We start from the raw sequence: 56788 nt of genomic DNA on the forward strand, positions 1-56788 counted from the left end.
ATTATACCCTGCTCGATTAAAACGTAAACGAAATAAATTCAACCTACAAAAGGCTTATTCTTCTATGATTTTTACGTCTATGCTTGGTTGCGCTTCTTTTTTAGCAACATAGTCTCGCACCTGCTCTTCGAGTTGCTCAACAATATTGTCATTGTCAATTCGTGTTTTTTGACGCTCACCATTAATATAAAGTCCAGAGCGTCGATTTGCACCGGCTAAGCCCAAGTCACTCACCAAAGCTTCACCCGGGCCATTCACGACACAACCAATCACAGAAACAGTGATAGGCGAGATGATATCTTCTAATCTTTCTTCTAGCTGATTCATAGTATTAACAACATCAAACTCTTGTCTTGAACAGCTTGGACAAGCGATAAAGTTAATGCCACGAGAACGGATCCGCAAAGATTTTAGAATATCAAAGCCCACTTTGATTTCTTGTACTGGGTCAGCGGCAAGCGATACACGTAACGTGTCACCAATGCCCTCAGCCAGTAGCATGCCTAATCCAACCGCTGATTTCACAGAGCCCGCTCTAAAACCGCCAGCTTCGGTAATACCAAGGTGAAGGGGCTGATCAATTTCTTTGGCAAGCAAACGGTATGCGCCTACTGCTAAAAACACATCTGACGCTTTAACGGACACTTTGAACTGGTCAAAGTTTAACCTTTGAAGAATTTCTACATGGCGCATTGCAGACTCAAGCAACGCCTCTGGTGTTGGCTCGCCATACTTCTCTTGTAAGTCGCGCTCAAGTGAGCCGCCATTTACACCGATTCGAATAGGTATATTGCGCTCTTGCGCGGCGTCTACAACGGCTCTAATTCGGTCTTCACTGCCAATATTGCCGGGGTTAATGCGCAAGCAATCAACACCATACTGTGCCACTTTCAGCGCAATACGGTAATCAAAATGAATGTCTGCAACCAGTGGGATATCAACTTGCTCTTTGATGCTTTTGAAAGCCTCAGCGGCATCCATGGTTGGTACTGATACACGAACGATGTCTGCGCCAGCATCTTGAATGGCACGGATCTGGGCTACTGTGGCATCTACATCGAGTGTGTCCGTATTTGTCATTGATTGCACAGCAATTGGAGCGCCATCTCCAATGGGGACATTACCCACGTTGATACGTGTGGATTTTCTTCGTTTAATGGGAGATTCTGAAAACATGACGACTACTCTGCTAACGGTAATTTAAACTTTGCTAAACGGTTTCTTGGTAACCCTGAAATATCGACTGGTTGACCATCCAACTCGATACTAACCACTTGATGTTTGCCTAAAACAACAGAAAAAGGCGCTTGACCTGTCACTGTCATTGTATATCCAGCCTTTTTTACACCAAATGCAACGCGCTCTTCGGTTGCATCAAAAATTTCGACCCAGCTATCCTCTTCAAAAAACATGACAACCGTACTTTGCTCAACTGCAGTTGCATTTGATTCAACAGCCACAATTGGCTCGTTCTGTACACTCTGACTATTATCTTCAACTATCACTGGTGTAACTTCGGCTGTACGCTCAGGTATAGCGCCGGAATCTGACTCATTGTCTGAAACAACCTCAGCTATTTTGTCGTCAGTCAAGGGCTGCTGCTCTGATGCAGGCGTATTCAAGTTAGCTGTGTCAGTGTTTTGCACCGGTGCATTGATTGCTTGCGTATTTAAACCAGTTGAGCGCTCTAGAGTACGCGCTGCAGCTACAGAACTTGACGCTGAAGCCGGTTCAGTTAACCCACTGACGTCATCCGAGCTCTCGCCATTACTTGCCGTTTGCCACCACCAAAATGCCGATAAGCCAACAAACACCACTAACATTAAATAGCTGACGATCATCAATCGATTATCGTTGGCTTCTTTTTCAGTGCGCCTTGAAAAACTCTTCATATTTCGCTTGTGCTCAGGGACATCTGAAGACTCATACAATGCGAGTATTTGCTCACTTTCCAAGCCTAATAAAGCACTGTAACTCTTAACGTAGCCCCGCACAAAAGTTTCAGGTCCTAGGCTCTGATACTCATCATTCTCAAGCTTGGTAATTTGCGTATGGTTTAATTTTAAACGGGCAGCAATATCCTCAAAACTAAGGTTTTGCTCAGTTCTGGCTTTCGCTAAGGTCTGACCGAGGGACATTGACTCAGTCTTCGTTTCATTCTCTTCTAAATTCATAAAATATAGTTATTGGGATCTACTATTAAAATGCGTCGCCCAGGAGTTAGGGCAACATCAGGTGTTAATCTGTTCCAGCGCATCAAATCATCGATGAGTAGCTTGTGTTTCATTGCAATATCAAACAACGATTCCCCCTTGACGATGGCATGTGTCGTGTTGGGGTCATTTAAATAAACAACTTGATCAACGGACACTCTGTCTGACTTTTTCAACGCATTCCATTTTAGCAACTTTTCGAGCTTAATATTATATTTTACAGACACACTGAATAAGTTTTCTCCCAGTTCTATGCGGTGCGTTGGCACCTTTGGAAGTAGCACTTCTTCATTTAGTAATCGCCCAGAGCTATCTGGCTCTGCATAACGAACTTGTGGCTCCTGCGAAAACGTTATTTTACTCGGGTCTACACGATGAAACACAACCTGCTCTGAACCTGCTGATTTTTTGGTCGTTGTTGAGAAACGTACTTTCGGCTCTTCAGTCGCCTTTTTGACAACATTCTCATCCAACTTAGTTGCTTCACGGGAAGGTACTGTACTCACTGAGCGTGAACCACTCGTGAACGCTTGAGCCTCAGGTGAAACGAGCTCAGTCACTGTTGTAGTGCGATGCTGTGTTTCTGTTGTTTGAGGTGCTTCACCCCGTGTCTTTGTCAGTAATGAGCGAGTGGGTAAAGTCGTAGCTGAGTACCTTTCTTTGGGCTGATTTTGCGCTTTGTCAGCAACGGGAGCTGGTACCTTTCGCTTTATCTTAATCTGCGGATTAGCCACTACATGATTGTCATCAAGCTGAGTGATTTTATTGAGCTGAGCGGTTCTATATTGCTCTTTTAATTGCTCAAATTCACTTAAATCTAATGTATTATTCAGAACTAAACGCGCTTCAACAGAACTTGGATAAGTTTGTAATAGCAAAGCCTCTAATTCCTGAGCATATTGCAATCGACCCATTCTGGCCGACAACAGATGCTCTAGCAGCATTCCACGTGCTGATACAAACCCTTTATTGGCATAGACCTTTAATACATCCTCAGCTCGGTGTAATTCACTTTTTGCATAAAACACACTGGCCATCAAAATCAACACAGATTGACGCTGAGAGTTATGATCTAAAGCGCGCTTCAAATAATCTAGCGCAAGGTCAAAGTTGTCTTGGCGCAGCGCACACAATGCGAGATTCTCGTAGCTCTCTGCAACACGCAGATAACTCGGAATATCAATGGCCTTAAAAAACTGTTCCGTCGCAGCATCATAGTCCCCTATGCGACATAAAAAAGCACCGTAGTTATTACGTGTGTTGGGATCATTCGGGCCATATGTTAGCGCGCTGACATACGCTGTTTGTGCCTTCTCATCTTCACCGACCTGCTCAAAGTAATAAGCAAGGGCATAATGGCTTTCAGGTAGTTTTGGAGCTAAGGTTAAAGCTCGGTCAAGGTTATATTTTGCTTGAGTATTGTTGCCCGTATTAAGGTACTGTAAGGCGAGGGCAATACGGGTTTTAGCCGCATCTTGGTTGTTGGTCTTTTTTTGCACTACCGGCTTGTTATTGTTTGCGTAACGAGTCTCCGTTACACAACCGCTTAAGCTCGAAAATATCGCGACACCACAAATCCCGCTCAACAAACGCCGAGGTATACAAAACGCTAACTGAGTGAGTAAACCATCCTTTAAAGCAGGCATTGACCACCTTTTTGCTAAGACACAGTGGCTCTATATTACCTGAAAGCCACTGTGTTTCATCTATTTTTTAGCCTACTTTTACTGCTATCGAATTATCTTGGTTTTGCTGCTTTCTCACCACACGTTTGGTTCTATCAACAACATCACCCACTAATTGACCACAAGCAGCATCAATGTCGTCACCGCGTGTGCGTCGAACGATACAAGTTAGGCCCGCAGCCTGTAGCACTTTAGAGAAGCGATCGATTCTACTATTACTCGAACGACCGTATTCATTTCCCGGGAATGGGTTGAATGGGATCAAGTTAATTTTCGATGGTGTGCCTTTCAACACTTGCACTAACTCATGTGCATGATCTGTGCTGTCGTTCACACCTTGCAGCATCACATATTCAATGGTGACATCTTTGTTTGCTTTTGAACCATCAATATAACGACGACATGCCGCTAAAAACTCTTCAATCGGGTATTTTTTGTTGATTGGAACCAACTCGTCGCGCAGTGGGTTATTCGGCGCATGAAGAGAAATCGCTAAAGCAACATCAATTTTCTCTTTTAAAATATCGAGTGCTGGTACTACCCCAGATGTACTTAGAGTAACTCGACGCTTTGACAAACCAAATGCCCAGTCATCCATCATTAATTCCATCGCAGGCACAACATTGTTGATGTTTAGAAGTGGTTCACCCATGCCCATCATTACAACGTTAGTAATGGGTCGCTTAGTGCTATCACCATCATGCAGACCAATGTCTGTTGCGACACGCCATACCTGACCGATGATTTCAGATACCTTTAAATTACGGTTAAAGCCTTGCTGCGCAGTTGAGCAGAAAGTGCATTCAAGCGCACACCCAACCTGAGATGATACACATAAAGTTGCACGGTCTTTTTCTGGGATCCAAACAGTTTCAACTTCTTGACCACCTTCTAGGATCATCGCGTACTTAATTGTGCCATCACTTGCGACTTGCTTGACTGAAATCTCAGGCGCTTTAATTTCGCACTGGCTCTGCAATTTAGCACGCAACTTTTTATTGATATTACTCATATCATCAAAGTTATCGATGCCAAAGTGATACATCCACTTCATCACCTGATCGGCGCGGAATGGCTTTTCGCCAAATGAAGCAAATAACTCGCGCATCCCCTCGCGGTTTAAATCTAATAGGTTAATTTTTTTCTCAGTCGTGGCCATGAAACAACCTCAGTTCAGGTGACGGATTGAACAACATAAATAAAAGCGCGCAATTGTACAAAAATCAATCAAACATCGCAATGATGTAATCGCTTTCAAAAACACCCCAATTGCTTTTCAAAACGATCAATACGTATTAAAGGGATTAAAAAAGGGCCCGAGAGCCCTTTTTCATCTGCTCAACTCGAAATTAACGAGTGCGTGGGCAGATTTCTTCATCGCTGAAGAAGTAAGCGATTTCGCGAGCCGCTGATTCAGTCGCGTCTGAACCGTGTACCGCGTTTTCGTCGATGCTGTCAGCGTAGTCAGCACGTAAAGTACCAGCTAGTGCTTCTGCAGGGTTAGTAGCACCCATGATTTCACGGTTCTTACGAACTGCGTCTTCACCTTCAAGAACCTGAACCATTACTGGACCAGAAGTCATGAATTCAACTAGTGCACCGAAGAAAGGACGCTCTTTGTGCTCTGCGTAGAAACCTTCAGCTTTCTCTTGAGAAAGGTGAACCATTTTAGAAGCAACGATCTTAAGACCAGCAGACTCGAAACGGTTGTAGATTGCACCGATGTGGTTTTTAGCTACCGCATCAGGCTTAACGATTGAAAAAGTACGCTCTAAAGCCATCTTTTTAGCTCCAATAATAATTGTTGATATTTACGGGCGCGAATTATACGCGCTTTAGACGTAAAAGCCCACACCCTTGTTAAAATACACTGTGTATTGCTCTGAATTAAACCTGATCTACGTCAAAATCCCCCTTGCTAATCTCACTTATACTGCGCCGCTTTTTAATTCCCCCAGCAGCTGGCTTGTACCCAGTTCAATGTATGAGGTCTAGAAATGTTTGTACCAGAGCTACTATCACCGGCAGGCAGTTTAAAGAATATGCGTTACGCTTTTGCGTATGGCGCAGATGCAGTTTACGCCGGACAGCCAAGATACAGTTTGCGTGTGCGCAACAATGAATTTGATTTAGCGAACCTTGAGATCGGCATAAACGAAGCCCACCAGCAAAATAAAAAGCTCTATGTGGTGTCGAATATTGCACCGCACAATAGCAAGGTAAAAACCTATCTAAGAGATATTGAGCCTGTCATCGCAATGAAACCTGATGCATTGATCATGTCAGATCCTGGATTAATTATGTTAGTTCGTGAAAAATGGCCTGATATGCCCATCCACCTCTCAGTACAAGCCAATGCTGTAAATTATGCCTCGGTGCAATTTTGGGCGAATCAAGGGATTGAACGCGTCATTTTATCTCGAGAACTCTCACTTGAAGAAATCGCTGAAATTCGTGCTTTGTGTCCACAAACAGAATTAGAAGTTTTTGTTCATGGCGCACTGTGCATGGCGTATTCTGGCCGCTGCTTGCTCTCTGGTTATATTAACAAACGCGATCCAAACCAAGGGACTTGTACCAATGCCTGTCGCTGGAGCTATGATGTCAAACAAGGGCAAGAAACCGAATTAGGCGATGTCGTCCATAAAGTTGACCCAAAAGCGGTGATCCCAACGCTTGGTAAAGGTCAACCAACCGATCAGGTGTTCATGCTAGAAGAGCAAGGCCGCCCAGGTGAGTTTATGCCTGCATTTGAAGATGAACATGGTACTTACATCATGAATTCAAAAGATTTACGCGCAGTGCAATACGTGGATCAATTGACCAAGATGGGCGTACACAGCTTAAAGATTGAAGGCAGAACCAAATCATTTTATTACGTTGCCAGAACCGCTCAAGTATATCGTAAAGCCATTGATGATGCCGTTGCAGGTAAGCCGTTTGACCCTAGCCTTATGCGCACGCTAGAAAACCTTGCTCACCGTGGTTATACCGAAGGTTTCTTAAAACGTCATGCACATCAGGATTATCAAAACTATGAATTCGGTCACTCGATTTCTGACAAGCAGCAATTTGTCGGCGAAATCTTAGGCCGAAATAATAATGGCTTGGTCGATATTGATGTGAAAAATAAATTTTGTACCGGACACAGCTTAGAGCTCATGACCCCACAAGGGAATATTGCGTTTAACTTAGAGCATATGGAAAACAAAAAAGGTGAAACCATCACCGATGCCAAAGGCTCTGGACATATAGTGCAAATTCCATTGCCAGAAGACATCAACTTAGACCATGCTATTTTAATGCGTAATTTGGGCACCGATGAAGACACGCGCAACCCATTTAAAAAGGCATAAATATGGCGCTGCTTATTACCAGCAAATGCATCAACTGTGATATGTGCGACCCTGAATGTCCAAACCAAGCAATTTACATGGGCAGTAAAGTATATGAAATTGACCCAGATAAATGCACTGAATGTGTAGGCCATTATGATCAACCCACATGTGTTAGCGTGTGTCCTATAGATTGTATTAAGCCAGACCCAAACCATTTGGAAAGCCTTGATACCTTGGCAGACAAGTACCTTCGTCTAACCGGTCAATTAGACCAGTAACCTACCTATTGGCAAACACCATTATTTCAGATGGTGTTTGTCCATTGCGTCATGCCATTATTGCAATACTCTTCATTATTCTCTCTATTTGTACTTTTTATTATACAAACTCCCTTATTTAGTGCTTAAGCTCTTATTTTACAATTTTGTTACTTCTCGATATACACATAAAAGCAGTACAAAAAACAATCAAGAGGATACAACATGAAATCACCTATTAATAAAATGGCCGCAGTGCTACCTGCACTCATATTCACCTCAATAATGGCCGCAGTGCTACCTGCACTCATATTCACCTCAATAACAGCCCATGCCGAGGGACAGCACCTTGATATCACGCCCATCAATTTTAACCCACAAACATTACAACAACTGGCCATCAACCCACTTATTCAAGTAGATGAAACACAGTTTATTTTTACTAATGAGTTAGTAAATGAAGACTGGAGCACTTTTCTTTACAGCGTAGCGCCGCACTTAATTGAACACCAAGATGCACTGCTACACTGGGCTGGGTATACCAGTATCAACCCCAAGTTACTGCTCGCTCTCATGGAGCATGCAAGTCAGCTCATCAGCGCACCAAGTCAAAAGTCTTTATTGAAGCCATTCAATCATTGGTCTGAAAAAACCGGGTTCTCACAACAACTTAAAGATGTGGCATTGCAACTAAACCAGCGTTTTTATGCCTTTGAGGAGCATGCAGCTCATCACAGTTCAATCAAGAGTAACGCAGCCACGGCCGCACTTTCGAGCTTGCTGGGCAGCCCACAAGCACTGGCCTCATTTGCATCTCAATATAAATTGTTAGTTTCAAGAGATTTATTCTCTCCCTATGAAACTACCTTCAAACCAACAAATAATATCCCCGCAAATAGTTTTTCAATGAATTTGCCATGGCCTTCAGGTTATTCATGGACCAGTGGTGGGGCACATTCAAATACAGGCTCTGGTTACCCTTATTCATCGTTAGATTTTAACAATGGTTCTGGTGGGTGGGGCTCCAATACCCCTTGGGTGCAAGCTTCCCATGAAGGAAGGGTCACGCGCTATTCCGCTTGTAATATCCGCGTAACGCACCCTAGTGGATACGCGACTCAGTATTACCATATGGATAATTTACAATATAGCTCAGGCGATTACGTCTCTGCGGGTGCTTGGCTTGGACGCTATGCCAACAACCGAAATATGGCACTATGTCAAGGCGGTCAGTCTAGCGGCCCACACGTGCACTTCTCTTTACTGTACAACGGCCGTTTTGTGTCATTACACAATGCCTATATCAGTGGTTACCGCATTGATGTTGGCAACTACAATTATGATAGTAATTGCTATCGCTTTTATTTTGAAAAGAATGGCTACAAAACCTGCGCTTGGTCTAGGTTATACCATTAAATTTTACAATAACAAATGACGTAAAAGGTCGTTTATCAGCGACCTTATTACCACTTTATACTCGTTATCCTGTCAAAAACACAGCGTTACCTCACACTTTTGTATAACCATACTTTATAATTAATTTGTGATACTATTAAAATAAATTGAAAATTAAAACTAAACTTATTGTGAAAAATATGTATATTTAATAGTAATGGGAACAACAAGAGGTCGTCTCAAAATATGAAAGCGATTGAAACTAGCAACAAGGAAGTTAGTCTATTTGTTTTAACTCACAACAAAACCGACACACAAGATTTTGAATTCATCCGGTTTGTAAAAATACTCGAAGCCACTAGTAGCCAGATAAAAATAGATACACGCTTACCCGACCACACATTACGTGATCAATTTGACTTATATTTAGTTGATATCAGCCATCGCGAATGTCAAGACTTACTCAGTGCAGAAGTCAGTGCACTAGCATCACAACAAAATGTTTTACTATTTAACGCACAAGCCAATTTGGTTAACGAGCAAACAGCACTGCTGGCACGCATAAAAGGCGTCATTTACCAGAGTACCTCTGCGGAAAATATTTTTAAAGGGATCCAAAGGGTACTAAATGGCGAGCTGTGGTTTTGTCGCACCTCTATCTCGCAGGCATTTAACGAACTTATCCAGCAACTGCCAAATATGCCTCGCCCAACCTCGCTCGACGTTCAAGACTCTGAGTTAGACTTACTCACCGCCAGAGAAAAGTCTGTTATCAAGTTATTGGCGAGCGGCGCGAAGAACGATGATATCGCAGACTCACTTAACATCAGCAGTCACACCGTCAAAACGCATATTTACAGTGCTTTTAAAAAGACCAACTCAAGAAATCGCATTGAGTTAGCCAATTGGGCACAAAAACACATTCCGCTTAACTCTGTACCGACATCGATGCAGCGTCATTAAAGTTGGTAATTTGGGTTGCAACTTGCTCTTTTGCAGCCCATACACCGCGCTCAATGCCTTGTTCAACTATCATAGTCAGCGCTTTTTCAATTGCTTGGGTAACACAGATGTGCATTGGTTCATTTTCACTAAAACCAGCTTCTGCCTCGGCTAGGCGTTTATAACTGACATAACGGAAAAAACCAGCACGCATTTCCATCGACAACACGGTTTTCGTGGTTGCCACCGATAGCAGTACTTGTCCTGTTCGCACATCTACTGCTCGCATATAAATGGAGATCACATCTTCTCTATACAGCTCCGACGCGCCAATGCCAAAATACTCCATGCCTAAACCGCCAGTTTTTACATTAGAGTCATAGCTGATGATCCCGCCCTCGAAAATAATTTTCGCCATGGTAAGTGGAGGCAAGCTCGCTGCTTTTTTTTGCTCATCTGTCATCGCAGCCCGGGTGATTTTTCGCTCAGTTAAAAGGTTTTGTAAACCTTCACGCTCCACAGGAATAAACCATTGTGTTTCATGTAACGCTTGCATCAAAATTGAGTTTGCCCCTTGCGTCACCGCCGTGGAGAATGAACTCACATTGTCTTTTGGTTTATACTGCCCTGTTTGATCACGAAATGAATAAACGGCGACGGGGATTTTGCCAATCGGCTCCGGCAAAGCCTTTAACGAGGCAAATTCATGGCTTTTTTCTAATGGTTTAGGCAAGCTTTGCGCTGGGGGTAAAACGGCTCCCAAACTACTACAGCCACTGAGAAAAACTAAACAACACATTGTCACTACTTTATACATTAGCCAAACCTCGGCACTTCAATGATTGTGGTATCTCCGTTATCAATGTGTTTGATCTGCACGGTGATCGAGTCAGGAGTACTGGTGATGACCTGTATTTCGTAATCACCACTAGTAAATGTCGAGTCTTCATTAAAAATGCTATCTTCAACATCATCGCCAAACGCCATATCAGAAATTTCTCTGACCATACGATTGAGATAAGTGCGCTCTAATGACTCTTGAAAACGCTCGCCATATGACTTTTCTATAATTGGCGCGCGATGTTTATTTTGAGCATTGGCTTTGTTAAGCAACATACTGGCATTGAGCGGATTACCGCCAAAGGACGGGTTAATTGGTTTATAAACGATTTCAGTTGCTGACACACTCAACGTGAAAAAAGATAAAGAGGCTAATATTATTGTTTTCATTTTTACCATCCACTTTCAGCTAAATCAGGGGATCTTTGTTGATGTTGCGCACTGGCCATTGCATCCATGACCGCAAATAAAGCCGCTTCAACACGTTCATCTAGAGATCCGCCTCGTCGTCCCATCGCCGTGCTGTAAACCAAATGACGATTCATGCGCACATCTAATCGCGTACCAGCACGCGGCAGGACAGTTTCTTTTATGGTTATATTGACACCAGAAGTATTAGGCACCTCTCGCCAGAGTTGGGAGAAATCATAATAAAATTGATAACCAAAGCGACTAATGCTTTGGTCCATAACAAGACCACCTAATTCAACTTCTTCATGGTGTTTCGAGGGCTTCGCAAAAGAGGTATAGCTTTGCCCCAAAAGTATCAAAATACAAAATGCGTACTTCATAGTAATAAGGGGGCAAAGCCCCCTCCTGTAATTACTGCTGTGTAATCGTTGCGACGTTATTGTCACCAATTTGCGTGATACGCAAAGTTTGTGCATTACCTGCAACACCACCTTCAACGAGGTTACCATTACCCGTTTGACTGATAGACACAATATTGTCATTACCCGCGACGACAAAGCCGCCAGACTCGATGCCTGCAACAAAGTTATTATTACCATCTTGTGCCAAGTCAATAGAGTTGTTGCTGCCTTCAAGTAATAAATCAATGACATTCAGCTCACCCGCTTGCGCAATATCAAGCTGATTATCTGAACTTGCCACCACATAACCCATAGTAACAGCTGCACTATTACCAAGATCAGACTGTACTACTGTGATGTCGTTGTTATTAGACTCAATACTTGGATCTGGCTCTGACGACTGTAATAAAAACTCATTTTGGCTACCGTTTTGTACGAGATCCACATCGTTGTCATCACCATTAAACAAGGCAATGTGTGCATCGTTAGTATCGCCTAACTGTGTCGTTGAGATTTCATTGTTATCACCCACAAGACCAACATACAAGGCATTTGAACCCAGCGCTTGCGCTGTAGCTTGTTGCATACTGATCACGGTGTTGTCATTACCTTGAATATCCACCGCAGCTGAAGATTCATCACCTTTTTGCGTCACGGTGACATCATTGTCACTGCCTTGAAACAAGCCACTGTCAAACTCAATTTTGCTGCCTTCTTGGTCCACTTTTAAGTCATTATCGCTACCGATGATACCAGCGATATTAACAGCATTGTCATCACCTTCACTGAGTTCAAGCTCAATATCATTATCATCGCCATTGATTTGTAAAATAGACACCCGGTGGTCGTCGCCAACTTGTGTCACTTCAATGTCATTGTCATTACCAACAACTGCTTCGACTTCAACTTTGCTGAACGTGCCATTTTGGTCAATCGTAAAGGCGTTCTGATCGCCTGTTACATTGTTTAAGTGGACTTCATGCCATTCGCCTGACTGCGTGCTGGTCACCGTATTTTGGTTACCTTGCATGTTTTTATTGTACATCCAGTGACCGCCCGTGCTCTGCGATACACGCACATCATTTTCATCACCGTTGATAACATTCTCAACTTCGTTATTAATACCTAAGTAGCCTTGACCACTTTGTGCTACTGCAAGCTGGTTACTGTTACCTGTGATCACGGTTTCAGCGCCGTGCGAGTCACCCTCTTGCGCGTAACTTTGAATGTTATTATCACCCGTTGTGGTCACCAAAATCGCATGGCTGTTACCAGTTTGGTTCGTAGTCGTCTCGTTGAAACTACCAGTTGTTGTGACATTCGCAAGGTTACTAGTACCTTCTTGAAAGCTCACTAGTGTATTACCACCGACAGATGCATTTTGTGTCACTGTCAGCGAATTACCTGTTGTAGCACCTCTTTCAAGTTGGCTTAAAGTAGAGGTAGCTTGTGTTTTATTCGTCTCTTCTATTGTTTGCGCAGCAACCGATTGGGTAAATGCCAAAGCAAGCGCACAACTAATTAATGATTTAGAAAACTTCACACTTTTCTCCTTAGTGTTTTAGTATTTTTAATTTGGTGTTAGTACCTTTATCACGCCACTTTAACTCAAGTTAACTGCGTCAAATTTTGCCGTTGCCAAGACAAAAAATGCTCAAATTAAATTAAAGTCAATTCGCAAGAGTGGTACTGCTAAATAAAATTGATTTATTCACTATCACAAAGATATTGAGAATAAATCACGATGCGTCCTGTTCTTATTTTGAAGTTCTTTAATTATTAGTTTGTCACTTTATTGATCTATTTCAGTATGTGTTTTTATCCAACCCGATAGACTTTAAAGTGAGTCACGTATTCACTCTAAATTGGTATGTGAGGAAGATAAATGAGAAATTTTATTGAATAATTTAATTTATAATTATCATAAACTTACCCATAAGACATTACATACAATGTGATTGCGCACACTAAAATACAAAAAAAGTATGAGTAAAAAAAACTCAAATTTTTAAAGTCCCCAGATTAAAAAATACCAAAAAAGTATGAACCACCATCTAAAACAGCTCTCAAATGCCACAAAAAAACATGAAATTTAACCGTTGAACTAATTTCAATTTGATGTGCTCACAATCTCTATATTAAGTTGATTGTCGTTGCCCAAAACGATGCCGTCATCAGTTCTTATAGATAGAAGTCCTAATAAAAAGTAGTCGTGCTAATACGCACCACTTCTTACAACTTAGAACAACTAAAATTGGAAGAATGATGAAAACTAAACTTACAGCTTTAACGCTGGCGCTCACGCCATTGCTTGCTTTTACATCTCACGCCGCAGTGCAAATTCAATCAACATCTCAAACTATTGATGATAGTGTCCTTGTAGTGTTTAAAGACAATGCAAGTGTTGCAATGCGCGCGCAAGCTCGCCAACTTGTTAAAGCACGTATCTCAGATAGCAATGCTGATGGCAAAGATGATAATTACAAAAATATCTTGAAAGGTCGTTTAGCAAAGTTTGACCTAAGCACAGTTTCACCTAAAGAAGCCATCAAATTACTCGAAGATCACCCAGCTGTTGCTTACGTAGAACCAAACTACATAGTCAAGGCAATGGCTATCCCAGATGATAGTCTGTTTGATCAGCTTTGGGGTTTACATAACACAGGTCAGACAGGCGGCACTAACGATGCAGATATTAATGCACCTGAAGCTTGGGATATTAGTGTCGGTTCTCGTGATGTCATCGTCGGGGTCATTGATACCGGTGTGGATTACACTCACCCTGATCTAAGCGCAAACATGTGGGTAAACCCAGGTGAAATCGCTGGGGATGGCGTAGACAATGATGGTAATGGGTATATTGACGATGTATATGGTATCAATGCCATTACTGATAGCGGAGACCCAATGGATGACCAAGGGCATGGTACACACGTATCTGGAACGATTGGCGCATCTGGCAACAATGCAACTGGGGTTGTAGGTGTTAACCATGAAGTGTCCATTGTCGGCTGTAAATTCCTTAATTCATCAGGTAGTGGCTCAACCGCCGATGCCATCAAATGTATCGATTATATGGTCGGTTTGAAAAATGCGGGCCACAACGTCAGTGTACTAAACAACAGTTGGGGCGGTGGTGGCTTTAGCCAAGCATTATATGACTCAATGACAGCGAGTGATCAGGCCGGTATCTTATTCGTTGCGGCGGCTGGTAACGGTGCCAGAGACAATGATGTGTCACCAAGCTACCCTGCAAGCTATGACCATGATAGCGTTTTAGCTGTCGCGTCGACGACACACACTGATAGCATGTCTTCATTCTCACAGTGGGGCCTAACTTCTGTCGATTTAGGTGCGCCAGGCAGTGATGTATTGTCAACAGTGCCAGGTGGCAGCTACTCGTCTTTCTCAGGCACATCAATGGCAACGCCACACGTTGCGGGCGCTGCGGCCTTAGCGCTTGCTGTAAACCCTAGCCTGACTACCATTGAGCTTAAAAACCTACTTATGAATTCAGGTAAGCCAATCCCTGCACTGGAAGGAAAAACGGTATCAGGTAAACGTCTTGATGTGCATCAAGCACTCATTGACGCTGACCCAGAGCCTGGCTTTAGAGTGGTAGCGTCACCTGTTGCACAAGAGGTTACAGCAGGTGAAACCGCTCAGTATCAATTGACGTTCACTTCAGTTGCGAATTGGCAAGGTGAAATAGCGTTGACAGCAGCCGGTGATTTGAACGGCGTTACCCTATCAACCACAACGGTTACGCCGGGTGAGACAGCAGTACTCAGTGTGCCTACCACAGCAGAAACACAATGGGGCGCATATAACTTCACAGTGAACGCAACGTCTGGCCAGCTTAGCCAACAGAAGCAAGTAGCGCTGTCAGTGTTGCCGCAAGGTATGCGTGACTTCACCTATGACAATACGACCAGTGTAGATATTCCTGACAACGCTGCTGAAGGTGTGGAGTCTAAGATCACCATTGTTGATCCAATTACTATTTTTGGCTCTAGTACGGCTCTAAATATTAGCCATACCTATATCGGTGATTTACTTGTTACCCTTACGTCACCAACTGGTACCGTGGCGACTTTACACAACCGTGCCGGTGGTAGCGCAGACAATATCGTAGGCAGCTTTGCATCAAGCGCCTTTAACGGTGAAGTTGCTGCAGGTGATTGGACATTAAAAGTAGTTGATAACGCTGCGGTTGATACTGGCACACTCAACAACTGGTCTCTTACTCTGACGGGTATTGGTGAGATTTCTGAACAGCCACCTGTTGCAGGTTTCGACTTTGTACGTGACGGCTTAGATGTCACGTTTACTGACACCAGTACTGATGTCAACGATGACATTGTGAGCAGAGCGTGGGACTTTGGTGATGGCAATACCAGCGACCAACAAAACCCACTACACACTTTTGCTGCTTCAGGCGAGTATGAGGTGACACTCACAGTCACTGACAGCCAAGGTCACACGCACGCTAGCACACAAACTATCTCAGTGAGTGCCGATAAGCCACTTCTTGAAGTGGTGAGAGCGAACAAAACGCGTTTAGGCTCAATTCGTGTTGAATTACGCTGGAGTGGTTCTACTGCGGATCAAGTTTCCATTTACCGTGATGGTCAGTTAGTTAACACAGTAAACAACACAGGTAAGTTCCGTGACTTCACGCGTGATGCAGAAGCGACCAGCTACACCTACAAACTGTGTCAAGTAGGCGATATTTGCTCACCAGAAGTGACCGTTAACTTTCAATAATCTATAAATAGCGCCCAAAGTGGCCTATGACCTTTAACGCTGCACGGCTACTTTGGCCGTGCAGATTTAAACACCTCACCTAAACTGGCAAATTCAGCTCCGCCTAGCCGCGCTAATGGATCTAACTTTAACGCATCGACTTTACTGCGTCCTTTGTCATCCAGTTGTACAATTTCATCATCGATATAAGCATGAGTAACTTCAACAAAAACGAGCTTCATCGGTAATTCCCCCATTTCAACCACTTTGTGTAACTTACATGCAAAGGCAACCTTTGCTTTTTCAATACGAGGCAAAGTGGAACCAGGAAAATCACACACCGCCAAATCGAGTAAATCAAGCTCTGATTCATCATTGGGTAACGAGGCTGCTGATTGTGTTACCTCATGTGCTAACGTACTGTCCGCAATATGGATCACCAACTCCTGTGTCACCTCGACATTCACCACTGAATCTTTGTACTCCCCCGTTGGCTTTTGTCCTACTGCATACATCAAAATGGCAGGATCTGAGCTAATCGCGGTAAAGTATGAGAAAGGCGCTAAATTCAGCGTGCCTTTTGCTGTTTTTGATAATACCCATGCGATCGGTCTAGGCACCACAGTTTGGGTCAATGTATGGTAAACATGATTTGGAGATAATTCCTTAAAATCTAAAATCATTATGATGGCCTTAATTAAGTAGCGGATGTGCATGCATACGAATTGTACATGAAAATAAATCGAGCTCATTGAAAAGTATAAACATAATGCCCTAACATTTATTTAAAGCTACCAGCTCAAACCTCCCTAAAAGTTAAAGAACGTCTTAACAATAATAAAGTTAATATCAAGCCGCTTTTCGTCATGCTCAAAAATCAAAAGCCGCTTTATTAATAAAACGACTTTTATATGAAGTGTTCACACTGGCTAGCTCACAGTATCATACCCACTGTGCAAAGCGACCACTCAACTCAAACCCCCAGAGTAATCCGGCAGTGCCGCCGATGACGCCAAACCCCCAACCTAACATGCCAAATTTATTTTGCTTTGAGAGTTGTTTGTATGCGAGCTCATCGCCTTGTGCCTGTTTAACGATCCGCTGCTTATTTGCCACAGCCATAATCACTGTAAACCGGGTCACACCTATCAATAAAAATACATAGCTTAAGGTGGGGAATAGCCAACCTGCGCTAAATTGATAAGCCAATACCATCAGCAGCGCACTGACAACTATCCATGCATTTGTTAGCCTACGAGCGCGATGTAATTTGGCCACCACTTCAGGGTCATCAAAATGTTTAAGCGCCCTTTTGGCACTGATATCATTGGCAAGTAAAGCCATCGCCCCACCAGCCACCGCACCGCCGAAAATACTCATCAACTTCCATAACCACGAGGCTTGAGATTGTGTCGCAGCACCGAGCGTCGCTGCAGCTACAGGAGAGGAAGTGACAGCAAGGGATAAGACCAGCGATGACAGTCCAACCGGTGCGGTCGCTAAGATCAGCTTGCCATAGTTCGCCATCATTTGACTTTTAAGTAGAGTGCGCACACGCTCCAAACGCTTTCTCAGTGTGCTTTCACTGACCCCTAGTAAGGCACTCACGTGTGCTGTACTTTGACCTTCTCGATAATAGAGTAAAACCGCCTCTTTGCTGTCATCAGGCAATTTATCTAAAAAGTGATACAGTAGCGCTGATTGCTGTTTTTTAATCAGCATATCATCTAACTCGCTTGCACCATCTACTAATTGTTGCAGAACCCGTTCGGCCTGTGCTGAACTCACCTGTTTATGTGATACCGCCCCCTGATCGCGAAGGTGGTTAATGGCTGTATAGCGCGTTAACTGCCTTATCCAAGGTAAAATACTGGCGTTACTTTTTAGCTCTCCCAGCTTGTGCCATGCCTTAATAAACACCTTTTGACTGACATCTTCACTGTGTGCAACATCTTTGGTGATTGCCAATGCAATGCTGCTCACCACGCCAGATAGCCGCTCTACCAAAACAGAAAATGCTTTTTTATCGCCCGCTTTTGCACTCTCCACCAATTGAATAAGCTGACTTTCAACATCCATCGCATTTTCTCCTTGCATCGAAACCGGTAAGTACGCCTTTGACTCTATCATAACTTTTCCTTCCAACTGTCGTTATAAATAAAGTCACGGCCAAGAAGATAACTGTGACAAAAATATGAGGTTTTTTTCAAAGTAAAAAATGAAAGGTAAGAAACTTATTTTACCGGACAATGAATAACAAAGTGGGTACCTGATTGCGCCTTCGTTTGCAGCTCTATTTTGCCACCAAACTCTTGGTGAATGATGTTGTATACGCGGCTCAGACCAAGCCCACTACTTCCCTTCCCAAGCGCTTGTCCAGCAAATGGCACAAAAATATTGCTCGCCATAGCCTGCTCAATACCACAACCGTCATCACCGTACGTCAGCATGATCATACGCTTGTTTTGCGAAAACTGTGCGTTTAACCAAATATTCCCTGAAGGCATATCAACAAAGCCATGTTTAAGTGAGTTTTCAATCAGCTTGCTCAGTACTTCATCCATGGCCTCGGCGGGCCCCGACAGCATAATATCTGGTTCTAGTTCCAAACTACATGTCACTTGCCTATCGGCAAATTTGGCGGCATATTTTTCAATGATGCTAGTGACTAATTCAGACAAAGTAAATATACGCGATGTCGCTGGATCCGTTTCGTGTCGATAGCCTAAGCCTTGAAACTTGTCACTCAATTTCAGTAAATGTACCAAGCTTGCATGATTAGACTGCAAACTCTGTTCAATGACATCCAAAACTCTCAGTAATTCCGACTTTTTCAGTTGTTCATTATCTATCGTCTTGAGTAGCCCCGCTAGCTGCGACTGCATCACTGATTCTGCTGTGGCGATATTGCCAAGTGGCGTGTTTATCTCGTGGGCCATGCCCACCACCATACTGGTCATTGACGCCATTTTCTCCGCTTCAACTAACTCTTGTTGTGTCTGCTGCAGTGCCTGCAATGACGCCTCTAGTGCTACCGTCTTATCCGTCAAATCTTGGTTTGTTGCTTGTAATTCTGAGGTCTTCAATGCAACTTTTTCATCTAGCGTCAAATTCACGACTTTCAACTTTTGCTCAGCCTCTTTGAGCTCCGTAATATCTGTGATCACTCCTTCAATACTTTGCTGATTATCGCTGTAACCTCCGCGCTCTATCATCCAGCGAATACCGCCATCACGGTGAATCACCCGGTAAATCACTTTAAATCGACCACTGTTTGCCAGCTCATCCTGGATCACCTGCCACACCATGCCTTGATCATCTGGGTAAATAATATCAGCAAATGCAAGTGCTTTATTTTGAATAAAATCCTCGGCAAGATACCCAGTTGCAGACTCTATCGCGCCATTCAAGTACATCATGGTCCAGTACTTATCATTTTTACAGCGATAGACAATTGAAGGGATTTTATCCACCAAGGTTTCATAGCGCAGTTTCTCATCAGATAAGATCTGCGACATATCTTGCAGATGTTTGACATAAGCTTTGTTACGGCGGTGAAAAAACGCAAACAACAAAGTCAGAATAATGACCTCTGCTGCAATACTGATAAATGCCATTGTCTGCACTGCAATAAAGGCTTGATCAATTTTATCGATCGCGGGTTGCAAGGGCATAGACGTTAATAAAACCCAACCTTTTGACTCAATAATTGACATCGTAAAGAGCCGAGACTTATGAGCCAAATAGGCTGTCTCATGTGACCATAGCTTTTGATATGCTTCATACCAGATCCCTTGCTCAACCGCTTCAAAACCCGCTCTTTGCTCTGTTTGTACCAAATGAGTGATGTCTGACGCGACAATGTCACTTTTTTCATTAAGCAAAATAAAGCTGCTTTGCTGAGCACCTTTTAACAGCTTGGCATTATCTAGCAAGCTTTGCAGTGTAATGTCATGACCGACATTGCCGTACCAAATACCATCGACATAAACAGGCGTCACAGCTGACAACATAAGTAGTTCGGGAATCGGATCTTCAATTAATGGCGTCCAGTATGTGCCAGGAGGCGCATCAGAGGTAAGCCAAGGGGTTCCTTTGTAACTGAAGCCTGCTTTTGCTTTAAACACGAAATCAGGCTCGTCTGGCCAAAAAATCACGATACCGCCCGCTTCATTCATAAACCAAGTATCAGAGAATTGATTCGACAGCGCCCCTTGACCGAACGTCTCCACCGTCTGTTTAGCAATCAGTAACCGTCTTGTTTGCAGCGCAGACAAGTCGGTGCCCACAGGTAAATAAACCCCTGCTTGCTCTTGCCCATTAAAGCCCTCCTTGCGCGAACGAATAGAGCCATCTGGATACGGTTGAATAAGATCCGTGAACTTTTGAGTGGGATTAGCATCTGCGCTTTCGAAATTAGACTGAAGGGCGCTTGCCAGCCTAGTCGATGAGTCTGCAGCGTACTGCAATCGTTGTTCGATTTGCTCAGCAATAAACGCCGCCTGCCATGCCCGCTGCTCTTTTATTTCATAGAGCTCTTTATCAATTAACTTAGATTGCTCTAACATGCTGTAATACAGCAATATAGTTAACACCAAGACTGCTGATATTGCAGGCACAAACCACGGCGTCGAGCGGTATTTTACACCCATAACCGCCCTATCTATTTACAGACCAAAACGGCTAACAAACTTAATCGACAACAATTCATAAACCATCTAACCACCTATGCATTTACTTAATCATTGCCAATATTAGCCAATTTTCAAATTAATCCTGTAACTCCTTGATTAAGTCAATGTCATCGAGCAAGTAAAAAATATTCACCTAGCCATGCTATAACCTGCATCATCGTTAGGATATGGAATAGATGCCGTTGCGGCACCTTCACTATTTTAATGTCAGCCCATGGATCGTCATCATCGCGCGGCCGCCCGCTTTATCGGTTAAATCAGGCACAAAATACAGCGCAGAGACAGAAGCCGTTACTATACCTTTATCTTGTGACCAATTAGGTGTCCAATCTGGTCGAGCAAACTGCTCAAGGGTGACCTGCTGCGTTTTCGGCTCAAGAGCCTTTGGCAAAACTACCTGATAATGCGCGTAGCTTTTATCACCATCGCCACCATATTCAGTTTGCGACAGCTTAATCACTAACGGCTTATCACTTTGATAAGTGACTTCAATGGTCGTTAAATCAGTCAAGTTACCCTTGGGAATATCGTAAATAAGTTCTACCCAGGAGTTATTTTGCTTATCAACTCTTGGGACACGATCAAAGCCAATTTTAACTCGGTCATCCTGTACAAGAGGCTCATCCAAAATCACTTGGCTGCCATGAGGATCGGTCGCATAGCGCCAATTGTTAGCATCAAAAGAAGGGACAGCTTGCATACCGGAGCAACCTACCAGTAACAAACCACTCAAAAAAGACAGTGCACGCATCATGCTCTCCTTGTTTATTTTCACACCGATAATAAATCAATCACCATGTTTATACAGTTAATTGCGTCTAGCCACAGCACAAACCCGATAAATCAAAATCATCACTATGTTCTGGCCACCGCCACAAGCTGTTCGCGAAACCACTTAATCGCCTGCTCATCTTTATTTTTAATATGCCAGTATACTTTCATGGCATAACTTTTCATGGGTATCGGTGTTTCGAATTGAGAGATTTGAAATTGCTTACTTATCGCATCGAGAAAACGCCTTGGTGCAGTAAAAATGGCATCACTTTGCTCAACGATATATGGCGCACTTGAGAAATTAGCGACCTTGTACTGCACAGTCCGTGAGAGACCATGCTCATTTAACGCATCATCCACCATGCCTCGGGTGTCTTTGCCAGTGCCCGCGAGCAAATGAGGGTATTGGCAAAACAACTTAACATCCTGCGGATTTGCCAATATTGGATGGTCATTTTTTACCACCGAGACAAAATCATCACGATATAGGGTTGTCACCATCAAGCTCGGGTGGCTGGACTCAACAACACTAATTGAAAAATCTACTTCACCGCTTTCAATTTGACTGGCCAACCCGCGTTTGTCCAACTTGGTGAACACAACCCGCACTTGTGGTGCTACCTTAGCTAAATGGGTGATCAATGGCGCTGATAGGGCTTGCTCTACCAGATCACTCGTGGCGATATAAAATGTACGTGTCGAGGTTGTTGGTTCAAACTGCTCTTGAAAGAGAATATTCTTTTCAAAATCATTTAACCAACGATTAAGCTGCGGCTTTAATGTCTCTGCACGAGGCGTCATGACTAACTGATTGCCTTGGCGGATCACCAGCGAATCATTAAAACTATGGCGCAGCTTTTTGAGTGTATGACTCACCGCCGACTGTGTCAGCCCCGCTCTCTCGCCTGCTCGAGTTAAGTTTTTTGTCTCGAATATAATCTGCAACAACCTGAGTTGATTCAATTCGATATCTGAAATATTAGCCATACCACCACTCAACTATTAATCATGTTCATGACTATATTATGTCAATTAATTTCATTAATGAAAGCTAAATTCATAAGCTGTTTAGCATCAAACGAATACACAGTTTCAAAAATAGGAAACACCATGAAATTAAAAACGCTACTTACACTAGGCACTTTGACTTTAAGCCCAATCGCACTGGCTGATGACATCTTGGTTGTGATGTCAGATACCGCAAAAATGACCCTCAAAAATGGCACCGAATATAAAACGGGTGTGTACCTCAATGAGCTAATGGAGCCTGTAAAACTCTTTTTAGAAGCGGGTCACACCTTAACCTTTGCCTCGCCAAAAGGCATGGCCCCAAGACTAGACCCTGTGTCTGATACCGCTGATCACTTTTTAGATACCAGCAAAGCAAACTACACAGCGCATAAAGCGTTATTCAATCAACTGATGATCGATGATAAGTCACACAGCCCTGTGATGAGCTTCTCTCGTATTGAGCAAATTGGTATCGAGAAATTTGACGCCGTATTTGTACCGGGTGGACATGCGCCGCTGGGAGATCTGGTTGCCAATCCCCAGCTAGGCGAATTCTTAAAGTATTTTAACTCAGCGCAAAAACCGACAGGATTGGTTTGCCATGGCCCAGTAGCTCTGCTCTCCGCACTGCCTAATGCAGCAGAGTTTGAAACACAGATGAAGCAAAACAAAGATGCTAAACCTGCACAGGGCTGGGTGTATGCAGACTATCAAATGACCACGTTTAGTAATTCAGAAGAGACTGTCGCAACGAAATATTACCTAGGTGGTGATGAGCTGCACTATTGGCCGCAGGATGCCTTAACCAAAGCGGGCGGTAAATACTCTCGCGGTGAACAAGATTGGCATCCACATATTGTTGTTGACCGCGAACTCATTACAGGTCAAAACAACAAGTCTTCTGTCGGTGTAGCAAAAGCTCTACTAAAACAACTTGAGCAATAACCCGCTCTTTTACGATAAAGCGTGCCTCGGCACGCTTTTTTTGTTCCTACTGTACTCGCCTCCACTTCAAAAACCTATGTACTCAATGGCATGTCGCTCTCTTACATCATCTGCAATCAATCACTTTGCAATTTTGATTAAATTTAACCCATATGCATACCCGACACACTTGGCTCACCCACTGCGAATTAATATTACTAATACCTAAATAAAAGTAATTAATTTCATTAATACCACTAACATCGATAATCTAAACGCAATTCAACAGAGAGCTAATTTTGGAGTAAAGATATGACACAGTCTGTTTTAGTTACCGGTTCTAACAGTGGTTTTGGATACCTGATCGCAAACACCCTTGTTCGCCAAGGTTTTAAAGTGGTGGGCACAATGCGTGACCCTCAAGGGCGAAATGCATCGATTGCCAACGAGCTCAAAGCCAACGGCATCATGGTTATCGACATTGACGTCACCGATGATAAAAGCGTGACTGACGGCGTCGCTTTAGCCATCGAGCAAGCCGGACATATTGATGTTGTGATTAATAACGCTGGTGTGGGCACATTGGGCTGGCAAGAAAGCTTTGATATTGATGACTTCAAAAAAGTATTCGACATTAATGTATTTGGCGTCCAACGCATGACGCGCGCGATATTAGGGCACATGAAACAGCGTGGTAGCGGTGCACTTATTCAAGTATCAAGTATTCTAGGTCAGTTTGTATTGCCATTTTTGGGCTCTTACAATGCCACCAAACACGCCGTGGAAGGATTGGCAGAGAACTACAGAGTAGAGCTTTCTCAATTCGGTATCCAATCTCTTATTGTACAGCCAGGTGGTTTTGGTACCGACTTTGGCGCAAATCTATTGCGTTCAAGTGATAAAGCAGTCACTCAAAGCTATGGTGAGTTTGCCGATGCCCCTGAGCAAATGTGGGCAGGCACTGAAGCCGGACACGATGCGGATACAGCCCCGAGTCCACAAATGGTTGCCGACGCAGTACTTGAATTATTGAAGACACCAGCAGCGGAGCGTCCGTTTAGAACCACAGTGGATGGCTCAGGACTTAATCCGGTCATTGAAGCAACCAATCAAGCAAGAGAAGCGGCGATGCAACATATTTATAAGCTATACGATATGCACCACCTGCTAACATTAAAGCAAAACTAGACCCCAACCTTCCTCGTAGCCTCCCCTTGGCTACGAGGTCTGATTATGAATTTAACTCTGTCATATGATGTTTAAACACCGCTTCTAGCTCATCCATTTTAAATGGCTTACCCAGATGACCATTCATGCCAATTGCTAGGTATTTGTCCACTTCAGATTGCATAACATTTGCCGTAAGCGCGACGATTTTTAGTTGCTCCGCAGAATATTTTTCACGTATGCGTTTGGTCGCTTCAACCCCGTCCATAACTGGCATCTGAATATCCATAAATACAATATCAAAACGGCCTTGCTGCTTTGTGATTGTGTTCACAGCCGCTTGACCATCTTGTGCTACTTCGACCTCAACACCTGTAATACGTCCCAATAATTTGAGCGCAACGATCCTGTTGATTTCATTGTCTTCAACCAGCAGTACGCGCATGCTGTTACCTTGCAGCACATCAGAACTCACATCTTGGGACTTTTTGCCTTGCTGCTTATCTGTGACTTTAGGATTTACCTGTTTTGGCTGCTTTTTCGGCTGCGAGGTCGTTGCTTCAGTTGTCAGCGCTTCAATCAAATCTCTTTTTAATAGCGGCTTATACAAGATCGGAAAGTCCGACTCAGTTTCAATGCTTTCTCTGGTATGAGCTGTATAAATCACGACTTTTTTAGGCAAGTTGTTTTGCTCATTGAGCTTATTTAACAGTTCATTGGCTTCGCAATCGGGCAAAACCCAATCGACTAATAAAATATCAAATGTCTGCTCTGTTAATATAGATTGCGCATCTTGTCCGGTCGTCACACCTGTCACTTGAAGCCCTATCGAGTGTGCGATATTTTTACTTATCTCTAAATAGATCGGGTCATCTTCAACAATTAAAATTGAGCCAGATAACACCTGATGCTCAATCTCTGCTTGAGGACCGGACACAAGTTCAAGAGGCAGTTTCACCGAGAATTGAGACCCTTTTCCCAGCTCACTGTGTACCTGAATTTCCCCTCCCATTAACTCCGCAAGCAGCTTGCAAATGGTCAATCCAAGTCCCGTACCACCATATTTTCGTGTGGTCGACGACTCAGCCTGTGTAAAGCGCTCAAATAACTGCTCCACTTTGTCCGCCGCAATTCCGATGCCTGTATCTTCAATGGCGACCAATACCCAGGTCTTATCCCCTTCTTGCTGCTGTTGCTTTACCCTGAGTGTAATCGTTCCCTCTTCAGTGAATTTGACCGCATTCGATGCAAAGTTCAGCATAATTTGATTAATTCTAACCGGATCACCAATATATTGTTTGCTAAGTGCTGGGTCTAAATCAAAAACCAGTTTCACACCTTTAGTATTGGCTAGTGGGGTAATTAAAGACCGTAAGTTATCCAGCAAGTCCTCAAATTGAAACGGCACATGCTCAATATGCAGCTTTTTAGACTCAATTTTAGAAAAGTCCAAAATGTCATTGATAATGGTGGTCAGCGCATTCGCTGAGAAGCGCACCTTCTCAAGGTAGTTGCGCTGTACCCCCGTCAGTTCTGTTGAGAGTAAAATATCTGTTAGGCCCAAAATCCCGTTCATTGGCGTACGAATTTCATGAGACATGTTAGACACAAACAGAGATTTCGTTTCTGCAGCTTGGTTCGCCATAAAATTCGCTTGTTTTAAGTCAACTAACAGGCGAGCGAGTGCAAGAATAATCAGTAAAAAAATCACGCAAATAAGTAATAAAATTGCACGCATCATTTGCCACTTAACAGTATCAATTGACTGAGATACACCGTTGATATCACGTAAGATAACCATCGCAACATCGCTTTGTTGAATGGGCACAAGTAAATTGGATGCTTTAAGTGCATTTTCCAACACAAACTCGATATGCAACCGCAGTACTCTCAGTTTAGGCGCTTGAGACTCTATCTGCTTGAGCTGAGATACCAAAGTGGATAGCTGGTGATTAACACCATCAACCACAGGCACAGAATTGGTGACATGGAGATTAGAAACCAGCGCAATACTGCTGCTGATCAATGCTTGTGTATCTGCATCAAATTCGCCTTTCGTCAGCTCAAGTTGGGCAATATATCGATATGATGTTTTTAACATAGATGCCAATTGCATATAAGTATCTATGGTACTTTTGAACTCGTCGAGTGACGATTTAAGCTCAGTACTTAATCTTGAATTAAGCGCGAGCTCGTTGATCACGCGTTCAAACTCTAACTGCTTCTGTGCATGTCTATCAAAGTGATAGACATTGCGGTCCATTGCAGAAAAAGTCTCCAGAGACAACTCCGTCGCGATGCCTTGAAGCTGCCTTTTCAACTTAAGCTCTTGCTCATGATGCGCACTAATAAAATAAGCATCAATTGCTTGAGCGCCAAACATCCAAATGAGTACTAGCAAACATCCTTCTATTAAATATTTCACTCGGCTAAAGACCTCGGCAACTCACCTGAAAATGATTGCAGCAACGCCTCAATATCTGCAACATCCTCATCACTTAAATCCAAACCCAATTGACCTCTTGCCATAATGCGGATCGCATCAGACAAACTGTCAACCGACCCATTATGAAAATAGGGTGCAGTCAACGCCACATTACGTAAACTGGGCACTTTAAATACGTACTTATCTTGCGGGTTTTGTGTCAACTCATAGCGCCCAAGATCATCGAGTAACTGGGTCGGCACTTTGTCTAAGCGCCCCACTTTTTGATATAAGTTCCCACCTATATTTCGCCCTTGATGGCAAGTAACACAACCGTATGATACAAACTTGTCATACCCTCGCTGTTGCTGAGGCGTCAAAGCACTGCGGTTGCCAAGCAAAAAGTCATCAATTGGGCTATGTTGAGAAATAAGAGACGCCTCAAATGCGACTAAGGCTTTGATAATATTGTCTGCTGTGATCCCATCGCTTGAAACCGCATTGAAACTTTTTACAAATCCCGGTTGGCCACTGAGTTTTTTTATCACCTCTTCCCAATTAGTGCCCATTTCCATTGGGTTATGGATAGGCTCGGGTGTTTGCGACTCTAAATTTGGGCTACGCCCATCCCAAAATTGCCGAAAGTTGAGTACAGAATTAATCACTGTGGGAGAGTTACGGGTACCAATTTGTTGCTTAATGCCAACCGATACAGGAAAACCATCGTCTCCGCCATTGTAAAGGTCATGACATGACGCACAAGATACGGTGTTATCCGATGAAAGTAAGGGACTTTTGAATAAGGCTTTTCCTAATTGCGCCCATGCAACATCGTACTCCTTTACCACAGGTAAGGGTTGGATAGGGGCATCTACGCTCAATTCTTGGTAAATAATTTCTGTAGAATGAACCTCTTCATCCTGTTGCCATTGATTGTATTGCTGAGCCGATTTGAACTGAATTACCAATAACATCATAATCGCAAGCAATATTGTAGATATGAGTGCTATGTACTTACTACTCACTTCAGCATCCTTGACACGCCTTGTGCTGTTCAACTATTCATTCAAGTATAGACAGAAGCAAATAAAGTAACTGGAAATATTTATTAGAAATCCACGTCAGAATTAATTTTGACAATGAGCAAATAAAGGGAGGCAACCGACGCGGAGAATGATATCGACATGAGCATGTCAGTGTCAGGTCTTAATATGTAACACAAAATAGCATTCATCAATGCATGCTCCCATTTAAGTAAAAACACTCAGACGGGAGAGAACGAAAACAGGGGAAATTGAGGTGAAATTATCTGGCAGTGTTTAGATAAAAGAATACCTAAATTTGAAGACAGTAATTGAGATCCCTAAAACACCATCATTGTTAGTTAATGAGAAAGCTCCCGCCATACCGTTTCTGTATTGCAACGTAAATCTACAACAACGTTGCATAATTCCCAAAGTAACTCTTACCTAAATTTGCTTACTAAGCTGTACGACTAATTTAAAACTCTAATGCAGATTGTTTTTTATAAAACAGTGTATTTTCAATTACCTGCATACTTATATGAATACCATTAATGCCATCTTCTTTACCCTGAAGGTAACCTTGTGTATACGCTTTCTTCATCAATTCATGTTCCCTTGAAGAAAAAGCGTTCACATCATTAAAATACTCATTTTTATTATTATTATTGTTCATAACTCACGCTCACTTGTTAACTTTCATTGTAAAAATTAACACAATAACTTTACAGTTAGAAGAATAAAAATCATAAAAAGAGCCTTACTTGTAATAATTTACAGGGTAAATTAAGCATTTAATAACAGGGTAAGCAGACAGTATTTTGAACTTTATTTATACTAAAGACCCATTTAAATGAGGCAGCCTATAAACTACAGCTAAGCATTAAAAGTAGCCACATCGCAGTAAAACTGGGTTTCTAAGGACACCATTATGATGCTTAAAATTAAAAAATATAGATTTGAGAAGTGTGATAATGTTGAATTGTAAAGTAAACAAGCGCCCTTTTAATCTTCATGAACTAAGTAATGAAGCTGATATCAACACTTGCCCACATAGATACTACTAGGCACTCAAAAAATCAAAAAGTTAATTAAAGTGAAATAATATTAGTTTTTGAAAGCGTAACCCAAGCAACTTTAAATTCCTCTCTTGCAACATAAGCGACTGTCCAACTTACTTACAACAGGTTACCATTAGACATTATGCAAAAAAGCAGAGGATGTCCCCTGATTTTTGGTATTCAGATGGCTAATAAGGTCAGCTGAGCTGGTCAAGTAGCTCTTCCAATACTTTGTTCACCTGCTCAAAATCATCCCAATCTAATGCCGCCCAATCGATGTTAGTATCTAACGTTGATACGTCAGTAAACAATAACTTTCTCAACACATCAACTTGACTAATTTTATTCAAGTTATATGTCGGTATTTTTTTATTTCGCGGCTTTTTACCAGATAAACGCTCAGTGATCTGCTCGCCTATTTGTTTTTTATCGCTAATGTTTAATAGCTTTTTGTCATGCTCTATTTTGTAGTTTTGCTCACACTCTAAGATGACTTTTTTAACCTTAACAAATGAAGCACTCAGACCGTCTTCATATGCTTTCATTACTTCAGGGTAACGCGTTAAGACGTTATAATTATCAAACGCTCCCATTGAGATACCAAGATTTTTGGCTTTATCTCTAACGGTTAACTTTTTCTCTCCAATTTTTAATCGCGCTTGATTAACGCCTTCAATTTCAAGCATTGCTGATAAAAATGCTTGAAGCTTTCCATATTGTGGCAGATCTTCACGACTGGCATTTTCTTGAAACTGCTTAACTTTGTATAACAACGGTTTTGAGTCATACACCTTGAATTGCGCAGCGTGATCAAGACCATAGGTAAACACTAAAGCAAAAAACCGTCTATGCCCTGTTAAAATTTGGTACTTGTTACCGCCTAGCGGGTATACAGTCGGTGCTTGAATGATCTCTGAAACCGAAATGTTTTCACCAAGCTCAATAATGGACTCGATCGTTTGATTCGCTTTTTTCCAATCGCTAGAGGCATATTTCAAGCAGTTAATAATGCAGTCTTTGCCTATTATCACCTGACCTTCAGCATCATACAGATCAACTAATTGCTTTTTTGTTAATTTGCGCTCGGTAAACTGTCTCGCATGTTCGTTCTCAATGAAAATACTTGGTAGAAAGCGCGCGTTAGTTGCATCTGGCACGATCAAATTCAAAAATAGAGATTGGTATTCAAAGTTTTCACTGTGAAGCTTTTGACTATTGCTCAAAGTCGCTAGAATTAAATCGTCTCTATTATTAACCATTATTAATCGAACTATATTGCGTTGTATTTAGGGGATCATAACACACATCAAAAAGGATGCCACTTTGTGCATTTATTTACTCAAAACCGTGATATTGTGGCAAAGTTTTGCCCATTGTTCCGCCTAAATGCATATAAATACAAACAAACATTCCCCTTAAACATTGAGCAATGTCCACAGAACCTATATAAGGAACAACCTTCCCTTGCTTATATTGCATTAAAGCTTATAATTGCGAACAATTTTTATTCCCATTGAGAAAAGTGAAGGAGTGGTTGTGCAAATAGCGTCTTTGTATCAAGAGCACCACTTATGGTTGAAACAGTTTTTATATAGCAAGTTGAACTGCCAAGCACAGGCTGCTGATTTTGCACAAGATACCTTTCTCAGAATTTTAAATAAACAAAAGCGTAATACCCTTGAGCAAATACATACACCAAAAGCATACCTAACCACTTTAGCCACCGGGCTAGTAAACAATCATTGGCGCAGACTCTCTATTGAACAAGCCTACCTAGAGACACTTGCAGCACAGCCGCAGTGCCTAGCACCAAGCCCTGAAACGCAGCAGCAAATCGTGGATTTATTGGAACAATTAGCGCAAGTTTTAGAAAAGCTACCGCAGCGTGAGCAACAGGTGTTTATTATGGCCCGTATTGACGGTATGGCATATAAAGACATTGCAGAGCAATTGCATATCACGGTTAACATGGTACAAAAAGCGATGTGTAAAGCGGTACTTGCCTGTATTGAGGTGCAGACTCAATAATGCAGCAAACTCATGACGTCCTTGAGCAAGCGATAGAATGGTATGTAAAACATGAAACAGCCCCCTTATCGCTGGCGCAAAAACAAGATTTTGAGCAATGGCTAAACGAACACGACTGCCACCAGCAAGCCTGGCAACAAGTAACCCATTCACAGCAAATCTTCACAAACTTGCCGCTATCATCAGCGCAATCACTGTCGACGATTACCAAAGCAAATCAAAGCCGCCGTCATGTCTTAAAATCTATCGCGGCATTGTCTATATCAAGTTGGCTCACTTGGCGATATCAAAAAGAGTTGGGGATCAGCGCGCACTTGGCAGATCACCATGCACAAATTGGCGAACAACTGCAGTTAACGCATTTAGCGCAAGCTAAAGTGGCCCTCAATACGCACAGCGCCATAAATTTAGATGCAAAAACACTTTGGCTCAAATATGGTGAAGCGCATATTGTCTGCCAAGTGCCCTTGGCTATCTCGAGTCCTCATTGCCACTTTAATGCTGAGTCTGGCGGTGAATTCATTCTCTTTGATGATAATAAACAAGTACGCTTTAGTGCGCTAAATCAGCGTTTTGATATTGTCGCACATGGGCAAAATTATACCGTAGACAAAGACCATACCCTCATCGCCGACCGCAATAGCACACGCATTGTTGAAACACCCAGACACATGACAAGTTGGACCAAAGGCATGCTCAGTGTGTCTCAAATGCCGCTTAAACAATTTATTGCAGAACTGTCTCGCTATTTACATGGCAGTATCAGAGTTGCGCCAGCGGCTGCTCAATTGCATATTAGCGGCACTTTTTCTCTGACAGATCCCAAGCAAATTCTATCGCAAATACTCCATACCTTCCCTGAACTGACACTCAATGGTGTGCCAAATGCCTGGCAGGTAATTAACAAAAAGACATAAATTTCAAAACCTTAAGAAAAATTATAAAATAATTTGAAAAAGCTTGGCAGATTTTGTCTGCTCACGGGGCATAGAGAGTGACACATTATTTTAAACTAAGGAAAATCATGGTTGCTCAGCCTATTAAATCATTTAAATTTAGCCTACTCGCAGCGAGTCTCTCGGGTGTACTGCTTGCCTCTCCCATGCATACTATGGCAGAGGTTCAAGTCCACGCGTTAAATTTACCTGTGAGCACGCTTGATCAAGCAATTTCAGAGCTAGGAGAGCAAACGGGTACCTCTATTTCAGTCAATAGTAAGCTAAGTAAAGATCTCAGAAGTAACCAGATTTTAGGCAATTTGAGCGTTCATCAAGCCATCACCCAATTATTGGCCGGCACTGGACTCAGCTTTGCAAAAACAGACACCGGCTACGTCATCTATGATGCTGATACTGACACGCCTGTCGCACAACTACCCGATATGCATGTCAAAGCCGTTGAAACCATCGAAATTTTAGGCCAGCCCATTGAACGCAGCTCCTCACCGACTGGACTTGATTTATCTGTCAAGGAAACCCCTCAGTCAATCTCAGTCTTAGATGCTAATTTTATTGAATATTATGGGCTAGATGATGTTGAAGATGTGCTCAATAATAGCGCGGGTGTTTATCGTTATAAATATGGCACATCAGACGATACGCTGTTTTCTTCTCGCGGTTTTTACGTCAATGAATATGTTAAAGATGGCATGCCAGCTGGTTTTTCTCGCGGCCAAGAATTTCGCTTAGACAGTGCCGTTTATGACTCAGTCGAAGTACTGCGTGGTGCGGCGGGTTTAATGGCGGGTGCAGGTGAGCCATCAGCAACCGTAAACCTTATCTCTAAAAAACCAACACGCGAACGTTTACTGAATGTCTCTGCCGAGCTGGGTAGCTTCAACCACAAACGCGCTGAACTAGATGCCAGCAATGCATTAACCGAAGACGGTAAATATGCGGCACGCGTTGTCTTGGTATTTGAAGATGGTGATACCTATGTAGATAGAGAAGACACCCAAAAGCAGGTGTTCTACACTCAATTTCATGGCTATTTTGGCGCACAAGAGCAAACTGAAGCCGCTTTGACACTCCACCACCAAAAACTAGATCACCATGGTGTGCAGTGGGGAGTGCCTATTTTTTATAACGATGGCAGCCGTACAGATTTGCCAGCATCAACTAACCTCGCCTCGCCAAATGCATTTCAAAATAGAGAGCATACTGGTTATACCTTTAAGATCTCTCACCAGTTAAACCTTGATTGGCAACTCAATGGCGCAATTTACCACGGAACCAATGATTTAGAGTCTATTTTCACCTACTTCTCATCATCAGTAGATCCTAAAACAGGTCTTGGCCTATTTGGTATTGATTCTCTTTTTGCAGATGAAGGCGAAGTAACGACCATGACAGCCAGTGCAATCGGCCGAGTTGAACTGTTTGATCGCGAGCACCAAATCAATATTACTTACTTAAACAACGAGACAGAATATACAAATGTAACGTACGAAGAGGAAACACCTGAAGGTCGTCGTGCTTTTTACCCAATGGCAAGCGTGTTTGACGCTAACCCTGCTCGAGACATACAAGCGCCAAACATCAATCAGAAAATCATGGACAGACTGGAAACCGTCGATGAAGAAACATTAGCACTGAGCACCAATATCGATGTGCATGATCAGGTCAATGTGATCGCGGGTATCAAGTTTTATAAATTCAAACAAAACAATAAAAACTATACATCTTGGCAAGGTCACTCGGCTTCTTCGTCTTCTGATGATGGCGACAGTAAGTACTTAGGTTTGGTATACAGCCCACTCGACACTTTAAACATCTATGCAAGTTACACGGATACATACAAGCCTCAACCCGGCTTGGTTGATGTTAACCTAGCGCCGATTGAAGCCATTACCGGCCAAAATATTGAGCTTGGACTCAAGCTGGCGCTATTTGACGATAAATTTAATATCAACTTTGCTGCATTTGATACTTTGCTGAAAAACGTCGCTGAAGCCATTCCTGAATATGCCAATGCAACCCCCATTCGATACCGCCAAGTCGACGGTGCAAACTCAACCGGTTTTGAGCTTGAAATCGCGGGCGATATCACTGAAAACTGGCAACTTAACGCCAGTTATAGCGAGTTTTCACTAGAAGATCAGCAAGGTGAAAACGTCAACAAAGAGGCGCCACGCAAGCTACTTAAGTTAAACACAAGCTATCAATACCATGATTGGCGAGCAGGCCTTGGCTTGCAGTGGAACAATGACACTACAGTAAACGTATTGGCACCTCGTGGCGTTGACCTAGGGTTACCAGCAGGTACTCGACGTGGCTCACTGGCCGATACCAAGCAAGGCGAAACCCTGATTTCAGCTCACCTTGGTTATCAGGTCACCGAGCAACTGGATGTGAAGGTGCATGTACGCAACCTACTGGATGAGTCTTACTACGATACATACGGGTTTGTACCAAAAAAAGCGGGCTCCCCACGTACTTGGGTCATCAACGCCAACTATAAATTCTAATAACAATTAGGCGGCGAAAGCCGCCAATACGTGACTATCATTATGTATTATTTACTGCCCAGTTTATGGCTATGCGGCGTGCTGTACTATGCAACAAGCACACGACAGCGATGGCTATCACGCCCCTTATCTGGACGCCGATTGTTACACCTATTTGCACTGTTCCTATGCCTGCTTGCAGTGTGGGGCTTTGTGCAAATAGGTATGACAATCGGTGCCGCACTTACTTATACCCTACTACTAAGTATGTTTGCCCTCGCGGCACCGGTTTTTTTAATTCACCACTTTAATCACGCAGTTTGGCCAAGTGTGATTGTGTTTGTGCTGATTGCCACTGCTTTGCACTTTGTTTTTGGGGATCTTTATGTGGCATAAAACGGTTGCGGGCTTCATCTGCGGTTTAATCACCATCACCTTGCTTCCTAGTAGTTTAATCCACTTTTATCGTGACTTAAGCGCCATCTCTGCTGCTTTTTTCATAACTGTTGGTCTAACCGGTTGGGCATGCATCATGACATATTGCTATGGCGCAGGCAGTGCCAAAGCGGCTTGGCTTCGCGGCCTATACTGCGCTGTGCCCGCAGTGCTCATTTATTTGATAGCCTTTTTTACCTAATGGTTTCTCATGTTTTCTAAAGATACTTTAAAAAACCTCACCCATGCACACACTTGGCTTGGCTTGATTATTTCTGGCGCACTCATGATTATTTTTGTCTGTGGTAGCCTGTCTTTTTATCGCGCTGAAATTCATCAATGGGACCGATTCCATAATTTTCATAAAGCCTTGCCCAAAGAGCAAACCCCCGTTAGTCACGTCATTGATAAGTTACAAGGGCTTGGCTATGACATTCGCTTCAATGACCGAGTCAGTATTGATTTACCCAGTGAAAATAAACCGTTTTACACGGTGTTTTTTCTCGCTACACAAGACGGTAAACGACAATATGTAAACTACAGCTTTGCCGCCGATGATGGACGTTTACTCGACCTCGATCGCAATCAGTTTTTTCTTGCCGACATGCTGTATCGCATGCACTACCACCTGTATATTCCAAACATTGGATTTGAACTGGTCGGGATAATCACTTTAATTTTTTTTGTGGTGCTGCTAACAGGCCTGCTCATCCACCTAAAAAAAATCATCAGTCATTACTATCAATATCGGACCAACAAAGCCAAAGATAAATACCTTGATGGCCATATATTGATTGGGGTGAGTGCATTTCCCTATACCTTTATGTATGCACTGACCGGCGTCTATTTCAATCTCGCATTATTATTTCAAGCCAGCTTTGGGTTTGCAGCATTTAATGGCGACTTTAGTGAACTGGATAAAGCGCTTGGTAAACCGGATGCAATACAACAGACAGCCAGTGGCCTGACACTGCCAACGCAACAATACGATGCCTTGTTATCGCACATTAAAACGCGCTACCCAACGCATCAGCTCACCTATCTATTTTCATATGGTATGACAGATAAAGCCGCTCACGTTGAAGTGATTTTGCGCCACCCCGGCTCATTACATGAATATCATAGACTACGCTTTGCATTAGATGACTTTACGCAACTGAGCGGCGACATCACCAAGCATAATCCGGCGCAGGCAAGCGCGGCAACGTTTGAAGCGCTACATTACGGGACGTTTGGCGGAGATCTCATGCGCTTTTTAATGTTTTTAATGGGTCTTGCGTGCTGTTATTTGATTTTAACCGGTAACCTGATCTGGTTAGAAAAGCGGGTGAAAAAGCGTCAGCAAAGCAAAATAGGTTTACGCTTTGTCAGTGCAATGACCTTAGCCCTTTCAAGCGGCGTACTCATCTCAGTCGCCATGTGCTTTGTCATAACGCGCTTTTTGTCTGAGTATTTTGCGATGCAAAATATACTTGTGCCTGTATTTCACCTCAGTTGGTTTTTTGCCATGCTCCATGCTTTTGTTATAAACGCGCCAAGGAAAGTCATGGTCCAGCAGTTAATAGTGGCCGCTTTACTCTTTTTATTGGCGCCCGCCTATGATTTATTCAACGGCATGCTAGCCATACAGCCACTATTGCTGGCCGATAAAGCGATATGGTGGGTCAATGGCGCGTTAACGACCATGGCAATACTGTGCTTATTAATAGCAAGGCACTACCACAAAGGCACCACCGAGTAACATCTTAATGCCTAGCTCGCCGTCAATATCGCATGTTGCTCGGCGGGCTAATTATTGATTAGTATTAAACAATTCAATACCATATGCATGATTTAAACCAAATAACTGTGATTGAATGATGCGATTTGTTGTTTTGCTAATATTGGTTGCGGCCCTGCACATACTTGTACTGGGTTTGTTGACTGATGATAAAAAAGAAGCAACCTCTATAACGCCTAATTACCTTACAATGACGCTGGCAGAATTACCGCCTCCAACTGCAAACACACCGCAGCAAAGTGACTTTGCACACACAAACACGCAACAGCACGCCACACCGAATGAAAATGCGAAACACAAACAAACAGTAAGCGCTCACAATCAAGAAATAGTCAAACAAAATGGTATCAGTGCAAGGTCAGAACCAGCACGGCAGAAGCAGCTTGCCAGGCCAATTAACGCGCCGCAGCCAGTCTACCCAGAAGATGCAAAAGCCGCTGGCCAACAAGGCGTTGTCACCGTCACGTTTTTGGTCAATGTCCATGGTGGTGTAGAGTCTCCACGCATTGTTAAAAGCAGTGGCTTTAATGCCCTAGATATGGCCGCGAAACGCGCCATTTTAGACTGGTCTTTTTATCCCACATTACTCAATAACGAAGCAATTTCACACTGGTACCAGCAACGTATTATTTTTGAAATTGAAAAAGCCCACATACATACCAATAAAACCATCGAGCCCACCCCATAATGACAAACATATTTATATATCTCAGCCAGTTTGACCCAATCATTCTTGCCATTTTTTTACTGCTTTTAGCCATGTCATGTTTGACTTGGAGCCGAGCACTTCATTTGTGTTGGTCTTTGCTATGTATCAAGCGCCAGCAAAGTCACGCAAAGCAACTGTGGCATAAACAAGAAACATTGGTCGCATTTCGACAAGCCCATGTATCGCCAAACTCTAAACTTTTTAAACGCTTTGGTCTGTATTACCACATTGCAAAAGTTGGCAACTTGGCAAAGCAGCAATATCTAGACACCCCCAGTGAACAACTAACATTGTCTGATTTTCTCGCCAGTCAATTAACGTTATACAGCAAGCGCGCCTTACCTAAACATGGCTTGAACTTACTTGCTACCACCGCCGCCTGCGCACCCTTTATCGGTTTACTCGGCACAGTTTGGGGCATTCACTTATCCCTGAATGTCATTGGCGAGCAAACAACGGCGACGCTGACCACCCTCGCGCCAGCCATTGCTGAGGCACTAATTATCACTGGGGTGGGTATCGTTGTTGCCATTCCAGCGGTGCTGTTTTATAACTTTTTTGCCAAGCAATATGAGCAGCTACAAACTGACCTCAATTATTTTGCCCAGCAGTGGCATAATTACCTATTAACTGGCCACTCGCCTGCACATTTATCTGGGTCTTAATATGGATTTTAATCAGCAAGATGCACAGACTTCCAGCATTAAAGAGCCCAATATGCTGCCTTTGATTGATGTCATGCTGGTATTATTGGTCATTGTTCTGATCACCTCCCCTTTGCTCACCAAAGCGCTTAATGTCGATGTCAGCAATGGACAAGCTCAAGCCGTACAATCTGCACAGCTCACCCTGTCAATTAACGACAAGGGCACATGGCTGGTAAACGGCCAAGCGCTTAACCAAGCGCAAGTCAGACACTATTTAACTGAACAAGCGGAGCAGACCGATTTGAGTGTGCATTTAAATGTGGGCAGTAAAACCCAGTATCAGGATGTGCATGGTTTAATGTCGCTGTTAAACGAGTTAAATATCGATAAAGTCAGTTTTGCAAAGCAGGATGAGCAAAAAAAATAGGCCAGCAGCAACCACACTGCTTGCCTATTGGCTTCTCAAGAAAACTGTACACCTGAACTAAATCACAACTCAATGTCATCACATCGGTATGCATCCACTATATCTTTGAGACAGGCCAAAAAGATATTACGGCCTATTACTGTCAAGTTATACGCTCGTACATGCCCGCCAATCAATATCGTTTTCACTCCAGAAATATCAATACCTGTTGAAAACCGCACTATAATTTTGACAATCACACACGTTAAACCCGACCGTCCGCATGGATAATATTTAATTCATCCAGTCGCCCAAGGAGTAGACATGACAAGATTACCCAACCCCAACCAATATGAGTCAGCTCTACCGAAACTCAACTCTATGTGTATTGTTGGGCATACCACAGACTCCACCGCTAAGATTTGGCTACGCACCTTCACGCCTGGGCAATGGTGTATCGTCCTCGTTGAAGCAGCCCACATAGATACAATCAAAACCCGCCTTGACGAATTTAGTTCTCACCCTGATGATGTCTGCTTCAGTGGTGCAGGTATAGTAAAGTGCCCAATTGATACAGAAGAAAAACATGACAATTGTGCCTGTGTCACGCTAGAAAACTTAAGTCCAGACACTTGCTATCATTACTTTTTATTTGCCTATGGCGATACCCACCAGACACTGCCGAGAAAAATTGAAAAAGGTTATCGTATCAATCACACCTTCTACACGGATCAGTCAGGGCCCAATTGGCGTGACTTTAGCTTTGGGTTTTATAGCTGTCACGACCCCTTTGGACAGAAGTCGATTACAGATGGCTTATGGCCAGATCTGTGCGAAGCACTGGAAGCAAGGAACACCCGCTTTGTAATAGGCGGTGGCGATCAAGTCTACTGTGATACCCATGGCAAACGAGCGCAATCAAAGTGCAAACAGGCTCAACCTGACATTGAAGATTTATGGGATTGGCTCAGTCGCCACAAAAACGCGTTATATGACGCCTACACAGAACAAGGCACACTCAACAAAGAAGGCGTTATAGACTACTTAGCTAAGCTTTATCGCATCTACTATCGCATTTATTGGAACTTCGGCTCGCAGCAATCGGTATATCGCGCTTACCCTCAATACATGATGTGGGACGACCATGAAATTATGGACGGCTGGGGCTCACTCACCAAAGCGCAGCGAATAGATAAACTAAGTCTCTTTTTTGAGTACGACAATGACCATATAAACTCAACCATCGCGCGCTTGGCGTACCAAGCTGCTAAGAGAGCTTATTTGGATTATCAGCATTTGCATAATCCAGATACGAATGTGTCGACCAGACATTATGATATCGAAGATAGCCAGCAGCAATGGGACTACGGATTTATAAAAGGCCCTATCGGTGTTTATGTGCTTGATACTCGCTCGCACCATGATGTGGAAAACCAACCAGACGGCGCGCGTTTATTAGGCCCAGAGCAAATGATACGCTTTGCACAGTGGCTTAGCGACACAGCAACCAGCGGTGTGAAAGCCATTTTTATTGTCACTGCCGTGCCGGTCGTGCATTGGAATGACGCGGTGATGAATAACATGGACCTACTGTTAAAAATTTTTGGTGCCATGGACGATGCCATTGATGAATGGGGCAATGACACCAACATCAAAGAGCGCAATATCATGTTAGACCATGTGTGTGAGCTATCCCATGTTAATCAAGTTCCCATCACCTTTTTAAGCGGCGATGTGCACTGCGCATCTGCCTTCAAGATCTCATCTTCGACCTTCCGCAACGCCGAGGTGATGAACATCACCTCCAGTGCCATCTCTCGCAAGCCACCACCGAAAATGGCTGCCGTTGCCATCGATAGCAGCAAAAAGATGTATCGCTCACCCCATATTGAGATAGAAAACATATTTGAAATGGCAGGTAAAAATAACTTTTTAGTGGTCGATATCTCTGAGCAAAACAATGCCTTGTCGATTATCGCCAACGTCTATTATGGCAAGCCCAATGATGATGAATTGCAGAGGGAAGAGATAAGGATTATGTAAAGGTGGCTTTTCAGCATGTGTTGCTGAGCAATCATATTGTCGAAAGTGCTTTTATTAAATTGTACTCTCATAACCTATACGAAGCTCAAGTCGCCAGATAATGCCATGTGCAATAAGGGCGACTTTGAGCAAAAAACTCAGTAAAACGAAGGTTGTTTTAGCGCATAGTTTTAGTTCTACTCACGAACTATGCTAAAACTGGAGCAGATACAATTGCTCATAACTCCTTTCTCAATCAATTTGAACAAAGAGCCTTTTGGTCTAGAAGCCATTCCATGCCGCCATTTTTCAAAATCGATTCCGCTGTTGTTGTTGAAACTTGCGTTATATTCGCTTCGCTTACAACATTCAGTAAGCTCGCAGGCAAACCGATTAATACTTCACGTTGTTTTTGCACTTCGTAACTATCTAAGCCATTCAAAGCAGTAAAAAAGTAATTTACTGAAGCAGGAACATCGCTGATATCATAATTCAACAAATCCATACAAACTTTAGCAGCTCTTTTTGCGATATCTTTCTCAGCCTGTTCGACTGCAGCTACTACACTTTGAATTTCACCATCACTGGCAAATCTTTCGTCTTTCAACATTGATTTAATCACTCTGAAAGTAAAGCGAGTATGCGCATCACTCATTTTTACTATAGAAGTAGCAGAGCTGTTAGGGTTTGCTATCGGTGCATCCACTCTTGCACCTGCTGCAGTTGCCAACAAAGGCATACAGACAAGTGCTAGTATCATATGTCTTATCAAATCCATTGCTTTTCATTCCTTGAAATTTGAAGTCCTCAAATTTCATCAGATCCTTTTTTAGATATTAATTAAACGCGGTTTTGCAAACAGTTTAAACGTTAAATTCGCTATATGCTTTGACGAAACCACGCCACAATTTAGTGCAAATAAAGAAGCAAAAACATCAATAATTCACTTGGGGTTAATTATTAAAACCAACAAACAATGCAGTCCTAAACTGGACTTAAAGCTGCGTATTTATTGGCCAAGTTTCCACTACGCCGTCATTGGTTTCACTGATGATAACTTGCTTAGACTCATTCACCGCGATGCTTAATACTGAAGCTCGATTTCGACCATCAACTTTATTCGCCATAAACTTTGCAATTAAATCCCCATCTGCAACACGCCAAATCTGCACTTTTTGGTTTGGAGAAGCGGTGAGTAACCACTGATCATTGTTAATAAATGCCGACTGATTAAATTCTATGAAGTTGCCAAATGTAGATAAGGACGAGCTTAACTCTTGTGCTTTTAAATCAATAAACTGACGAGCATCCACAGAGTCCAGTACAAACGCCTTAGTCGCGTCTGCGTTTAGAGAAACATGGTTGACTCTGGTAGAGAATTTATAAGACTGTAATTCTTTGCCTGTTTGTACATCCCACAGTTTAGCGAATTTGTCACTGGAGCCTGTCATTGCTGTACGCCCATCAGCAGACAGCGCCACGGTGTTTACATCTAAGTCGTGTAATGTGTATAGCGATCGGCTATTAGCTCTGACATTTATCACTTCCGTTTTGCCGCTTCTATACCCTAACAGTAAAGTTTCACCGTCATTAGATATCGCAATATCTCTAATAATATTTTCACCACTTGACCATGCGCCTAAGGGCTTACCAGATTTTGTAGAAAATAGGCTGACTGACAGCCTGTTGGATATATAAAACACGCTGGCGTTTTCAGCTATTCCTGACAACTCAATATTGCCCTCAGCGATACAGGGAAATACTTTTTTATCTGAGAGGTTACTCCATAAGCAAACTTCATTTTGCCTTGCAATAATAGACAAAGCACCGTCATCAGAGAGATCAGATGATTGTACTAACCCTGAGCCATGTTGCTTTTGAGAGCTTGCTGGCGCTTCAAAGTGAGAACCCCAAAAACAGCCCGTTAATAGTAACGAGAAAGCCATAGCGGATATTTTTTTCATTTTTATATTCCTTTCAATATTAGGCGCTAAGGCCAATAATCTTGTTTCCGAATAAACGTTCACAACTGCAGATATTACTCTTGGCATAATCCAACAAATTATCTGATTGGACAATTTGCTTTGAACGGTCGTCGCAATCCACGCTCATAAAGTCGCCAAAGCAAAACTCCGAATTAGAAACAAACGAGGTCAGGTCCCGCATTTTGCATGGTGATATTACATTTTTCAACGGCAGATATTTTCTCATTTCTGTTGTTCAGTAATCAAAAAGGCCAGAGTTATTGTTCAAACTTACAGCTCTATAGCATGGTTTCTGACTTTCGTCAGAATGACGAGGGTCAGATTATGGCTGAATTTAAAACACCAAGTAAAAGAAGTCAGATTCTTTAATATGAAGGCTTCAGACAATGCCACTTTCCATTCGATGGCGCCTGAAAATAAGCAATTGATGAGTCATGTACTGGCATTGATACGGGCCAAGTCATACTGGCACATGAGTGTGCTGATCAGTACTTTTAAATATGTGTGTAAGTTGCTCATTTCACCTTGCGCAAAAGTCATTGTTCAAATTAACAGAGCTGCAAAATGGTTTCTGACTTTCGTCAGAACGACGAGGGGTAGAGTGCATATAAACCTAGCGCCTCTGCCGAATGGGTCCTGACCTTCGATAGGATGATGAGGGCAGGCTCTTTGATATGAAGGCTTCAGGCCAAGGCGTGCTGGCACATGAATGCGCTAATCAGTACTTTTTAATGTGTGTGTAAGTTGCTTATTTCACCTTGCGCAAAAGTAACCTTGCTTCGCAACGTATATTTTGCACCTATGTGCAGATACAATAAAGGGGCTAAGCGATCACCCCTTTGTTACAAACTTTATTGTCTCAACACAAAAACTAGCACACCTGCCCACACGCCCAGCCGCTAGACCATGCGTATTGGAAATTATAGCCGCCAAGCCAGCCAGTAACTTCGGTGACTTCACCGATAAAGTACAGGCCTTTGGCTTTTTTCGCTTCAAAGGTTTTAGAGCTCAGCTCGTTACTGTCAACACCCCCTAAGGTCACCTCTGCGGTGCGGTAACCTTCTGTACCGTTCGGTTTTATTTTCCAAGCAGTTAATGTCGCGGCGATGGTATCAATCTCGCCATGGGTTAGTTGATTAGCGGGTTTATCAGGTACGCTGTTGTCGTTAATTAATGCATCAACAAAGCGTTTGGGAAGCAGTTGCCCAAGCAGGTTTTTAACTGACTTTTGGCCTTGGTTTTGACGCCAATCGTGCAATAACTCAGCCACATCTGTATCCGGTAATAAGTTGATACTGACTGCCTGCCCTGCTCGCCAAAAAGAAGATATTTGTAAGATTGCAGGGCCCGATAGGCCGCGGTGAGTAAACAAGATGTTTTCTCTAAACTGCGTGCCATCATCACTGGTCACTAGACTATCTACACTGATCCCAGACAAGCCTTCAAAGCGCGCTTTATCGTGGTCGTGCAAGGTAAAAGGTACTAGCGCTGCGGTTGTTGGCAATAACTTTAAGCCAAATTGCTCTGCAATTTTATAACCGATTGGTGTTGCACCCAGCTTTGGCATAGTTAGGCCGCCAGATGCGACCACCAAAGAAGTACAACTAAAGGTATGCTCTGATGTGGTGACTATATATAGACCTTGCTCGTCTCGCTCAACATTGAGCACTTCATTACGTAAAAAGACTTCAACGCCAGCCCACTCACATTCAGTCATCAAAATATCAACGATGTCTTGTGCGCTGTTATCACAGAATAGTTGCCCAAGTGTTTTGTGGTGATAATTTAAGCCATGACGGTCCACCAGCTCAATAAAGTCATGCTGGCTATAGCGGCTTAAACTGGATTTCACAAAGTGAGGATTGGCACACAGATAGTTTTCTGGGCTGGCATTTTCATTGGTAAAATTGCAACGACCACCGCCACTAATGAGAATTTTTCTTCCCACTTTTTTTCCCATATCAACAATAGCGACCTTTCGGCCTCTGTAACCAGATTGCGCCGCACACATTAATCCAGCGGCACCTGCGCCGATGATCACCACGTCAAATTGCAACATTGTATACTCTGAAACGAAAAACTTATGCCGCAATTATAACTTTTTTTAAGCTTGAGGGGGAGTTTATAGTTCAAAACACAACCAAAAAAGCATATTTCTATCACTTTTTAGAATATGAGATAAATCATTTACATTTTTTTACATTGAAAAATAGTTTATTCTTTAACCAGGAATATTTTGATAAAGTTTAATAAAAACATAATGATAATGAAATAATAAAGCCTTTTATCCATCTCCTTATAACTAAATGAATAGTGTAAATAACAAAACAATACTTTCACAAAAAGAACAATGAATTTACGTTTGTTAACCTCTTGGCACATAGAGGTTGCCAAGAAAAACAACAAGTAAAACAAGGGTAAAAAAATGACAACAGGAAATTTTAAATTAGCAGCAATATCAATGGCTGTAACAGGATTACTTTCAGCAAACGCAGTAATGGCAATGCCAGAAGGTGTTAACACACAAGTTGAGTTATTAGCGCCAGCACTGCCAAGCCAAGCCCAAATCGCGCAAAAACTAGAATCACAAAGCGGTTTCGGTACGCAGTTCATCATCAAATATAAAAACAACAACAGCGGCAATGACATCATGTCACTTTCAAGTGTCGATATGTCTCCTGCCATGATGAATACACGCGCTCGCAGTTTCGTAAAAGGCTTCAACAGCAAGCGTGCAGCAGCTAAAGCGCAGTACGTTCGTCCGATGGCGCTTTCAAACCACCACGTAATGCGTGCAGACAAGAAGCTTAATGCAGCAGAAACACAAAAATTCATGCAAGACATGATTGCATCAGGCAACGTTGAGCACATCGAAGTTGACCAAATGCTACAGCCATTTGCTGCTCCAAACGATCCAAGCTACAGCTCACAATGGCACTACTTTGAAGCGGCGGGCGGTATTAACGCACCTGCAGCATGGGACAAAGCAACAGGTAGTGGTGTAGTAGTCGCTGTACTAGATACAGGTTACCGTCCACACGCTGACTTAAACGCAAATATCCTACCAGGTTACGACATGATCTCTAACCTGTCAGTAGCAAATGACGGCGGCGGTCGCGACAGCGATGCACGTGACCCAGGTGATGCAGTGACAGCCAACGAGTGTGGTTATACTCACAGCGCACGTAACTCAAGCTGGCACGGTACACACGTTGCCGGTACTGTTGCTGCAGTAACTAACAATGGTGAAGGTGTTGCCGGTGTTGCTTATGATTCTAAAGTTGTACCGGTACGTGTACTTGGTAAGTGTGGTGGTTTAACATCTGATATCGCTGACGGTATCATCTGGGCATCTGGTGGTTCAGTCTCAGGTGTGCCTGCAAACGCCAACCCAGCTGATGTTATCAACATGAGTTTAGGTGGTAGCGGTGCATGTAGCTCTACGACACAAAATGCGATTAACCAAGCACGTGCAAACGGCTCTGTGATTGTTATCGCTGCGGGTAACGACAACGACAATGCAAATAACTACAACCCAGGTAACTGTGCTGGCATCGTCAACGTTGCATCTGTAGGTCGTGATGGTGGCCGTGCATACTACTCAAACTACGGCTCTTCAATTGACGTTGCAGCACCAGGTGGCGCACAAAGCTTCGCCAATGACCCTGAAGGCATTCTTTCTACTTATAACTCAGGTAGCAACACACCTGTGAGCGATAGCTATAGCTACTCACAAGGTACGTCGATGGCAGCACCACATGTTGCAGGTATTGCAGCGCTTATCAAGCAAGCAAAACCTACTGCAACGCCTGACGAAATCGAAACAATTCTTAAAAATACCACACGTAGCTTCCCTGCAACGTGTACTAACTGTGGTACTGGTATCGTTGACGCAAACGCGGCCGTTGATATGGCACTTGGCAATGACAATACAAACCCAGGTGACAATGTATTAGTTGATGGTGAAGCAAAAACAGGCCTAAGTGGTGCAAAAGATGCTGAAGCTTTCTTCACATTTGAAACGCCTGCTGGCGCAAGCAAAGTTACCTTCACAATGAGTGGTGGCACAGGTGATGCTGACCTTTACGTCAGAGCAGGTGCTAAGCCAACAACGACAACTTATGACTGTCGTCCATATGAAGGTGGTAACAACGAAGTGTGTACTATCGATAACGCTTCTGGCACATATCACGTAATGATGCGCGGTTATTCAGCGTATAGCGGTGTGAGCCTTGTTGCAAACGCAGAAAGCACAGGCACACAACCTGGTGGTATCACTGAGACAAACCTATCTGCATCAACAGGCAACTGGAGCCGTCACCAAGTGACTGTCCCGGCTGGCATGTCGAGCCTAACGGTTAAAATCTCAGGTGGTTCAGGTGATGCAGACCTTTATGTAAACCCAGGTAGCGCTCCTTCAACGTCTACTTACCAGTGTCGTCCATATGAAGGCGGTAACGCTGAAACATGCACCATCACCAACCCAGCTGCTGGCGTTTGGCACATTGGTCTACGTGCATACCGTACTTTCTCTGGTGTGACACTAGACGCACAGTACAAATAATCCCTAGCACTTAATGTAACAAACTAAGCCGGAGTAACTCCGGCTTTTTACATCCCGCGTCAGCTACATTAAGACAATAAAAAAGCCAAACATTTGTTTGGCTTTTTGCTTACTCTCACGTTAATCATTGATTATGACTGCAAACCCAAACTTGCTCTGATCTGCGCCATTTGCTGTTCTAAGCGCTGTTGAATATCACTGATCTGTTGGTTTGACCCACTCACCTGCGCTTTCATCGTCGCCATAGAGCTGCTAAAACTATCTACCAATTCGGTTTGCTGATTACTCAGTGACATCGCATCCGCGGCGACTTGGCTGGCACCTTGTGCACGCTCAGCAACGCCTTCTGAGTTTCGCTTTAACTCTTGGGCATGTTCAGTTTGCTGCTGCGCCTCTTGGGCTAATGCACTGATCTGATTTGATACCTTACTGGAATTATCACTTAAAATATTAAGCTGCGCATTGATGTCTGTAAGCGAGTCCTGCGTTTGACGGGCAAGCTTTCTCACTTCATCGGCCACTACCGCAAAGCCTCGGCCGTGCTCACCGGCACGTGCAGACTCAATGGCCGCGTTCAGTGCCAATAAGTTAGTTTGCTCAGCAATGGTGTGGATCATCTCTATCACCTTGCCGACATCTTCAACCCCAACGAGCAATTCATTGAGACTCACCAGCCCTTGATCCACACGGCTTTGTGTACTTGAGCTGGCCTTAAGCATCGACTCTGCAAAGCCGACACTTTGTGTCATCGCATTAAACGTATCACTGGCGTTATCAGCTACCTGCTGATTGATATTACTGGCTTCAAAGCCGATTGATTTGATCTCATCCAGCTGATGTTGATTATGCGCTACCTGCTCATAGGTATGCTCTGATTGCTGACTTATGCTGGCCAAGTTTCGATTCATGTCTTGCATAAAGTCGTTGATTACTTGCAGCATTTGCTCGCGCTCTTGAGCTTCTACCCGTTGTCTTTCAATCAATTGATTAAAATACTGAGCAATTTCACCTACTTCAGTATTGGCTCGCTTACACTTAATCTGTTTCAGCTCATTACTCTCAATTAAAAAGGCAAAGCCATCTCGTAAGTTGCGCAGCGGTGTCAGCACTTGACTAAACTGCACCCAATACACACCAACAGCCAGCAATACGAGCAAGCCAATGGCAGCGCCAAAAATAGTAAATACTTGGGACTTGAGCTCTACCTGACGGCGCTTTAACTGCTCGCCTGCATCTAACATCAGTGCAGATAATTGCTTAATATCATCACGCAGTGACGTGATCCCCGCTTGGCGTTGCTGTGCCTGACGTAGTGTATTTTCTAAGTCACGGCTAAAGCGATTTGGCCAGCTACTCAATTCAGACTTGATCTCTTGCGCTAAATCTTCAGGCTCTTCCCCCAGAAAAAGCTCATCCTCATCCACTTCGGTCATCACGCCTAAATCATCTAGCCTATCAATTTGCGATGCGAAGGTTTGTAGTCTGTTGAGTGATTTGTGCAAGCTTTGCTGTGTTGCTTGGTCGTAGTGCAATACCAGTTGGTAGGTATAAATGCTTAAATTGGTGGTTTCAAAATAGTAATCGGACGCCAATGCATAATAGCGATCACTCAGAGCATGGCCTTGCGCCTGTGCAACATAATTCATCAATGAGGAAGCTGAGCCCGCCATTTGCCGCAGTGCATTATCAAGTAGTGCTAATTCATTGCCCGATAATTTGCCCAGCGCTCGATACTTACCCTGAATATCACCATTTAATGCATCTAGTTGCTTTTCCATATCCGTCATTGCATCACTAGACATGGTTGCTAAGTGCTTATTTTTGATTATATTGATCTGCTCGCTGGCCTGATTTAAATACAGGCTATCACCTGAGCTGAGGTAATCTTCAACCGTACCAGCTAAATCAATTAAAACCGTATTTTTAAGCTGAGTATATGCGCTATCTTGCTGATCTAACTTACTAAAGACCTGACTTGCCCACAATAAGGTCGCCGCAAGAATGATACTGGCAATGGCTAACAACACCGCCAGCAGCCGAGTGAAAGATGAAACACGCATATGTACTACAATCCCAAAAAGTGAATTTCGGGCTCAGAGTATTAACCTTTTATGACATTTTGATGTAAGTTGTTTACCAAATGAGCAATCTCAGATAAAAGCATACTTTTTTAGTATGCTTTTTGTGTACAAACTCGCGACAGGGCAAAAGTCTGCATGTAGATGTTTACTTCATCGCCGCGTTGACATAGACATCAAAACGATTTTTCTTCGTGGTAATTTGCATGCTGGGTGTGTGTGAATTTAAAAACGGTGCGTAATCTGGGCGTTTTACCACAACGCGCTTGGTCGCCAATTGAGTCGCAAAAGGCAGCAAGGCGTCGGCGTCATTGTCTGCACCAACTAAGGATTGAAACACGCGCATTTCTTTTTTCACTTGTGCGGATTTTTCACGGTGCGGAAACATAGGGTCTAGATACACCACATCAGGGCGTCTCGACTCATCCTGCATTGCCTGTTCAAGTAGTGCGTGGCTTGAACCAAATGCGATATGCATATTCTCTTGCATCCAGCTGCCAATTTCTGCATCTTGATAGGCGCGCTGCAATCCGTCATATAAAAGCGCTGCGACTACGGGGTGCCTTTCATGCATCAATACTTTACAGCCTAAAGACGCCAATACAAATGCATCGCGTCCAAGACCCGCAGTGGCATCGAGCACCACAGGCGTTACGCCTTTATTTAATCCAACCGCCTTGGCAATGGCTTGACCTTTGCCACCACCAAACTTACGTCGGTGGGCACTGGCCCCAGTGACAAAATCGACACGAATGGCCCCAAGCTTTGGCTCATCTTTTTTAAATAGCGCCAACCCCGCTTCATCATAAACCAAACGAAACTCCTCATCGAGCGCTTGGTGTTTATCTAACTCAAAGCGTTTTGTGATCTCATCTAAATAAGAACGGTTTTCTTCAAATGGCGTGTGAATATACAACTGCAGGCTCCTGTCGGTTAAGCCTGCAGATTATATCGCTTAATGAAGGAAAAAAGAATCCAATCGACGCTGTTGTGTCGCATCGACTAAAACAATTCAATGTCGGTTTGTGCGGGTACCTCATCCTCTCCCCAAGGCTTAGCCATTTGATTGAGGCTTTGAATAAGCTCTTGGCGTACTTGAGTGATTTCACCCAGCTTATAGCGAATAATTGAAAACTCATCATTCACAAATAAAAAATGTTCACTCAAGCGCTCAAGAGACACCTTATGCGCTTCATTCAGTCCGGTTTTAACAGCGTCATCTTTAACAAATTGCTCAAACTCCGCGACCTTCGCGCCATAAATCTCACCAATGCCACCAAGCTGCTCACTCAACTGCGCAAATGCCAAGCCAATTTCCTCAACCTTATTCAATGCCACTTCGCTCACTTCCATATCTTTTATTTTGGCATTGGTGGCCTCGAGAATATGCGGCAGCAAATCTTTAAAGCGGCCATAAAGCGCAGGATCATCGGTAGGCATGTTTTTAATTAATAAGGATACTTTGGGGTAATTAATAATAGTGCGGCGACCAAAATCAACAAACCGGCTGCCCTCTTTGTTGGTTTCTAACAACTCTTGCTCTATTGGTTGTATTGCACCTTCTTGGGAAAAGAATACCGCTTGATTGTGGTACCAAAAAGCCAGCGCCACCTCTAAATTGAGCGGCGTAAAAAACTCTAAAAAGTACTCCGACAGAGTGGTTAAATCATGGGCATGGTAAGACTGACCGACATAACGCATTATCCGACCCATATCCCCAGAGTCTGTCATGGCGATTTCAGCGGTTATTTGCGCCCTTTGCATGTCTTGCTTAAGCGCCACCGATTGACGGCGGTAATCATCCAAGACTTTGATCCGCGCCAATAATTCAGACCCTTCAAATGGCTTTACAATGTAATCAGCGGCTCCCGCATTATACCCGCGCATACGTTCGCTAATATCTGATTTGGAAGATAAGAACATTACGGGAATATCTGCGGTGTGCTCTCCTGCTTTTAGGCGTTCACACACTTCAAAGCCAGACATGCCCGGCATTTCCACGTCGAGCAAAATAATATCCGGTTGATATTTAATTGCTAACCTTAAGCCCTGCTCGCCATTTTTTGCGTGGATCAATTTACAACTTTGCGATAATGACTGCTCGATAACATGGTGAATGAGCTTGTCATCGTCAATGGCAAGCACTAAATTTGTCATATGGCTTTCCCTACAAGATCAGGTCTTTACCAAAGCATAGACGGAACTGTTTATTTTGCGAGTGCAAAAACAACAAAGCGCCCTTTCGGACGCTTTGTTCATATGAAGATTGCAATACGCGTTTATGCGGCTTTGCCAATACCACTGTGACGCAACAATGCATCAACTTGTGGCGAACGACCTCTAAAGCGCTGGAATAACACCATAGGCTCTTCTGAACCGCCCATTTCTAGGATGTTTTCCATAAAGTCTTTACCTGTTTGCGCATTGAAGATGCCTTCTTCTTCGAAGCGAGAATAGGCATCTGCTGACAGTACCTCAGCCCATTTATACGAGTAGTAACCTGCGCTATAGCCCCCTGCAAAAATATGACTAAAGCTATGCTGGAATCGGTTAAACTCTGGCGCTTTAATAATGGCGACTTGCTCTCTGACTTGGTTCAGTCTCGCTTGAATTTGGCACGCTTCATCTTGCTGATAATCGGCATGAATATGGAAATCAAACAATGAGAACTCAATCTGTCTGAGCATTTGCATGGCTGATTGATAGTTTTTAGCCGCCAGTAACTTGTCTAATAACGCTTTTGGTAGTGGCTCACCACTTTCGTAGTGTCCAGATATAAAGCTCAACGCTTCTTCTTCATAACACCAGTTTTCTAAAAACTGACTTGGAAGCTCAACCGCATCCCATGCCACACCATTAATGCCCGCAACAGCAGGCGCATCAATTTGCGTCAGCATATGGTGAATACCATGACCAAACTCATGGAATAACGTGGTGACTTCATTATGCGTAAATAGCGCTGGTTTATCACCAACCGCTTTATTAAAGTTACATACCAAATAAGCAACCGGTGTCTGCAATGTGCCATCTGACAATGTACGTCGGCCCATACAATCGTCCATCCAAGCGCCACCGCGTTTGTGTTCACGCGCATACAAATCTAAATAAAAGTGACCGCGCAGCACGCCGTTGTTGTCATGGATAGCAAAAAAACGCACATCTTCGTGGTAACTGTCAAATTCACTCACTTCAGTGACTTTAATGTCAAATAGGCGATTAACGGTCTCAAATAAACCACTTAACACGCGATCTGCAGGGAAGTAAGGACGTAATAATTCATCTGAGATGGCATATTTGGCCTGCTTTAGCTTTTCACCGTAATAGCCATAATCCCACGCTTCTAGCTGCTCAACCTGATGTTCATCTTTGGCGAATGCTCTCAATTCATCAACTTCTTGCTGCGCTTGAGGCTTAGACTTTTGCGCCAAGTCATTTAAAAAGTCAAAAACCTGTGTTGGTGTTTCAGCCATTTTGGTTGCCAGCGACTTATCTGCAAAGCTATCAAAACCTAATAGCACAGCTAATTCGTGACGCAGTGCAAGCGCTTCAGTCATGATCGCTGAGTTATCAAACTCGCCACCATTAGGGCCCTGATCAGATGCGCGCGTCACAAATGCGCGATACATTTGCTCACGCAAGTCGCGATTGTCTGCGTACGTCATAATCGGTAAGTAAGAAGGAATATCTAGCGTAAATACCCAGCCTTCAAGCTCTTTTGCTTGTGCAGTATGCGCAGCTAGGGCCAGCGCTGATTCTGGCAAACCACCTAAATCGGCTTCATTAGTGACATGTAAATGCCACGCTTGAGTAGCATCCATCACATTGTTACCAAATTTTGCGCCCAACTCAGAAAGCTTTGCACTTATCTCACCGTAACGTTTTTGTCCGGCTTCATCCAAAGCAATACCCGACAGTTTAAAATCTCTTAGCGCATTTTTTATGGTTTTTTGTTGTGCTGTGCTTAAGCTTTCAAATTCGTCGCTTTGTTCAATTGATAAGTACGCTTGGTATAAGCCTTGGTGCTGACCAACATACGTTGAATATTCTGAAATCAGGGGTAGGCACTCATCATACGCTTTTCTTAATTCTTCATTATTAACAACTGAGTGCATGTGAGACACAGGGGACCACATTTTAGATAACTTATCATCTGCTTCTTCAAGAGGTTGAACAAAGTTTTGCCAGTTAAATTGCGCCTGCTCAAGCACTGAATCTATGGTTTTACGACAGTGTTCAATGGCTGATTTTAGTGCAGGTACAACATGCTCAGGCTTTATTTTTGAAAATGGCGGTAATCCTTCAAGGCCAATTAATGGGTTGCTCATAGTGTCTCTCTTAATTTTTTATTTCCTGAATAAACTTGAAATAAGGGCTAATAGCGCAAATACAAGTAAAACTTACTAATCTAGTTGAAAGTTATGGCGTATAAAAGCTGTCATACTAAGACTAGTTCAGCGAATTCAGAAGAGGAAACATTATGGCTCAACATTTTGACTACATTGCCATTGGCGGTGGTAGCGGTGGTATCGCATCAGCAAACCGAGCGGCAATGCGTGGCGCAAAGGTCGCCCTTGTCGAAGCAAAACACATGGGGGGCACCTGTGTGAATGTCGGGTGCGTACCTAAAAAAGTAATGTGGCACGGCGCACAAGTTGCTGAAGCCATCAAACTTTATGCACCAGACTACGGCTTTGACGTTGAGCTAAAAAACTTCAATTGGGCCAAATTAGTTGAAAGCCGTGAGGCTTATATTGGCCGTATCCACCAAGGTTACAACAAATATCTTGCCAGCAATGGCGTTACCGTGATCAATGGCTTTGCCAAGTTCATCGATAATAAAACCATCGAAGTAAATGGCGAACAGTACACCGCAGATCATATTTGTATTGCAGTGGGCGGTCGTCCAAGCATTCCAAATATTCCAGGTGCAGAGCACGGAATAGACTCAAATGGCTTTTTTGAGTTAAATGAGCAGCCACGCCGTGTTGCCGTCATTGGCGCAGGTTATATTGCTGTAGAACTTGCCGGCGTACTACACAGCCTAGGCACAGAAACTCATCTGTTTGTTCGTAAACATGCTCCACTACGCAACTTTGACCCTATGGTGGTTGAAACGCTCACTGAAGTCATGGAAAAAGAAGGCCCAACATTACACACTAACTCAACGCCAAAAGAGCTCGTGAAAGAGGCTGATGGTTCAGTGACTCTGCACCTTGAAAATGGTGAATCACACACTGTTGATCAGGTGATTTGGGCAATTGGCCGCGAGCCTGTAACAGATAAAATCAACCTTGCAGCAACTGATGTGGATGTTACTGAAAGAGGTTTTGTGAAGGTTGATGAGTGGCAAAATACATCAGTACCAGGTATTTACGCACTTGGCGATATCATGGAAGGCGGCATCGAATTGACACCTGTTGCAGTGAAAGCGGGTCGTATGCTGGCTGAGCGCCTATTTAACCCAGAACTGCCTAACGCAAAAATGGATTACAACCTAGTCCCGACAGTGGTATTCAGTCACCCACCGATCGGCACCATAGGTTTAACGGAACCAGAAGCCAAAGCCCAATATGGTGAAGACAACATCAAGGTATACAACTCGACGTTTGCAGCCATGTACACAGCGGTGACACAACATCGTCAACCATGTCGCATGAAGTTAGTATGTGCAGGCCCTGAAGAAAAAATCGTTGGCTTACACGGCATTGGCTTTGCCGTTGATGAGATGATCCAAGGCTTTGGTGTAGCAATGAAGATGGGTGCAACCAAAGCAGACTTCGATTCTGTTGTTGCTATCCACCCAACAGGCTCAGAAGAGTTTGTGACAATGCGATAACTCTCACCAAAAATGCAAAAAGCGCACACTGATTAAACAGTGTGCGCTTTTTAAAATATTAATTCATCACTGACGTATTTTGACTTTATAGATAAGTGTGAAACCAACTAGATAGCTCAGAAAACGCAGCTTCTCTATTCAAATCTAAACCATGATTATCACCTTGGTAAACAACCAATTTGTGCGGCACCTTGTGTTGCGCCAATGCTTTTGCAAATCGAATTGAGTTATCAACCGATACGCGTTTATCTTTGTCACCGTGCATAATTAAGATAGGAGTCTGCTTTGGCAATTTATCTACCCATGTCATCACGGAACGCTTCGCTAATTGGGCATGTTTCTCAGCGCTGTAATTCGGGATCCGTTTTTTATAAACTCTTTCCATCGCTGGGCGAAACTCAAGCTCTTTGTTTAGGTCAACAACCCCAGCCTGAGTGGCTATGGCTTTCACTGCTGGCATCTCTTTTACCGCTAAGTGTGTTTGCATCGCGCCGCGACTGACACCATACATGCCGACCCGTTTACTATCCGCGCCCTCAATGTTCGGTAAAATATCCATTAATGCTGTTACATCTGCCACGTCTACGCCACCAAATTGATCTAGAGTGTCGTCACGTGAAAAGGTACCTCTGTACTGGCTGCCAATTACAATGAACCCTTCTTTGGCAAGCGGAAAAACATTCCTCATTAAATGCCCGAACACCACCGCACCATAATTGCCATTACCGCCTCTGTTGTAAATAATGACGGGCATTTTCTTCTTATTATTTATGGGCTTCACAACAAAGCCTTTGACGTCTTGCCCATTCACTTGATAAGTAAAGGTTTCGCATGTCAAATGCGCTTTGAAATCATTGAATGCTTGTTCACTAAACATAGATTGGAAATGAGATACTTTCTTTTGTAGCGCTTGCTCGTTTAACCCCTTTTTTGCGAACTTCTTCTCCATAAAATCTATCCAATGGCTGTATTGTGAAAAAGGCCCTTTGTAGCAGCTTTGCACAGACTTCAAATCGGTACTGGTTGCCTGAGAATTAAAAGATATTAATAAGAATATAAACACTATCAAAACATGCATTACGACTTTTCCTTGCACTTTAAAACACTTCAAAATAAGTACACTATGTTTGCATTCATTACATTAATGTTCATTGAATAATCATAACCTTATTCAATATAAAAGTGAGGAGAGAGGTGTGGAGTTTGCTTTTAACTACTTAAGAGCGAAAGCGAAGACCAGCCAAAGTGTTTAACGTCTACAAGACCTATATCATCTATGGGCTATTAGGCTCAAATTAGTTCGCCAATCTGTACAGTAATATTCACAAAAATAAGATACAACGAGGGCTTCAAATTCAACAAAATGAATCCGATACTATTTTCGCTCGCAACGTACTAAAAAACACTATACATATCATTACCATAAAATAAATAACATCATGAAAATTAACCACTCAGTGTTCCATCAACAAAAACAGCCACATTAAAGATATAACCTTTCAACATAATAAATTAAAAATCAGGAAACCTCATTTACACCAACTAAT

Annotated in this window: 45 protein-coding genes; 19 read left to right on the forward strand and 26 right to left on the reverse strand. The window is 43.2% G+C overall.

Features of this window, described 5'->3' with window-relative positions; all coding sequences use genetic code 11:
* Positions 1-54: 54 nt before the first annotated feature.
* The 5 genes from ispG to ndk all read right to left on the reverse strand — a co-directional run bounded on the left by ispG (position 55) and on the right by ndk (position 5679).
* Positions 55-1176, reverse strand: coding sequence for a flavodoxin-dependent (E)-4-hydroxy-3-methylbut-2-enyl-diphosphate synthase (ispG, locus tag L1077_RS18760; protein WP_039611838.1), 1122 nt, complete (start codon positions 1174-1176; stop codon positions 55-57).
* Positions 1177-1181: 5 nt separating this feature from the next.
* On the reverse strand, positions 1182-2174 hold the full coding sequence (locus tag L1077_RS18765) for a RodZ domain-containing protein (RefSeq protein ID WP_237138458.1): 993 nt from the start codon (positions 2172-2174) through the stop codon (positions 1182-1184).
* Entirely contained in the window at positions 2171-3859 is a 1689-nt protein-coding gene (pilW, locus tag L1077_RS18770; RefSeq protein WP_237138459.1) for a type IV pilus biogenesis/stability protein PilW, read from the reverse strand. The genes L1077_RS18765 and pilW overlap by 4 nt, the downstream gene beginning before the upstream one ends.
* A 67-nt stretch (positions 3860-3926) precedes the next feature.
* The gene (locus L1077_RS18775) at positions 3927-5057 is read right to left on the reverse strand and encodes a bifunctional tRNA (adenosine(37)-C2)-methyltransferase TrmG/ribosomal RNA large subunit methyltransferase RlmN (protein WP_063366869.1); all 1131 of its coding nucleotides are present in this window, start codon (positions 5055-5057) and stop codon (positions 3927-3929) included.
* Between the two features lie 190 nt (positions 5058-5247).
* On the reverse strand, positions 5248-5679 hold the full coding sequence (gene ndk / locus L1077_RS18780; protein ID WP_023399882.1) for a nucleoside-diphosphate kinase: 432 nt from the start codon (positions 5677-5679) through the stop codon (positions 5248-5250).
* A gap of 216 nt (positions 5680-5895) precedes the next feature.
* Here ndk and trhP point away from each other — a divergent pair, with 216 nt between their 5' ends.
* The 4 genes from trhP (at position 5896) to L1077_RS18800 (ending at position 9851) form a co-directional block, all read left to right on the forward strand.
* Positions 5896-7254 (forward strand): prephenate-dependent tRNA uridine(34) hydroxylase TrhP, encoded by a 1359-nt coding sequence (gene trhP / locus L1077_RS18785; RefSeq protein WP_237138460.1) that lies wholly within the window; start codon positions 5896-5898, stop codon positions 7252-7254.
* A 2-nt stretch (positions 7255-7256) separates the two neighbouring features.
* Entirely contained in the window at positions 7257-7514 is a 258-nt protein-coding gene (locus L1077_RS18790; protein ID WP_046356970.1) for a YfhL family 4Fe-4S dicluster ferredoxin, read from the forward strand.
* 204 nt (positions 7515-7718) lie between these two features.
* Positions 7719-8909, forward strand: a complete 1191-nt coding sequence (locus tag L1077_RS18795; protein ID WP_237138461.1) for a M23 family metallopeptidase — start codon at positions 7719-7721, stop codon at positions 8907-8909.
* 225 nt (positions 8910-9134) lie between these two features.
* Positions 9135-9851: a response regulator transcription factor gene (locus L1077_RS18800; RefSeq protein ID WP_237138462.1), complete on the forward strand. Its 717-nt coding sequence runs from the start codon at positions 9135-9137 to the stop codon at positions 9849-9851.
* Here L1077_RS18800 and L1077_RS18805 read toward each other — a convergent pair.
* The 4 genes from L1077_RS18805 to L1077_RS18820 all read right to left on the reverse strand — a co-directional run bounded on the left by L1077_RS18805 (position 9817) and on the right by L1077_RS18820 (position 13025).
* Positions 9817-10647, reverse strand: coding sequence for a CsgG/HfaB family protein (locus L1077_RS18805; RefSeq protein WP_237138463.1), 831 nt, complete (start codon positions 10645-10647; stop codon positions 9817-9819). The two genes, L1077_RS18800 and L1077_RS18805, sit on opposite strands and share 35 nt — an antisense overlap.
* The gene (locus L1077_RS18810) at positions 10647-11060 is read right to left on the reverse strand and encodes a curli assembly protein CsgF (protein ID WP_419555229.1); all 414 of its coding nucleotides are present in this window, start codon (positions 11058-11060) and stop codon (positions 10647-10649) included. Before L1077_RS18810 ends, L1077_RS18805 begins: the two co-directional genes overlap by 1 nt.
* Positions 11061-11062: 2 nt before the next feature.
* The gene (locus tag L1077_RS18815; protein WP_237138464.1) at positions 11063-11431 is read right to left on the reverse strand and encodes a curli production assembly/transport protein CsgE; all 369 of its coding nucleotides are present in this window, start codon (positions 11429-11431) and stop codon (positions 11063-11065) included.
* Positions 11432-11492: 61 nt separating this feature from the next.
* On the reverse strand, positions 11493-13025 hold the full coding sequence (locus L1077_RS18820; RefSeq protein WP_237138465.1) for a curlin: 1533 nt from the start codon (positions 13023-13025) through the stop codon (positions 11493-11495).
* Positions 13026-13747: 722 nt separating this feature from the next.
* Here L1077_RS18820 and L1077_RS18825 point away from each other — a divergent pair.
* Positions 13748-16249, forward strand: coding sequence for a S8 family serine peptidase (locus L1077_RS18825; RefSeq protein WP_237138466.1), 2502 nt, complete (start codon positions 13748-13750; stop codon positions 16247-16249).
* A 47-nt stretch (positions 16250-16296) separates the two neighbouring features.
* Here the strand turns inward: L1077_RS18825 and L1077_RS18830 are convergent, their stop codons facing one another.
* The 5 genes from L1077_RS18830 to L1077_RS18850 all read right to left on the reverse strand — a co-directional run bounded on the left by L1077_RS18830 (position 16297) and on the right by L1077_RS18850 (position 22683).
* A complete protein-coding gene (locus L1077_RS18830; protein ID WP_237138467.1) occupies positions 16297-16911 on the reverse strand; it encodes a flavin reductase family protein in 615 nt (204 codons plus the stop codon).
* A gap of 259 nt (positions 16912-17170) precedes the next feature.
* Positions 17171-18358: an RNA polymerase sigma factor gene (locus tag L1077_RS18835; RefSeq protein WP_237138468.1), complete on the reverse strand. Its 1188-nt coding sequence runs from the start codon at positions 18356-18358 to the stop codon at positions 17171-17173.
* 104 nt (positions 18359-18462) lie between these two features.
* A complete protein-coding gene (locus L1077_RS18840) occupies positions 18463-20880 on the reverse strand; it encodes an ATP-binding protein (protein ID WP_237138469.1) in 2418 nt (805 codons plus the stop codon).
* Between the two features lie 238 nt (positions 20881-21118).
* On the reverse strand, positions 21119-21676 hold the full coding sequence (locus L1077_RS18845; protein ID WP_237138470.1) for a hypothetical protein: 558 nt from the start codon (positions 21674-21676) through the stop codon (positions 21119-21121).
* A 101-nt stretch (positions 21677-21777) separates the two neighbouring features.
* The gene (locus L1077_RS18850) at positions 21778-22683 is read right to left on the reverse strand and encodes a LysR family transcriptional regulator (protein ID WP_063360972.1); all 906 of its coding nucleotides are present in this window, start codon (positions 22681-22683) and stop codon (positions 21778-21780) included.
* Positions 22684-22806: 123 nt separating this feature from the next.
* On the opposite strand from L1077_RS18850, the gene L1077_RS18855 reads away from it, so the two are divergent.
* Positions 22807-23652 (forward strand): type 1 glutamine amidotransferase domain-containing protein, encoded by an 846-nt coding sequence (locus L1077_RS18855; protein ID WP_237138471.1) that lies wholly within the window; start codon positions 22807-22809, stop codon positions 23650-23652.
* A gap of 291 nt (positions 23653-23943) precedes the next feature.
* The gene (locus L1077_RS18860; RefSeq protein WP_237138472.1) at positions 23944-24819 is read left to right on the forward strand and encodes an SDR family oxidoreductase; all 876 of its coding nucleotides are present in this window, start codon (positions 23944-23946) and stop codon (positions 24817-24819) included.
* Between the two features lie 43 nt (positions 24820-24862).
* Here L1077_RS18860 and L1077_RS18865 read toward each other — a convergent pair whose 3' ends face one another.
* The 4 genes from L1077_RS18865 to L1077_RS18880 form a co-directional block, all read right to left on the reverse strand.
* The gene (locus tag L1077_RS18865; RefSeq protein WP_237138473.1) at positions 24863-27199 is read right to left on the reverse strand and encodes a response regulator; all 2337 of its coding nucleotides are present in this window, start codon (positions 27197-27199) and stop codon (positions 24863-24865) included.
* A 20-nt stretch (positions 27200-27219) separates the two neighbouring features.
* Positions 27220-28248 (reverse strand): cytochrome-c peroxidase, encoded by a 1029-nt coding sequence (locus L1077_RS18870; RefSeq protein WP_237138474.1) that lies wholly within the window; start codon positions 28246-28248, stop codon positions 27220-27222.
* 475 nt (positions 28249-28723) lie between these two features.
* The gene (locus L1077_RS18875; protein ID WP_237138475.1) at positions 28724-28921 is read right to left on the reverse strand and encodes a hypothetical protein; all 198 of its coding nucleotides are present in this window, start codon (positions 28919-28921) and stop codon (positions 28724-28726) included.
* A gap of 582 nt (positions 28922-29503) precedes the next feature.
* Positions 29504-30565: a hypothetical protein gene (locus L1077_RS18880; RefSeq protein ID WP_237138476.1), complete on the reverse strand. Its 1062-nt coding sequence runs from the start codon at positions 30563-30565 to the stop codon at positions 29504-29506.
* Between the two features lie 277 nt (positions 30566-30842).
* On the opposite strand from L1077_RS18880, the gene L1077_RS18885 reads away from it, so the two are divergent.
* From L1077_RS18885 to L1077_RS18930, 10 genes are all read left to right on the forward strand, one after another.
* Positions 30843-31334, forward strand: a complete 492-nt coding sequence (locus tag L1077_RS18885) for a sigma-70 family RNA polymerase sigma factor (RefSeq protein ID WP_237138477.1) — start codon at positions 30843-30845, stop codon at positions 31332-31334.
* Positions 31334-32251, forward strand: a complete 918-nt coding sequence (locus tag L1077_RS18890; protein WP_237138478.1) for a DUF4880 domain-containing protein — start codon at positions 31334-31336, stop codon at positions 32249-32251. The genes L1077_RS18885 and L1077_RS18890 overlap by 1 nt, the downstream gene beginning before the upstream one ends.
* A gap of 107 nt (positions 32252-32358) precedes the next feature.
* Complete coding sequence (locus L1077_RS18895) at positions 32359-34800, forward strand: TonB-dependent siderophore receptor (protein WP_237138479.1); 2442 nt, start codon at positions 32359-32361, stop codon at positions 34798-34800.
* Between the two features lie 30 nt (positions 34801-34830).
* Complete coding sequence (locus L1077_RS18900; RefSeq protein WP_237138480.1) at positions 34831-35175, forward strand: hypothetical protein; 345 nt, start codon at positions 34831-34833, stop codon at positions 35173-35175.
* Complete coding sequence (locus L1077_RS18905; RefSeq protein WP_237138481.1) at positions 35165-35416, forward strand: hypothetical protein; 252 nt, start codon at positions 35165-35167, stop codon at positions 35414-35416. Before L1077_RS18900 ends, L1077_RS18905 begins: the two co-directional genes overlap by 11 nt.
* A gap of 9 nt (positions 35417-35425) precedes the next feature.
* Complete coding sequence (locus L1077_RS18910) at positions 35426-36955, forward strand: PepSY-associated TM helix domain-containing protein (RefSeq protein ID WP_237138482.1); 1530 nt, start codon at positions 35426-35428, stop codon at positions 36953-36955.
* 115 nt (positions 36956-37070) lie between these two features.
* Positions 37071-37682 (forward strand): energy transducer TonB, encoded by a 612-nt coding sequence (locus L1077_RS18915; RefSeq protein WP_237138483.1) that lies wholly within the window; start codon positions 37071-37073, stop codon positions 37680-37682.
* On the forward strand, positions 37682-38368 hold the full coding sequence (locus tag L1077_RS18920; RefSeq protein ID WP_237138484.1) for a MotA/TolQ/ExbB proton channel family protein: 687 nt from the start codon (positions 37682-37684) through the stop codon (positions 38366-38368). Before L1077_RS18915 ends, L1077_RS18920 begins: the two co-directional genes overlap by 1 nt.
* 1 nt (position 38369) lies before the next feature.
* Positions 38370-38777, forward strand: a complete 408-nt coding sequence (locus L1077_RS18925) for an ExbD/TolR family protein (protein ID WP_237138485.1) — start codon at positions 38370-38372, stop codon at positions 38775-38777.
* Positions 38778-39080: 303 nt separating this feature from the next.
* Positions 39081-40799: an alkaline phosphatase D family protein gene (locus L1077_RS18930; RefSeq protein ID WP_237138486.1), complete on the forward strand. Its 1719-nt coding sequence runs from the start codon at positions 39081-39083 to the stop codon at positions 40797-40799.
* Positions 40800-41034: 235 nt separating this feature from the next.
* On the opposite strand, the gene L1077_RS18935 is transcribed toward L1077_RS18930, so the two are convergent.
* From L1077_RS18935 to L1077_RS18945, 3 genes are all read right to left on the reverse strand, one after another.
* Positions 41035-41556 carry a hypothetical protein gene (locus L1077_RS18935; protein WP_237138487.1) on the reverse strand — a complete coding sequence of 174 codons (522 nt, stop codon included), beginning with the start codon at positions 41554-41556 and terminating at the stop codon, positions 41035-41037.
* 217 nt (positions 41557-41773) lie between these two features.
* Positions 41774-42742: a WD40 repeat domain-containing protein gene (locus L1077_RS18940; RefSeq protein ID WP_237138488.1), complete on the reverse strand. Its 969-nt coding sequence runs from the start codon at positions 42740-42742 to the stop codon at positions 41774-41776.
* 892 nt (positions 42743-43634) lie between these two features.
* Complete coding sequence (locus L1077_RS18945) at positions 43635-44822, reverse strand: NAD(P)/FAD-dependent oxidoreductase (protein WP_237138489.1); 1188 nt, start codon at positions 44820-44822, stop codon at positions 43635-43637.
* A gap of 366 nt (positions 44823-45188) precedes the next feature.
* Between L1077_RS18945 and L1077_RS18950 the strand changes: the two genes are divergently transcribed.
* Positions 45189-47327: a S8 family peptidase gene (locus L1077_RS18950; protein ID WP_237138490.1), complete on the forward strand. Its 2139-nt coding sequence runs from the start codon at positions 45189-45191 to the stop codon at positions 47325-47327.
* Between the two features lie 131 nt (positions 47328-47458).
* Here the strand turns inward: L1077_RS18950 and L1077_RS18955 are convergent, their stop codons facing one another.
* The 4 genes from L1077_RS18955 to prlC form a co-directional block, all read right to left on the reverse strand.
* Positions 47459-49387: a methyl-accepting chemotaxis protein gene (locus L1077_RS18955; RefSeq protein WP_237138491.1), complete on the reverse strand. Its 1929-nt coding sequence runs from the start codon at positions 49385-49387 to the stop codon at positions 47459-47461.
* A gap of 166 nt (positions 49388-49553) precedes the next feature.
* A complete protein-coding gene (locus L1077_RS18960; RefSeq protein WP_063360995.1) occupies positions 49554-50321 on the reverse strand; it encodes a class I SAM-dependent methyltransferase in 768 nt (255 codons plus the stop codon).
* An 86-nt stretch (positions 50322-50407) separates the two neighbouring features.
* The gene (locus L1077_RS18965; protein ID WP_063360996.1) at positions 50408-51562 is read right to left on the reverse strand and encodes a response regulator; all 1155 of its coding nucleotides are present in this window, start codon (positions 51560-51562) and stop codon (positions 50408-50410) included.
* A 122-nt stretch (positions 51563-51684) separates the two neighbouring features.
* Positions 51685-53730 (reverse strand): oligopeptidase A, encoded by a 2046-nt coding sequence (gene prlC / locus L1077_RS18970; RefSeq protein WP_237138492.1) that lies wholly within the window; start codon positions 53728-53730, stop codon positions 51685-51687.
* 152 nt (positions 53731-53882) lie between these two features.
* On the opposite strand from prlC, the gene gorA reads away from it, so the two are divergent.
* Positions 53883-55241, forward strand: coding sequence for a glutathione-disulfide reductase (gorA, locus tag L1077_RS18975; protein ID WP_237138493.1), 1359 nt, complete (start codon positions 53883-53885; stop codon positions 55239-55241).
* Between the two features lie 85 nt (positions 55242-55326).
* On the opposite strand, the gene L1077_RS18980 is transcribed toward gorA, so the two are convergent.
* Positions 55327-56319 carry an alpha/beta hydrolase family protein gene (locus tag L1077_RS18980; RefSeq protein WP_237138494.1) on the reverse strand — a complete coding sequence of 331 codons (993 nt, stop codon included), beginning with the start codon at positions 56317-56319 and terminating at the stop codon, positions 55327-55329.
* Positions 56320-56788 lie beyond the last annotated feature (469 nt).

Origin of the sequence: Pseudoalteromonas luteoviolacea (assembly GCF_021654285.1) — a bacterium.
GTDB lineage: Bacteria > Pseudomonadota > Gammaproteobacteria > Enterobacterales > Alteromonadaceae > Pseudoalteromonas > Pseudoalteromonas luteoviolacea_J.

Bases quoted from the DNA above. Each gene is read 5' to 3' on its own strand.
- L1077_RS18765 (WP_237138458.1), bottom strand. From the start codon at position 2,174: ATGAATTTAGAAGAGAATGAAACGAAGACTGAGTCAATGTCCCTCGGT.
- L1077_RS18905 (WP_237138481.1), top strand. From the start codon at position 35,165: ATGTGGCATAAAACGGTTGCGGGCTTCATCTGCGGTTTAATCACCATC.
- L1077_RS18840 (WP_237138469.1), bottom strand. From the start codon at position 20,880: ATGGGTGTAAAATACCGCTCGACGCCGTGGTTTGTGCCTGCAATATCA.
- L1077_RS18855 (WP_237138471.1), top strand. From the start codon at position 22,807: ATGAAATTAAAAACGCTACTTACACTAGGCACTTTGACTTTAAGCCCA.
- L1077_RS18880 (WP_237138476.1), bottom strand. From the start codon at position 30,565: ATGGTTAATAATAGAGACGATTTAATTCTAGCGACTTTGAGCAATAGT.
- L1077_RS18980 (WP_237138494.1), bottom strand. From the start codon at position 56,319: ATGCATGTTTTGATAGTGTTTATATTCTTATTAATATCTTTTAATTCT.
- L1077_RS18910 (WP_237138482.1), top strand. From the start codon at position 35,426: ATGTTTTCTAAAGATACTTTAAAAAACCTCACCCATGCACACACTTGG.
- L1077_RS18920 (WP_237138484.1), top strand. From the start codon at position 37,682: ATGACAAACATATTTATATATCTCAGCCAGTTTGACCCAATCATTCTT.
- L1077_RS18825 (WP_237138466.1), top strand. From the start codon at position 13,748: ATGAAAACTAAACTTACAGCTTTAACGCTGGCGCTCACGCCATTGCTT.
- pilW (WP_237138459.1), bottom strand. From the start codon at position 3,859: ATGCCTGCTTTAAAGGATGGTTTACTCACTCAGTTAGCGTTTTGTATA.
- trhP (WP_237138460.1), top strand. From the start codon at position 5,896: ATGTTTGTACCAGAGCTACTATCACCGGCAGGCAGTTTAAAGAATATG.
- L1077_RS18965 (WP_063360996.1), bottom strand. From the start codon at position 51,562: ATGACAAATTTAGTGCTTGCCATTGACGATGACAAGCTCATTCACCAT.
- ndk (WP_023399882.1), bottom strand. From the start codon at position 5,679: ATGGCTTTAGAGCGTACTTTTTCAATCGTTAAGCCTGATGCGGTAGCT.
- L1077_RS18845 (WP_237138470.1), bottom strand. From the start codon at position 21,676: ATGATGCGTGCACTGTCTTTTTTGAGTGGTTTGTTACTGGTAGGTTGC.
- L1077_RS18930 (WP_237138486.1), top strand. From the start codon at position 39,081: ATGACAAGATTACCCAACCCCAACCAATATGAGTCAGCTCTACCGAAA.
- L1077_RS18860 (WP_237138472.1), top strand. From the start codon at position 23,944: ATGACACAGTCTGTTTTAGTTACCGGTTCTAACAGTGGTTTTGGATAC.
- ispG (WP_039611838.1), bottom strand. From the start codon at position 1,176: ATGTTTTCAGAATCTCCCATTAAACGAAGAAAATCCACACGTATCAAC.
- gorA (WP_237138493.1), top strand. From the start codon at position 53,883: ATGGCTCAACATTTTGACTACATTGCCATTGGCGGTGGTAGCGGTGGT.
- L1077_RS18940 (WP_237138488.1), bottom strand. From the start codon at position 42,742: ATGAAAAAAATATCCGCTATGGCTTTCTCGTTACTATTAACGGGCTGT.
- L1077_RS18830 (WP_237138467.1), bottom strand. From the start codon at position 16,911: ATGATTTTAGATTTTAAGGAATTATCTCCAAATCATGTTTACCATACA.
- L1077_RS18810 (WP_419555229.1), bottom strand. From the start codon at position 11,060: ATGAAAACAATAATATTAGCCTCTTTATCTTTTTTCACGTTGAGTGTG.
- prlC (WP_237138492.1), bottom strand. From the start codon at position 53,730: ATGAGCAACCCATTAATTGGCCTTGAAGGATTACCGCCATTTTCAAAA.
- L1077_RS18775 (WP_063366869.1), bottom strand. From the start codon at position 5,057: ATGGCCACGACTGAGAAAAAAATTAACCTATTAGATTTAAACCGCGAG.
- L1077_RS18945 (WP_237138489.1), bottom strand. From the start codon at position 44,822: ATGTTGCAATTTGACGTGGTGATCATCGGCGCAGGTGCCGCTGGATTA.
- L1077_RS18915 (WP_237138483.1), top strand. From the start codon at position 37,071: ATGATGCGATTTGTTGTTTTGCTAATATTGGTTGCGGCCCTGCACATA.
- L1077_RS18950 (WP_237138490.1), top strand. From the start codon at position 45,189: ATGACAACAGGAAATTTTAAATTAGCAGCAATATCAATGGCTGTAACA.
- L1077_RS18935 (WP_237138487.1), bottom strand. From the start codon at position 41,556: ATGGATTTGATAAGACATATGATACTAGCACTTGTCTGTATGCCTTTG.
- L1077_RS18895 (WP_237138479.1), top strand. From the start codon at position 32,359: ATGGTTGCTCAGCCTATTAAATCATTTAAATTTAGCCTACTCGCAGCG.
- L1077_RS18800 (WP_237138462.1), top strand. From the start codon at position 9,135: ATGAAAGCGATTGAAACTAGCAACAAGGAAGTTAGTCTATTTGTTTTA.
- L1077_RS18795 (WP_237138461.1), top strand. From the start codon at position 7,719: ATGAAATCACCTATTAATAAAATGGCCGCAGTGCTACCTGCACTCATA.
- L1077_RS18955 (WP_237138491.1), bottom strand. From the start codon at position 49,387: ATGCGTGTTTCATCTTTCACTCGGCTGCTGGCGGTGTTGTTAGCCATT.
- L1077_RS18890 (WP_237138478.1), top strand. From the start codon at position 31,334: ATGCAGCAAACTCATGACGTCCTTGAGCAAGCGATAGAATGGTATGTA.
- L1077_RS18850 (WP_063360972.1), bottom strand. From the start codon at position 22,683: ATGGCTAATATTTCAGATATCGAATTGAATCAACTCAGGTTGTTGCAG.
- L1077_RS18805 (WP_237138463.1), bottom strand. From the start codon at position 10,647: ATGTATAAAGTAGTGACAATGTGTTGTTTAGTTTTTCTCAGTGGCTGT.
- L1077_RS18925 (WP_237138485.1), top strand. From the start codon at position 38,370: ATGGATTTTAATCAGCAAGATGCACAGACTTCCAGCATTAAAGAGCCC.
- L1077_RS18875 (WP_237138475.1), bottom strand. From the start codon at position 28,921: ATGAACAATAATAATAATAAAAATGAGTATTTTAATGATGTGAACGCT.
- L1077_RS18790 (WP_046356970.1), top strand. From the start codon at position 7,257: ATGGCGCTGCTTATTACCAGCAAATGCATCAACTGTGATATGTGCGAC.
- L1077_RS18835 (WP_237138468.1), bottom strand. From the start codon at position 18,358: ATGATAGAGTCAAAGGCGTACTTACCGGTTTCGATGCAAGGAGAAAAT.